The sequence below is a fragment of the Streptococcus mitis genome (assembly GCF_023109105.1).
In the GTDB taxonomy this organism is placed as follows: Bacteria; Bacillota; Bacilli; order Lactobacillales; family Streptococcaceae; genus Streptococcus; species Streptococcus mitis_BW.
In genome coordinates this window covers 57,672-104,956 of the sequence record NZ_JALDTZ010000002.1, presented here as the reverse complement: position 1 = coordinate 104,956, position 47,285 = coordinate 57,672, and the positions used below count along the sequence as shown (strand labels likewise).

General features: G+C 41.1%; 49 protein-coding genes, 3 pseudogenes and 3 riboswitches (1 of these 55 only partly in view). Of the genes and pseudogenes, 42 read left to right on the top strand and 10 right to left on the bottom strand.

Translation table 11 applies throughout. The annotated features are described in order from the left end of the window. Positions 1-427, top strand: a 427-nt coding sequence (locus tag M1F37_RS02090) for an LPXTG cell wall anchor domain-containing protein (protein WP_247934526.1), incomplete at its 5' end; no start/stop codon positions are given. 166 nt (positions 428-593) lie between these two features. Here the strand turns inward: M1F37_RS02090 and M1F37_RS02085 are convergent. Further along, positions 594-1,962: pseudogene (locus tag M1F37_RS02085) on the bottom strand (transposase). Positions 1,963-2,111: 149 nt separating this feature from the next. On the opposite strand from M1F37_RS02085, the gene pabB reads away from it, so the two are divergent. The 5 genes and pseudogenes from pabB (at position 2,112) to M1F37_RS02060 (ending at position 6,799) form a co-directional block, all read left to right on the top strand. Beyond that, positions 2,112-3,845, top strand: a complete 1,734-nt coding sequence (gene pabB, locus M1F37_RS02080; protein ID WP_247934525.1) for an aminodeoxychorismate synthase component I — start codon at positions 2,112-2,114, stop codon at positions 3,843-3,845. 93 nt (positions 3,846-3,938) lie between these two features. Further along, positions 3,939-4,037, top strand: a pseudogene (locus M1F37_RS02075) (alpha/beta hydrolase); the annotation flags it as partial. 58 nt (positions 4,038-4,095) lie between these two features. Next, a pseudogene (locus M1F37_RS02070) lies at positions 4,096-4,782 on the top strand (excalibur calcium-binding domain-containing protein); the annotation flags it as partial. A gap of 117 nt (positions 4,783-4,899) precedes the next feature. Continuing rightward, positions 4,900-5,859 carry an ROK family glucokinase gene (locus M1F37_RS02065; RefSeq protein ID WP_247934523.1) on the top strand — a complete coding sequence of 320 codons (960 nt, stop codon included), beginning with the start codon at positions 4,900-4,902 and terminating at the stop codon, positions 5,857-5,859. Between the two features lie 100 nt (positions 5,860-5,959). After that, positions 5,960-6,799, top strand: coding sequence for a thymidylate synthase (locus M1F37_RS02060; protein ID WP_247934522.1), 840 nt, complete (start codon positions 5,960-5,962; stop codon positions 6,797-6,799). A 168-nt stretch (positions 6,800-6,967) separates the two neighbouring features. Here M1F37_RS02060 and M1F37_RS02055 read toward each other — a convergent pair whose 3' ends face one another. Continuing rightward, the gene (locus M1F37_RS02055) at positions 6,968-7,138 is read right to left on the bottom strand and encodes a DUF3042 family protein (RefSeq protein ID WP_001051780.1); all 171 of its coding nucleotides are present in this window, start codon (positions 7,136-7,138) and stop codon (positions 6,968-6,970) included. Between the two features lie 120 nt (positions 7,139-7,258). Between M1F37_RS02055 and miaA the strand changes: the two genes are divergently transcribed. From miaA to M1F37_RS02030, 5 genes are read left to right on the top strand one after another with little or no spacing between them, the layout of a single operon-like run. Continuing rightward, the gene (miaA, locus tag M1F37_RS02050) at positions 7,259-8,143 is read left to right on the top strand and encodes a tRNA (adenosine(37)-N6)-dimethylallyltransferase MiaA (protein ID WP_247934521.1); all 885 of its coding nucleotides are present in this window, start codon (positions 7,259-7,261) and stop codon (positions 8,141-8,143) included. After that, complete coding sequence (gene hflX, locus M1F37_RS02045; RefSeq protein ID WP_247934520.1) at positions 8,136-9,374, top strand: GTPase HflX; 1,239 nt, start codon at positions 8,136-8,138, stop codon at positions 9,372-9,374. The genes miaA and hflX overlap by 8 nt, the downstream gene beginning before the upstream one ends. Next, complete coding sequence (locus M1F37_RS02040; RefSeq protein ID WP_247934519.1) at positions 9,367-9,990, top strand: cystathionine beta-lyase; 624 nt, start codon at positions 9,367-9,369, stop codon at positions 9,988-9,990. The genes hflX and M1F37_RS02040 overlap by 8 nt, the downstream gene beginning before the upstream one ends. Positions 9,991-10,004: 14 nt before the next feature. Beyond that, positions 10,005-10,934, top strand: a complete 930-nt coding sequence (gene rnz, locus M1F37_RS02035; protein ID WP_247934518.1) for a ribonuclease Z — start codon at positions 10,005-10,007, stop codon at positions 10,932-10,934. A 20-nt stretch (positions 10,935-10,954) separates the two neighbouring features. Next, entirely contained in the window at positions 10,955-11,710 is a 756-nt protein-coding gene (locus M1F37_RS02030; protein ID WP_247934517.1) for an SDR family NAD(P)-dependent oxidoreductase, read from the top strand. A gap of 52 nt (positions 11,711-11,762) precedes the next feature. Here the strand turns inward: M1F37_RS02030 and M1F37_RS02025 are convergent, their stop codons facing one another. After that, positions 11,763-12,671 (bottom strand): LysR family transcriptional regulator, encoded by a 909-nt coding sequence (locus tag M1F37_RS02025; protein WP_001222592.1) that lies wholly within the window; start codon positions 12,669-12,671, stop codon positions 11,763-11,765. Positions 12,672-12,734: 63 nt separating this feature from the next. Here M1F37_RS02025 and M1F37_RS02020 point away from each other — a divergent pair, with 63 nt between their 5' ends. Together M1F37_RS02020 and M1F37_RS02015 are read left to right on the top strand one after the other, a co-directional pair. Continuing rightward, complete coding sequence (locus M1F37_RS02020) at positions 12,735-13,004, top strand: YqgQ family protein (RefSeq protein WP_004261684.1); 270 nt, start codon at positions 12,735-12,737, stop codon at positions 13,002-13,004. Further along, positions 13,004-13,387 carry a rhodanese-like domain-containing protein gene (locus tag M1F37_RS02015; RefSeq protein WP_000259257.1) on the top strand — a complete coding sequence of 128 codons (384 nt, stop codon included), beginning with the start codon at positions 13,004-13,006 and terminating at the stop codon, positions 13,385-13,387. Before M1F37_RS02020 ends, M1F37_RS02015 begins: the two co-directional genes overlap by 1 nt. 33 nt (positions 13,388-13,420) lie before the next feature. On the opposite strand, the gene M1F37_RS02010 is transcribed toward M1F37_RS02015, so the two are convergent. Beyond that, on the bottom strand, positions 13,421-14,146 hold the full coding sequence (locus M1F37_RS02010; protein WP_247934516.1) for a 16S rRNA pseudouridine(516) synthase: 726 nt from the start codon (positions 14,144-14,146) through the stop codon (positions 13,421-13,423). A 161-nt stretch (positions 14,147-14,307) separates the two neighbouring features. On the opposite strand from M1F37_RS02010, the gene typA reads away from it, so the two are divergent. From typA to pyrE, 7 genes are all read left to right on the top strand, one after another. Further along, positions 14,308-16,149 (top strand): translational GTPase TypA, encoded by a 1,842-nt coding sequence (gene typA, locus M1F37_RS02005; protein ID WP_247934515.1) that lies wholly within the window; start codon positions 14,308-14,310, stop codon positions 16,147-16,149. A 19-nt stretch (positions 16,150-16,168) separates the two neighbouring features. After that, positions 16,169-16,423, top strand: a complete 255-nt coding sequence (locus M1F37_RS02000; protein WP_024056536.1) for a DUF3165 family protein — start codon at positions 16,169-16,171, stop codon at positions 16,421-16,423. Positions 16,424-16,536: 113 nt separating this feature from the next. Next, positions 16,537-17,889 carry a UDP-N-acetylmuramoyl-L-alanine--D-glutamate ligase gene (gene murD / locus M1F37_RS01995; protein ID WP_247934514.1) on the top strand — a complete coding sequence of 451 codons (1,353 nt, stop codon included), beginning with the start codon at positions 16,537-16,539 and terminating at the stop codon, positions 17,887-17,889. A 1-nt stretch (position 17,890) separates the two neighbouring features. After that, positions 17,891-18,949, top strand: coding sequence for a UDP-N-acetylglucosamine--N-acetylmuramyl-(pentapeptide) pyrophosphoryl-undecaprenol N-acetylglucosamine transferase (locus M1F37_RS01990; protein WP_247934513.1), 1,059 nt, complete (start codon positions 17,891-17,893; stop codon positions 18,947-18,949). Positions 18,950-18,958: 9 nt separating this feature from the next. Then, positions 18,959-20,212, top strand: a complete 1,254-nt coding sequence (locus M1F37_RS01985; protein WP_247934512.1) for a cell division protein FtsQ/DivIB — start codon at positions 18,959-18,961, stop codon at positions 20,210-20,212. Positions 20,213-20,445: 233 nt separating this feature from the next. Beyond that, positions 20,446-21,147, top strand: a complete 702-nt coding sequence (gene pyrF / locus M1F37_RS01980) for an orotidine-5'-phosphate decarboxylase (RefSeq protein ID WP_247934511.1) — start codon at positions 20,446-20,448, stop codon at positions 21,145-21,147. A gap of 32 nt (positions 21,148-21,179) precedes the next feature. Further along, a complete protein-coding gene (pyrE, locus tag M1F37_RS01975; RefSeq protein ID WP_247934510.1) occupies positions 21,180-21,812 on the top strand; it encodes an orotate phosphoribosyltransferase in 633 nt (210 codons plus the stop codon). Positions 21,813-21,862: 50 nt separating this feature from the next. On the opposite strand, the gene M1F37_RS01970 is transcribed toward pyrE, so the two are convergent. Beyond that, positions 21,863-22,486 carry a cysteine hydrolase gene (locus M1F37_RS01970; RefSeq protein ID WP_004256189.1) on the bottom strand — a complete coding sequence of 208 codons (624 nt, stop codon included), beginning with the start codon at positions 22,484-22,486 and terminating at the stop codon, positions 21,863-21,865. Between the two features lie 254 nt (positions 22,487-22,740). Between M1F37_RS01970 and M1F37_RS01965 the strand changes: the two genes are divergently transcribed. The 14 genes from M1F37_RS01965 to thiE (M1F37_RS01905) all read left to right on the top strand — a co-directional run bounded on the left by M1F37_RS01965 (position 22,741) and on the right by thiE (M1F37_RS01905) (position 33,786). Beyond that, on the top strand, positions 22,741-23,301 hold the full coding sequence (locus tag M1F37_RS01965; RefSeq protein WP_033685234.1) for a TetR/AcrR family transcriptional regulator: 561 nt from the start codon (positions 22,741-22,743) through the stop codon (positions 23,299-23,301). Between the two features lie 137 nt (positions 23,302-23,438). Next, positions 23,439-23,789 carry a hypothetical protein gene (locus tag M1F37_RS09960; RefSeq protein ID WP_261018190.1) on the top strand — a complete coding sequence of 117 codons (351 nt, stop codon included), beginning with the start codon at positions 23,439-23,441 and terminating at the stop codon, positions 23,787-23,789. A 47-nt stretch (positions 23,790-23,836) separates the two neighbouring features. Beyond that, positions 23,837-24,115 carry a hypothetical protein gene (locus M1F37_RS09955; protein WP_282184453.1) on the top strand — a complete coding sequence of 93 codons (279 nt, stop codon included), beginning with the start codon at positions 23,837-23,839 and terminating at the stop codon, positions 24,113-24,115. 160 nt (positions 24,116-24,275) lie between these two features. Further along, positions 24,276-25,412 carry an L-lactate oxidase gene (gene lctO, locus M1F37_RS01955; RefSeq protein ID WP_000120723.1) on the top strand — a complete coding sequence of 379 codons (1,137 nt, stop codon included), beginning with the start codon at positions 24,276-24,278 and terminating at the stop codon, positions 25,410-25,412. A 148-nt stretch (positions 25,413-25,560) separates the two neighbouring features. Next, a riboswitch (TPP riboswitch) is annotated at positions 25,561-25,649 on the top strand. Positions 25,650-25,863: 214 nt separating this feature from the next. Then, the gene (locus M1F37_RS01950) at positions 25,864-26,532 is read left to right on the top strand and encodes a TenA family protein (protein ID WP_247934509.1); all 669 of its coding nucleotides are present in this window, start codon (positions 25,864-25,866) and stop codon (positions 26,530-26,532) included. 127 nt (positions 26,533-26,659) lie between these two features. Beyond that, entirely contained in the window at positions 26,660-27,442 is a 783-nt protein-coding gene (gene thiM, locus M1F37_RS01945) for a hydroxyethylthiazole kinase (RefSeq protein WP_033683999.1), read from the top strand. Between the two features lies 1 nt (position 27,443). Continuing rightward, positions 27,444-28,073 carry a thiamine phosphate synthase gene (thiE, locus tag M1F37_RS01940; protein ID WP_247934508.1) on the top strand — a complete coding sequence of 210 codons (630 nt, stop codon included), beginning with the start codon at positions 27,444-27,446 and terminating at the stop codon, positions 28,071-28,073. Positions 28,074-28,283: 210 nt separating this feature from the next. Then, positions 28,284-28,372: riboswitch (TPP riboswitch) on the top strand. A 155-nt stretch (positions 28,373-28,527) separates the two neighbouring features. Then, positions 28,528-29,088, top strand: a complete 561-nt coding sequence (locus tag M1F37_RS01935; protein ID WP_045607222.1) for an ECF transporter S component — start codon at positions 28,528-28,530, stop codon at positions 29,086-29,088. Next, the gene (locus M1F37_RS01930; protein WP_247934507.1) at positions 29,089-30,474 is read left to right on the top strand and encodes an ATP-binding cassette domain-containing protein; all 1,386 of its coding nucleotides are present in this window, start codon (positions 29,089-29,091) and stop codon (positions 30,472-30,474) included. Position 30,475: 1 nt separating this feature from the next. Further along, a complete protein-coding gene (locus tag M1F37_RS01925) occupies positions 30,476-31,126 on the top strand; it encodes an energy-coupling factor transporter transmembrane component T (RefSeq protein WP_247934506.1) in 651 nt (216 codons plus the stop codon). Between the two features lie 10 nt (positions 31,127-31,136). After that, positions 31,137-31,829 (top strand): thiaminase II, encoded by a 693-nt coding sequence (gene tenA, locus M1F37_RS01920; protein ID WP_247934505.1) that lies wholly within the window; start codon positions 31,137-31,139, stop codon positions 31,827-31,829. 4 nt (positions 31,830-31,833) lie between these two features. Next, positions 31,834-32,358, top strand: a complete 525-nt coding sequence (gene thiW, locus M1F37_RS01915; RefSeq protein ID WP_125409352.1) for an energy coupling factor transporter S component ThiW — start codon at positions 31,834-31,836, stop codon at positions 32,356-32,358. Continuing rightward, entirely contained in the window at positions 32,358-33,161 is an 804-nt protein-coding gene (locus M1F37_RS01910; protein WP_247934504.1) for a hydroxyethylthiazole kinase, read from the top strand. The genes thiW and M1F37_RS01910 overlap by 1 nt, the downstream gene beginning before the upstream one ends. Then, positions 33,154-33,786 carry a thiamine phosphate synthase gene (gene thiE / locus M1F37_RS01905; protein WP_247934503.1) on the top strand — a complete coding sequence of 211 codons (633 nt, stop codon included), beginning with the start codon at positions 33,154-33,156 and terminating at the stop codon, positions 33,784-33,786. The genes M1F37_RS01910 and thiE (M1F37_RS01905) overlap by 8 nt, the downstream gene beginning before the upstream one ends. Positions 33,787-33,934: 148 nt before the next feature. Here the strand turns inward: thiE (M1F37_RS01905) and thiD are convergent, their stop codons facing one another. Further along, positions 33,935-34,726, bottom strand: coding sequence for a bifunctional hydroxymethylpyrimidine kinase/phosphomethylpyrimidine kinase (thiD, locus tag M1F37_RS01900; RefSeq protein ID WP_247934502.1), 792 nt, complete (start codon positions 34,724-34,726; stop codon positions 33,935-33,937). An 83-nt stretch (positions 34,727-34,809) separates the two neighbouring features. After that, a riboswitch (TPP riboswitch) is annotated at positions 34,810-34,907 on the bottom strand. A 184-nt stretch (positions 34,908-35,091) separates the two neighbouring features. Between thiD and M1F37_RS01895 the strand changes: the two genes are divergently transcribed. The 6 genes from M1F37_RS01895 to manA all read left to right on the top strand — a co-directional run bounded on the left by M1F37_RS01895 (position 35,092) and on the right by manA (position 41,971). Then, complete coding sequence (locus M1F37_RS01895; RefSeq protein WP_001167197.1) at positions 35,092-35,487, top strand: CopY/TcrY family copper transport repressor; 396 nt, start codon at positions 35,092-35,094, stop codon at positions 35,485-35,487. A gap of 10 nt (positions 35,488-35,497) precedes the next feature. Then, the gene (locus tag M1F37_RS01890) at positions 35,498-35,869 is read left to right on the top strand and encodes a cupredoxin domain-containing protein (RefSeq protein ID WP_247934501.1); all 372 of its coding nucleotides are present in this window, start codon (positions 35,498-35,500) and stop codon (positions 35,867-35,869) included. A gap of 9 nt (positions 35,870-35,878) precedes the next feature. Next, complete coding sequence (locus M1F37_RS01885) at positions 35,879-38,122, top strand: heavy metal translocating P-type ATPase (RefSeq protein WP_247934500.1); 2,244 nt, start codon at positions 35,879-35,881, stop codon at positions 38,120-38,122. Positions 38,123-38,486: 364 nt separating this feature from the next. Next, a complete protein-coding gene (spxB, locus tag M1F37_RS01880) occupies positions 38,487-40,262 on the top strand; it encodes a pyruvate oxidase (protein WP_247934499.1) in 1,776 nt (591 codons plus the stop codon). A gap of 254 nt (positions 40,263-40,516) precedes the next feature. Further along, positions 40,517-40,864: a VOC family protein gene (locus M1F37_RS01875; RefSeq protein WP_247934498.1), complete on the top strand. Its 348-nt coding sequence runs from the start codon at positions 40,517-40,519 to the stop codon at positions 40,862-40,864. A gap of 162 nt (positions 40,865-41,026) precedes the next feature. After that, a complete protein-coding gene (gene manA / locus M1F37_RS01870; protein WP_247934497.1) occupies positions 41,027-41,971 on the top strand; it encodes a mannose-6-phosphate isomerase, class I in 945 nt (314 codons plus the stop codon). Positions 41,972-42,011: 40 nt separating this feature from the next. Here manA and M1F37_RS01865 read toward each other — a convergent pair whose 3' ends face one another. Next, positions 42,012-43,352: a sodium-dependent transporter gene (locus M1F37_RS01865; protein WP_247934496.1), complete on the bottom strand. Its 1,341-nt coding sequence runs from the start codon at positions 43,350-43,352 to the stop codon at positions 42,012-42,014. A gap of 247 nt (positions 43,353-43,599) precedes the next feature. On the opposite strand from M1F37_RS01865, the gene M1F37_RS01860 reads away from it, so the two are divergent. Continuing rightward, a complete protein-coding gene (locus tag M1F37_RS01860) occupies positions 43,600-44,340 on the top strand; it encodes a MerR family transcriptional regulator (protein WP_247934495.1) in 741 nt (246 codons plus the stop codon). 41 nt (positions 44,341-44,381) lie between these two features. Here M1F37_RS01860 and M1F37_RS01855 read toward each other — a convergent pair whose 3' ends face one another. The 3 genes from M1F37_RS01855 to M1F37_RS01845 are packed head-to-tail and all read right to left on the bottom strand — an operon-like array spanning position 44,382 to position 47,022. Then, a complete protein-coding gene (locus M1F37_RS01855; RefSeq protein WP_247934615.1) occupies positions 44,382-44,903 on the bottom strand; it encodes a DUF1697 domain-containing protein in 522 nt (173 codons plus the stop codon). Positions 44,904-44,940: 37 nt separating this feature from the next. Then, the gene (locus M1F37_RS01850; protein WP_247934494.1) at positions 44,941-46,119 is read right to left on the bottom strand and encodes an NAD(P)/FAD-dependent oxidoreductase; all 1,179 of its coding nucleotides are present in this window, start codon (positions 46,117-46,119) and stop codon (positions 44,941-44,943) included. A 57-nt stretch (positions 46,120-46,176) separates the two neighbouring features. Continuing rightward, on the bottom strand, positions 46,177-47,022 hold the full coding sequence (locus tag M1F37_RS01845; protein ID WP_247934493.1) for a DegV family protein: 846 nt from the start codon (positions 47,020-47,022) through the stop codon (positions 46,177-46,179). Between the two features lie 124 nt (positions 47,023-47,146). On the opposite strand from M1F37_RS01845, the gene M1F37_RS01840 reads away from it, so the two are divergent. Then, a protein-coding gene (locus M1F37_RS01840; RefSeq protein WP_000004132.1) for a TetR/AcrR family transcriptional regulator crosses the window boundary here: on the top strand, positions 47,147-47,285 show its start. It continues 419 nt past the right edge of the window; 139 of the gene's 558 nt are visible here — the first part of the coding sequence; it begins with the start codon at positions 47,147-47,149; its stop codon lies beyond the right edge, outside the window.

Sequence of the window (47,285 nt, the reverse complement as noted above, 5' to 3'; positions counted from 1 at the left end):
ATTCAAGGATAAAGAAGGAAACGAAATTCCAGGAAATCCAAGTGAAGATGGCGAACAACCTAAGAAAGACATTCCAGGCTACCGCTTCGTAGAGACTAAGAAGCTTCCAAACGGCGACACAGAACATGTCTACGAAAAAGTTAAGACCCCAGATCCAGAGCCAACTCCAGATCCAGAACCAACTCCAGATCCAGAGCCAACTCCGGATCCAGAACCAACCCCAGATCCAAAGCCAACTCCAGAACCAGAGAAACCAGAAGTTCCAGAAACTCCTGTTAAACCAGCTCCTGTAGTCGAAGAAACAGTTAAGACGGCTCCTCAATTGCCAAACACTGGTACTGAGGACAATGCAAGCCTTGCTGCTCTAGGCTTGCTAGGTGTCTTGAGTGGATTCGGGCTTGTGGCTCGCAAAAAGAAAGAAGATTAATCAGCTCTGTAAAGTAGTAAGGAAATCAACTTTCTAATCAAAAACTAGTGCATTTAATGATGTACTAGTTTTTTGATGCTTGTCTTAAGGATAGAACTATGCTACAATCATCTAAAACAAGTAAGAAAGAGAGGTTCTTTGTCAACGGTAGTGGGTTGAAAAAAAGCTAATCTCGAGAAAGGACAAATTTCGTCCTTTCTTTTTTGATGTTCAGAGCGATAAAAATCCGTTTTTTGAAGTTTTCAAAGTTCCGAAAACCAAAGGCATTACGCTAGATAAGTTTGATGAGATTATTGATCTCTTCCAATTTTGCGTTGGAATAGGGTAATTGAAGGGCGTTGATAGTCTTTTCTTTGTCTTTGAGAAATATCTTAAAGACAGTCTGAAAAAGAGGATGAACCTGCTTTAGATTGTCCTCAATGAGTCCGAAAAATTTGTAAGGCTCTTTATTCTGAAAGTGAAAAAGCAGGAGCTGATAGTGGTCTTTCAAGTCTTCTGAATAGCTCAATAGTTTGCCTAGGATTTCTTTATTGGTCAAGTGCATGCGAAAAGTAGGGCGATAAAATCGCTTATCACTGAGTTTACGACTATCCTGTTGAATGAGCTTCCAGTAGCGCTTGATAGCCTTGTATTCATGAGATTTTCGATGAAACTAATTCATGATTTGGACACGCACACGATTCATGGCACGGCTTAAGTGTTGGAGTAAAACAGTCCAGTGGACTGTTTTAGCCTGAGTTTAGAAATATAATAAGGAAGGGTGAAAGCGATCCAGAACGATTTTTGCATTCGGGAGTGAAACAGTCTGGAAGACTGTTTCAGCCTGAGCCTAGAAATTCGAAAGCGAAGTTGTCTAGCTAAGTCATAATAAGGGCTAAACATATCCATGGTGATGATTTTCATTCGACATCGGACGGCTCTATCATATTTAAGAAAGTGATTTCGGATAACAGTTTGTGGTCTACCTTCAAGAACAGTGATGATATTGAGATTATCAAAATCTTGCGCAATGAAACTCATCTTCATTTCCCGATTGAAACAGTCACTCCCCTGACTATTTCAACGTCCCAAGAAATAATCTCACGAAGACGAGAAAATCATGCTCAAAACGGAAGTCATTGAGCTTGCGAATAACAGTTGAGGTTGAGATGGAAAGTTGATGAGCAATGTCGGTCATAGAAGTCTTTTCAATTAGCTTCTGAGCAATCTTTTGATTGATGATACGAGGAATTTGGTGATTTTTCTTGACGATAGAAGTTTCAGCCACCATCATTTTCAAGCACTGATTGCACTTAAAACGACGCTTTCTAAGGAGGATTCTAGTAGGCATGCCAGTCGTTTCAAGGTAAGGAATCTCAGACGTTTTTTGAAAGTCATATTTCTTCATTTGACTTCCGCAATCAGGACAAGATGAGGCCTCATAATCCAGTTTAGCTATGATTTCCTTGTGTGTATCCCTTATTAACAATATCCATAATTTGGATGTTAGGATCTTTGATATCGAGTAGTTTTGTTCTAAAATGTAATTGTTCTATATGATTCTTTCTAATGAGTTGTTTTGTCGCTTTTCATTATAGATTTTATGGGACTTTTTTTCTACAACAAAATAGGCTCCATAATATTCATAGGAGATTTACCCACTACAAATGTTATATAGCCTCTTATTTTGTGCTATACTTAAGATATGCATAGAAAAACAGTGATTGATTTTAGGGCTTTGGGGGAGAGATACACCTTTACCCGGCCGATTAAAGAGTTAAAAACGAGAGATTTAGCAGAAGTGGCAGATTTGCTGGCACAAGTGGAAAGCTATCAAGAGCAAGGCTACTATGTGGTGGGCTATGTCAGCTATGAGGCTGCACCTGCTTTTGAGGAGAAATTAGCAGTTCATAAAGCTCCTTTACTGGCAGAGTACCTGCTCTACTTTACGGTTCATGATAGTGTAGAAGCATCCCCTATTCCTCTGATTTATGATGAAATTGATTTGCCTTCAAATTGGCAGGAAGTAACGTCTGCAGAGGACTATGAAAAGGCTATTGCACAGGTACATCATCATTTGCGGCAGGGAGACACCTATCAGGTCAACTACACCGTCCAACTCAAGCAAGACTTAAGTGCTAATCCTTTTGCCATCTACAATCGTATGGTGGTAGAGCAGGAGGCAGGCTACAATGCCTATGTGGAACATGATGAGATGGCAGTGATTTCCATGAGCCCAGAGCTCTTTTTTGAGCAAAATGACCGCGAGTTGACAACGCGACCAATGAAGGGAACGACTCAGCGTGGGGTAACTGACCAAGAAGATTTAGGGCAGGCTAGTTGGTTGGAACAAGACCCTAAAAATCGCTCTGAAAATATGATGATTGTGGACCTCTTGCGCAATGACATGAACCGTATTTCTGAAGTTGGAAGTGAGCACGTAGAGCGCCTTTGTCAAGTGGAGCAGTATTCGACTGTTTGGCAGATGACTTCGACTATCAAGAGTCAGTTACGACCAGATGTTGACCTTGTTGAAATCTTTCGCTCTCTCTTTCCATGTGGATCCATCACAGGAGCTCCGAAAATTGCGACTATGGAAATCATCAAGGACTTGGAGCTACAACCGCGTGGGGTCTACTGCGGAACGATTGGTCTCTTGCTTCCAAATGGACAACGGATTTTTAATGTTGCTATTCGGACTATTCAACTGCATCAAGGGAAAGCCATCTATGGAGTTGGCGGAGGCATTACATGGGATAGCACTTGGGAATCTGAATACCGCGAGGTTCATCAAAAGGCAGCAGTTCTCTATCGTAAACAAGCTCGTTTCCAACTGATTACTACAGGTAAAATCAGCCAGAAGAATTTGCTGTTTGAAGAACAACATCTGGAAAGATTAAGAAAAGCTAGTCGTTATTTTGCTTATCCTTTTGACCCAGAAGAACTGAGACAAGAGATAGAGAAGGAGTGTCAGTCTTGTGACATTAATCAAGATTACCGCTTACGAATCAGCCTTAGCAAGTCTGGAGAGATAAAACTCAGTCGTCAAGTACTAACACCTCTCAGTACAAGCTTTTGTCAAGCACAACTCTGCCTTCAGGAATCCAATTTGCAGCAAGCATTTACCTACTTTAAAACAACTCATAGACCGCATTTGAACCTAGGGGAACAAGAGAAGATTTACCACAATAAGTCAGGAGAACTGCTTGAAACCTCTATCGGAAATTTGGTTTTGAAAATCTCTGGTAAATTCTACACACCGCCTATCAGATTTGGTATCTTACCAGGAATTTATCGCCAGTATTTACTAGAAACAGGACAGATAGAAGAGAAAGTCTTGACCTTGGCAGATTTAGTCCAAGCAGAAGCTATTTATGGCTGTAATGCAGTGAGAGGCTTGTATGAACTAATACTCAATGAAAATCAAAGAGCAAACTAGGAAGCTAGCCGCAGACTGTACTTGAGTACGGCAAGGCTAAGCTGACACGGTTTGAAGAGATTTTCGAAGAGTATAAGCTTTGAGGAGAACTAAATGAAACTAATATTTTTACACGGGTTAGGGCAGTCAGCAGAGAGTTGGAAAGAAGTTCGGAATCAAACGAAGGATAGGCTTACAAAGACTCTTGAATTGCTGAAATAAGTTTGATAAAATAATATTGAAATCGATAACATTGTTATAGGAGAAAGAAATGAACAAACGTCTATTTTTAAAAATGAGTCTGGCTACCTTACCGGTTTTAGCCTTGTTTTCACAACCTGTGTTAGCAGAAGAAAACATTCATTTTTCTAGCTGTAAAGAAGCTTGGGCGAATGGATATTCGGATATTCACGAGGGAGAACCTGGTTATTCTGCCAAGTTAGACCGCGATCATGATGGAGTGGCTTGCGAATTGAAGAATGCTCCTAAGGGTGCTTTCAAAGCAAAACAAGCGCCTACAACTCAAACTGATACAACTTCATCCACAACAAGTGGTTGGGTTAAGCAGGATGGAGCTTGGTATTACTTTGATGGAAATGGAAATCCAGTGAAAAATGCTTGGCAGGGAAGCTATTACCTGAAAGAAGACGGAAAAATGGCCCAGAGCGAATGGATTTATGATTCTTCCTATCAAGCTTGGTATTATTTGAAATCAGATGGTTCTTATGCAAAGAATGCATGGCAAGGAGCTTACTACCTTAAACCAAACGGTAAAATGGCACAAGGTGAGTGGGTTTATGACTCTTCTTATCAAGCTTGGTATTACTTGAAATCAGATGGTTCTTATGCAAAGAATGCATGGCAAGGAAACTACTATTTGAAATCAGATGGTAAAATGGCTAAGAATGAGCGAGTTGATGGCGGACGTTACTACGTAGATGCTTCAGGTCTTTGGAAACCATAAGTCAGGATAAAATCCAGAAAGCTAATGCAAACCTTTGCATAAACGATTAGTTTTTGTTATACTATATCTGTAAGCATTTTCAATTACTAAACAATGAAAAAGGAGAATATGATGAGTCAAAAGATTATTGGGATTGACCTTGGTGGAACTTCTATCAAATTTGCAATCTTGACAACAGCAGGAGAAATCCAAGAAAAATGGTCTATCAAGACCAACATTTTGGATGAGGGAAGTCATATCGTAGATGATATGATTGAGTCTATTCAACATCGTTTGGACTTGCTTGGATTGACAGCAGCGGACTTCCAAGGTATTGGGATGGGATCACCAGGTGTGGTTGACCGTGAAAAAGGGACTGTTATCGGTGCCTACAACCTCAACTGGAAAACCCTTCAACCAATCAAAGAAAAGATTGAAAAAGCCGTGGGTATTCCATTTTTTATCGATAATGATGCCAACGTAGCTGCTCTTGGTGAACGTTGGATGGGTGCTGGTGATAACCAACCAGATGTTGTCTTTATGACACTCGGTACTGGTGTTGGTGGCGGTATTGTCGCTGAAGGCAAATTGCTTCATGGTGTTGCTGGTGCAGCAGGTGAGCTTGGCCATATCACTGTTGACTTTGATCAACCAATCGCATGTACTTGCGGTAAGAAAGGTTGCCTTGAGACAGTGGCTTCAGCAACAGGTATTGTCAACTTGACTCGTCGTTATGCGGATGAATACGAAGGCGATGCAGCTTTGAAACGCTTGATTGATAATGGAGAAGAAGTAACTGCTAAGACTGTCTTTGACCTTGCAAAAGAGGGAGACGACCTTGCTTTGATTGTTTACCGTAACTTCTCACGTTACTTGGGAATCGCTTGTGCTAACATCGGTTCAATCCTAAACCCATCAACAATCGTCATCGGTGGTGGTGTATCCGCTGCGGGAGAATTCCTTTTACAAGGTGTTCAAAAAGTCTATGATGAAAATACCTTCCCACAAGTACGCACATCTACTAAATTAGCTCTTGCAACTCTAGGAAATGACGCTGGAGTTATCGGAGCAGCATCACTTGTATTGCAATAAAATAATAATAAAAGAGGAAAAATGCTAACCTAGAGTTAGTAATGTTCCTCTTTTCTTTTTTATGCTATACTAGTTAGGACAATAAATGAGGTGAGAGTAAATGACAAAAGCAGATACAATTTTTAAAGAGAATATTGAACGAATCCTCAAAGACGGTGTTTTCTCAGAGCAGGCTCGTCCTAAGTACAAGGATGGGACAGTTGCCAATTCTAAGTACGTAACGGGTGCCTTTGCCGAGTATGACTTATCTAAAGGAGAATTCCCCATCACGACCTTGCGCCCTATCGCTATCAAATCAGCTATCAAGGAAGTGCTCTGGATTTACCAAGACCAGTCTAATAGCTTAGAAGTGCTTAATGACAAGTACAATGTTCACTACTGGAATGACTGGGAAGTGGGAGATACAGGAACTATTGGTGAGCGCTATGGTGCCGTTGTTAAGAAGCATGACATCATCAACAAAATCCTTAAGCAGTTGGAAGCTAATCCTTGGAACCGTCGTAATATCATCTCTCTTTGGGATTATCAGGCTTTTGAGGAGACAGACGGGCTTCTTCCATGTGCCTTCCAGACCATGTTTGATGTCCGTCGAGTTGACGGGGAAATTTATCTGGATGCGACCTTGACCCAGCGTTCTAACGACATGCTGGTTGCTCACCACATTAATGCTATGCAGTACGTAGCTCTTCAAATGATGATTGCCAAGCATTTTGGCTGGAAGGTTGGGAAGTTCTTCTACTTTATCAACAATCTCCATATCTATGACAATCAATTTGAACAAGCAGAAGAATTGCTTCGTCGTGAGCCTTCAAATTGCCAACCCCGTTTGGTCTTAAATGTACCAGATGGGACCAATTTCTTTGATATTAGAGCAGAAGATTTTGAGTTGGTGGATTATGACCCTGTCAAGCCACAGTTGAAGTTTGACCTAGCTATTTAATACTCTTCGAAAATCTCTTCAAACTACGTCAGCTTCGCCCTTTTTGCAACCTCAAAGTTGTACTTTGAGTAGCCTGCGGCTAGTTTCCTAGTTTGCTCTTTGATTTTCATTGATTATAAAAGAATAGAAAAAGAAGTTGAGAAAATAAATCCCAACTTCTTTTGTTTCTTAACGTGATACGCGACGACGAGCTGCTTTTTTACGGTTTTCTTCGATGAAAGCTGCTTTTTGCTCTTCTGGTTCGATTACTTTCTTTTTGAATGCGTATACTGCACCTGCAACTGCAGCGACAGTTCCTGCGACACCTGTTACAAGACCTTTAGCGAATCCTTTAGCCATGAGTCTTCCTCCTTTATATTCTCAATCAGCCAGCCTCCTCAAGAGGTCACATTTTTCTGACTGACCTTTTTGTGTTATAATAATAGTAACGAAAAAATGGGAATTTTTCAAGGAAAAAAGATGAAAACAAAAATAATTGTGATAGTTGGACCGACTGCTGTTGGAAAAACAGCCCTTGCCATTGAAGTGGCCAAGCGTTTTAATGGCGAAGTGGTTAGTGGTGATAGTCAGCAGGTTTACCGAGGGCTAGATATTGGGACAGCCAAGGCTAGTCCAGAAGAACAGGCAGCTGTTCCCCATCATTTAATTGATGTTAGAGAGGTAACCGAGTCTTACTCGGCTTTTGATTTTGTTTCAGAAGCTAAGATGGCTATTGAGGATATTCACAGTCGTGGTAAGCTAGCTATTATTGCTGGTGGGACTGGACTTTATATCCAGAGCTTGCTAGAAGGCTACCATCTAGGTGGGGAGACACCTCACGAGAAGATTTTAGCCTATCGAGCTAGTTTAGAGCCCTTTTCAGATGAGGAACTAGCTCATCTTGTGGAGCAAGCAGGTCTTGAGATTCCCCAGTTTAATCGTCGTCGTGCTATGCGTGCCTTGGAAATTGCCCATTTTGGTCAAGATTTGGAGAATCAAGAGACCTTGTATGAACCGCTGATTATCTGCTTGGATGATGAGCGCAGTCAATTATATGAACGAATCAATCATCGAGTGGATTTGATGTTTGAGGCTGGGCTTTTGGATGAGGCCAAGTGGCTTTTTGAGCATTATCCTGATGTGCAGGCTGCTAAAGGAATTGGTTACAAGGAGCTCTTTCCGTATTTCCGTGGGGAGCAGACCTTGGAGGAAGCTAGTGAAAGTCTCAAACAGGCGACTCGTCGTTTTGCCAAGCGTCAGTTGACCTGGTTCCGTAACCGCATGCAGGTGACCTTTTATCAGATAGGAGAATCTGGTGTAAAAGACCGTATTTTAAACCAGATTGAGGAGTTTTTAAATGATTGAAACGGAGAAAAAAGAGGAACGAGTCCTGCTTATTGGAGTTGAACTCCAAGGTATGGATAATTTTGACCTCTCCATGGAAGAGCTGGCTAGTTTAGCCAAGACAGCTGGAGCGGTCGTAGTCGATAGCTACAGACAAAAACGCGAAAAATACGATTCTAAGACCTTTGTCGGTTCTGGTAAGTTGGAAGAAATAGCTCAAATGGTGGATGCTGAAGAAATTACCACTGTCATTGTCAACAACCGTCTGACACCTCGCCAAAATGTTAATCTTGAGGAAGTCTTAGGTGTCAAGGGCATTGACCGTATGCAGTTGATTTTGGATATCTTTGCCATGCGGGCTCGAAGCCATGAAGGAAAGCTTCAAGTGCATTTGGCTCAGCTCAAATATCTCTTGCCTCGTTTGGTTGGTCAGGGGATTATGCTCAGCCGTCAGGCAGGGGGAATTGGGTCCCGTGGACCTGGTGAAAGCCAGCTGGAGCTGAACCGTCGTAGTGTTCGCAATCAAATCACGGATATCGAGCGCCAGCTCAAGGTGGTTGAAAAAAATCGGGCGACTGTCAGAGAAAAACGTTTGGAGTCTAGTACCTTTAAGATTGGTTTGATTGGTTATACCAATGCTGGGAAATCAACTATCATGAATACATTGACTAGTAAGACTCAGTATGAGGCTGATGAGTTGTTTGCGACTCTGGATGCGACGACTAAGAGTATCCATCTGGGGGGAAATCTCCAAGTAACTTTAACAGATACCGTTGGTTTTATCCAAGATTTGCCGACAGAGTTGGTGTCCAGTTTCAAGTCAACCTTGGAAGAAAGCAAGCATGTGGACCTTCTGGTTCATGTTATTGATGCCAGCAATCCTTACCACGAGGAACATGAAAAAACAGTTCTTTCCATCATGAAAGACTTGGATATGGAGGATATTCCTCGCCTGACCCTTTATAATAAAGCGGATTTGGTGGAGGATTTTACGCCAACTCAAACGCCATATGTGCTGATTTCGGCAAAGTCTAAGGATAGTCGTGAGAACTTGCAGGCTATACTGCTAGATAAAATCAAGGAAATTTTTGAAGCCTTTACCCTGCGCGTGCCTTTTTCCAAGTCCTACAAGATTCATGATTTAGAAAGTGTTGCGATTCTTGAAGAACGAGACTACCAAGATGATGGTGAAGTCATCACAGGCTACATTGCAGAGAGAAACAAATGGAGATTAGAGGAATTTTATGACTGATATCAAATCATTAGCCCTCAAATATGGTGGCTATACTAGCCTTGACAAGGTATATCTAGATCAGCTTTTAGCTGGTAAATCAGAGCAGGAGCAACTAGCCCTCATCACACCTCCACCAAGTGTCGTCAATGCCTATTTTGCAGAACTCTACCAGAAAAAGAGTCCTGAAGCAGCGACCGATTATTTTGCGGAACTCAGTCATGAACTGAATCTTTACAATGCTGAACCTAGTTTCACCCTAGAAAATAAACCCTTTATTCGTCTTAACCTATCTGGCAAATCCTTTGGTTTTTGTTATGAGAGTGAGGGTCTGGGTCGGATTTTCTCTGAAAATGAAGAGGTTATTTCGGAAGACTTGCTCTTTGAGATTGCACAAATTTTCCCCCATCAACTCGTCTTTGAAGAGTCTGGCAAGATTTACATGAAGGTTGTAGGGGACGAGGAAGTTGTGAGCGTGGAAAGTCTTACAGCTTTGACTGATTTGGAAAGCTTGACTGATGGTCGCAAACGTCTCAAAGGATACAGCCAAGAGGATTTACTGCAAGAAGCTGCTGCTTTTTCTGGCAAACGTTATTTCCGATCGGAAAATCGCACAGCCATGTTATATATTGATTAATTAGAAAGTATCGAATGGATATTCAATTTTTAGGAACGGGGGCAGGTCAGCCCTCTAAAGCCCGCAACGTCTCCAGTCTCGCCCTGAAACTCTTGGATGAGATTAACGAAGTTTGGCTTTTTGACTGTGGCGAAGGAACGCAAAATCGCATTCTAGAAACCACGATTCGACCACGTAAGGTCAGCAAAATCTTTATCACTCACCTACACGGAGACCATATCTTTGGATTGCCAGGATTTCTCTCTAGTCGTGCCTTTCAAGCCAATGAAGAGCAGACGGATTTGGAAATCTATGGACCTCAAGGGATTAAGTCATTTATCTTAACTAGTCTTCGTGTGTCAGGTTCTCGCCTACCCTACCGCATTCATTTTCATGAGTTTGACCAAGATTCTCTAGGAAAAATCCTTGAGACCGATAAATTCACGGTGTATGCAGAGGAGTTGGACCATACGATTTTCTGTGTTGGTTATCGTGTCATGCAAAAGGACCTTGAAGGAACGTTGGATGCTGAAAAACTCAAGGCGGCAGGTGTCCCATTTGGCCCACTTTTTGGAAAAATCAAAAACGGTCAGGACGTTGTGCTCGAAGATGGGACTGAAATCAAGGCAGCAGATTATATCTCTGCACCACGTCCAGGTAAGATTATCACAATTCTAGGTGATACCCGAAAAACCAATGCCAGTGTGCGTCTGGCTGTCAATGCCGATGTCTTGGTTCATGAGTCCACATATGGCAAGGGTGATGAAAAAATTGCCCGCAATCATGGTCACTCAACCAATATGCAGGCAGCGCAGGTGGCAGTAGAAGCAGGTGCCAAACGACTCTTACTCAACCATATCAGCGCACGTTTCCTCTCAAAAGATATCAGCAAGCTCAAGAAAGATGCGGCAACGATTTTTGAAAATGTTCATGTGGTCAAAGACTTGGAAGAAGTGGAAATCTAAAAGATTGAGAAAGGATAAGTATGCGTACTATTCTCATTACCGGAGCTAGCGGTGGTCTAGCCCAAGAAATGGTCAAACTCCTGCCAAATGACCAACTCATCTTGCTTGGTCGAGATAAGGAAAAATTAGCTCAACTCTATGGAAGCCATCCCCATGCAGAATTGATTGAGATTGATATTACCGATGCTCAAGCCTTAGAAGAACTAGTTGCTGAACTCTACCAGCGTTATGGCAATATTGATGTTTTAATTAACAACGCTGGTTACGGGATTTTTGAAGAATTTGACAAGATTTCTAATCAAGACATTCATCAAATGTTTGAGGTTAATACCTTTGCTTTGATGAATCTGTCTCGTTTGCTTGCAGCTCGTATGAAGGATAGTCGAAAAGGCCATATCATCAATATCGTCAGCATGGCAGGTTTGATCGCTACTGGCAAATCCAGCCTTTACTCAGCGACCAAGTTTGCGGCCATTGGATTTTCAAATGCTCTTCGCCTCGAACTCATGTCCTATGGAGTCTATGTGACAACAGTCAATCCAGGACCTATCCGTACAGGATTTTTTGACCAGGCCGACCCAGATGGTACCTATCTCAAATCGGTTGACCGTTTCTTACTAGAACCTGATGCAGTGGCTAAAAAGATTGTCAGGATTATAGGAAAAAACAAACGCGAGCTTAATCTCCCTCTTTTGTTAAATTTGGCCCATAAGTTTTATACCCTCTTTCCCAAGTTAGCTGATAAGTTGGCAGGAGAGACTTTTAATTATAAGTAAAAAGAACCAATGTGCAGGTGTTGCTAGCCTACATATTGGTTCTTATTATTTCTCAACTATCAAACTGAACTTCTTCTAGTAGATAGTCGATAAAGCGTTCGCCCATCTTAGAAAGGCTGGTTTTCTCATGCTGGATATAGACCAGCTCGATAGGATCATCAATATCTAGTGGGATAGAAACAATATTGTCTCCGTTGAGGTTGCTGTTCAAAATCCCAGTTGCAATGGTATAACCGTCCAAACCAATCAAGAGATTAAAGAGGGTGGCACGGTCACTGACCACGATAGATTTTTTGTGGTGTTCTTGGGAAAGAATTTCTTCTGAAAAGTAGAAGGAGTTGTGAGTTCCTTGGTCATAGCTGAGGTAAGGAAAATTCTCCAAATCAGAGAGTTTCACCTTGTCTTTTTTTGCCAGAGGATTGGTCTTGCTGACAAAGATATGCGGTTGCGCGGTAAAGAGATGGTGAGCCAGCAGGTGATTGTCATCCAGCATCTTGGTTAAAACATCACGGTTGTAGCTGTTCAAAAATAGGACACCGACCTCACTACGGAAGTTCTTGACGTCGTCGATAATTTCCCAAGTCCGAGTTTCACGAAGGAAGAGCTCGTATTTCTCCATATCACTTTTCTTGAGCAGAGAGACAAAGGCATTGACCACAAAGGCGTAGTGTTGAGACGAAACGCTAAAGAGTTCGCGGTGGGCGACAGGATTTTTATAGCGTTCCTCCAGAAGCTGGGTCTGCTCGACAACCTGACGAGCATAAGAGAGAAACTCCATCCCATCACGGGTCAAGGTGATACCCTTAGGATTACGAATAAAGATTTCAATGCCCATTTCATTTTCCAAATCTCTCACAGCATTGGAAAGACTCGGCTGGGTGATAAAGAGTTGCTTGGCTGCCTCATTCATGGAGCCAGTTTCGACGATTTTGATAATATAATGTAATTGTTGAATTCTCATGTTTTTATTGTACCACACTTGCGTCAGAATCGCCAAAGAAGATAGGAAAATCAGGGACATTGTGTGAGTCTCTTCTTGAAAAAAACACAAAATTTTGCTAGAATGAGTCTTATGAAAACATTCTATGATGTGCAGCAATTCCTAAAACGATTTGGTATTATTGTTTACATGGGAAAACGCTTATATGATATTGAACTGATGAAGTTGGAGCTCTCTCGAATTTATGATGCAGGGTTGATGGACAAATTAGACTATCTAGAAGCAGAAGCGGTTCTTCGCAGAGAGCACAAAGTAGAGTTGGATTATATTGAGAAAAATGGAGAAATGAACTAATGGTTACTTGGATTTTGTGGGCACTTATACTAGCAATGTTGGCATGGATGGGCTTTAACTATCTTCGTATTCGCCGTGCGGCTAAAATCGTAGACAATGAGGAGTTTGAAGCCTTGATTCGTACAGGTCAATTGATTGATTTGCGAGACCCAGCTGAATTTCACAGAAAACATATCCTCGGTGCCCGCAATATTCCTTCAAGTCAGTTGAAGACTAGTCTTGCAGCCCTTCGTAAGGATAAACCTGTCCTTCTCTACGAAAACCAACGTGCGCAACGTGTCACAAATGCAGCCCTTTACTTGAAAAAACAAGGTTTTTCTGAGATTTATATCCTTTCTTATGGCTTGGATTCTTGGAAAGGGAAAGTCAAAGTTGAGAAATAAGAAAACGAGCTTGGAGGTTTCCGAGCTCATTTTTTAACCACTTTTTCTGAGAAAGTCACGAATATTTGCCAACTCTTGGGAGTTTAGGGGGCGGTAGTCTCCTTCTTGGAGATTCTCATCCAAGCCCCAAGGGCCAAAATGGGTGCGTTTGAGGGAGGTCACCTTGACACCAACCGAGAGGAACATTTTCTTGACTTGATGAAATTTTCCTTCTGAAATGGTGATAGAGGCTTGGCTGTGGGAAAGACTTGCAGATAGAATCTCTAGTCTTGCAGGTTTACAGATAGTGCCATCTAAAAAGACAATTCCCTTTTGAAAGACTTGGATATGGTCAGGTGTTAGAAGTCCATTAACTTCAACTTGATAAGTTTTATCCACATGATATTGAGGGTGGAGGAGTTGAAAACCTAGAGGACCATTATCCGTTAATAGGAGAAGTCCTGTCGTATCTCGATCCAGACGACCAATGGCGTAGAGTTGCTCTGACTGGAGATGCTTGGGCAGCAGGTCCATGACGGTTGGAAGTTTCTTGTCTTTGTTGGCTGTCACGACACCAGCAGGCTTATGAAGCATAAGATAGGTGTGCTCATAACCTCGAATGATTCGGCCCTGAAAAAGGAGTTCTTGTAGTCCTGTATCAATATTTTGGGATAGGGAGCGGGCTGGGCAACCATCGACTAGAATTTCCCCTTTGAGTAAGGCTTGTTTCATGGCCTTTCGGCTGATTTTTTCTTGGGCTAATAAATTATCTAAACGCATACTGTGCCTATCTTATCATAAGTCGCTTGCTTTGAAAAGGATTGATGTGAAAAGAAAAGAGGAGTGAAAACATTTACACTTGCTTGAATTATGTTATTTACTTGAAATTATGGTATAATCGTTCAGTTAGAAAATAAATTTTGAATATTATAGAGGAAATCATGACAAAATTAAGAGAAGATATCCGTAACATTGCGATTATCGCCCACGTTGACCACGGTAAAACAACCCTCGTTGACGAATTATTGAAACAATCATCAACCTTAGATGCACGTACTGAATTGGCAGAGCGTGCTATGGACTCAAACGATATCGAAAAAGAGCGTGGAATTACCATCCTTGCTAAAAATACAGCTGTTGCCTACAACGGAACTCGTATCAACATCATGGACACACCAGGACACGCGGACTTCGGTGGAGAAGTTGAGCGTATCATGAAAATGGTTGATGGTGTTGTCTTGGTCGTAGATGCCTACGAGGGAACAATGCCACAAACTCGTTTCGTATTGAAAAAAGCCTTGGAACAAGACCTTGTCCCAATCGTGGTTGTTAACAAAATCGATAAACCATCAGCTCGTCCAGCAGAAGTAGTGGACGAAGTATTGGAACTTTTCATCGAGCTTGGTGCAGATGACGACCAGCTTGACTTCCCAGTGGTCTATGCTTCTGCTATCAACGGAACTTCTTCATTGTCAGATGATCCAGCTGACCAAGAAGCTACTATGGCGCCAATCTTTGATACGATTATCGACCATATCCCAGCTCCAGTAGATAACTCAGATGAGCCTTTGCAGTTCCAAGTGTCACTTTTGGACTACAATGACTTCGTTGGACGTATCGGTATCGGTCGTGTCTTCCGTGGTACTGTTAAGGTTGGGGACCAAGTTACCCTTTCTAAACTTGATGGCACAACTAAAAACTTCCGTGTTACAAAACTCTTCGGTTTCTTTGGTTTAGAACGTCGTGAAATTCAAGAAGCCAAAGCTGGTGATTTGATTGCCGTTTCTGGTATGGAAGATATCTTTGTCGGTGAAACTATCACTCCGACAGACGCAGTTGAAGCTCTTCCAATCCTACACATCGATGAACCAACTCTTCAAATGACTTTCTTGGTCAACAACTCACCATTTGCTGGTAAAGAAGGTAAATGGGTAACTTCTCGTAAGGTAGAAGAGCGCCTTCAAGCTGAGTTGCAAACAGACGTTTCCCTCCGTGTTGACCCAACTGATTCACCAGATAAATGGACTGTTTCAGGACGTGGAGAATTGCACTTGTCAATCCTTATCGAAACAATGCGTCGTGAGGGATATGAACTTCAAGTATCTCGTCCAGAAGTTATCGTAAAAGAAATCGACGGTGTTAAATGTGAGCCATTTGAACGCGTACAAATCGACACACCAGAAGAATACCAAGGTTCAGTTATTCAAAGTCTTTCTGAGCGTAAGGGTGAAATGTTGGATATGATTTCAACTGGTAATGGTCAAACTCGTTTGGTCTTCCTTGTTCCTGCGCGTGGTTTGATTGGATACTCAACTGAGTTCTTGTCAATGACTCGTGGTTACGGAATCATGAACCATACATTTGATCAATACTTGCCATTGATTCCAGGTGAAATTGGTGGACGTCACCGTGGTGCTCTTGTTTCTATAGATGCTGGTAAGGCAACAACATACTCAATCATGTCTATCGAAGAACGTGGTACGATCTTTGTAAATCCAGGTACTGAGGTTTACGAAGGTATGATTATTGGTGAAAACTCTCGTGAAAATGACTTGACAGTTAATATCACTAAGGCTAAACAAATGACTAACGTTCGTTCAGCTACTAAGGACCAAACAGCTGTAATCAAGACTCCTCGTATCTTGACACTTGAAGAGTCACTTGAGTTCTTGAACGACGATGAGTACATGGAAGTAACGCCAGAGTCTATCCGTTTGCGTAAACAAATCCTTAACAAGGCAGAGCGTGAGAAAGCTAACAAGAAGAAAAAATCAGCTGAATAAGAGCTAGAAAGAGATAAAGATGGTTTATTTAATCATAGGACTCCTCTTATTACTACTCTATGTATTTGCGACACCAGAAAGCATTAAAGGGACAGTCAATATCGTCCTTGTCGTCTTTGCTTTTGTAGCACTTTTGATTTTGCTCATGTTGTCTGTCCTGCAAATCTTTCAGCTACCGACAGAATTCTTTATCGCAATCGCCATGCTCTTCCTAGCATACTTTAGCTTGCGAGATATTACCCTCATGTCGGTCAATAAAAGTAAAAGAAGATAAAAGAGAGTTTTGGCTCTCTTTTTGCTTGTTAGAATGCTGAATCTGAGCATTTTCATTTAGAATTATTTCCATAAAAATGGTAAAATAGTAAGAGTAGAAATGGAGTTCGAGACATGAAAGTAATAGATCGATTTAGAAATCAAAAAGTCCTTGTTTTAGGTTTGGCCAAGTCTGGTGAATCTGCAGCTCGTTTATTGGACAAGCTAGGTGCCATTGTGACAGTAAATGACGGGAAACCCTTCGAGGACAATCCAGCTGCGCAAAGTTTGTTGGAAGAAGGGATCAAGGTTATCACAGGTGGCCATCCTTTGGAACTCTTGGATGAAGAGTTTGCTCTTATGGTGAAAAATCCAGGTATCCCTTACAGCAATCCCATGATTGAAAAGGCTTTGGCCAAGGGAATTCCAGTCTTGACTGAGGTGGAATTGGCTTACTTGATTTCAGAAGCACCGATTGTTGGTATCACAGGTTCAAATGGAAAAACAACCTCAACGACCATGATTGGGGAAGTTTTGACTGCTGCCGGTCAACATGGTCTCTTATCAGGAAATATCGGCTATCCTGCCAGTCAAGTGGCCCAAACAGCGACAGATAAGGACACGCTTGTCATGGAACTTTCTTCTTTCCAACTGATGGGCGTTCAAGAATTCCATCCAGAGATTGCGGTTATTACCAACCTCATGCCAACTCATATCGATTACCATGGTTCTTTTGAGGAATATGTAGCAGCCAAGTGGAATATCCAGAACAAGATGACAGCGGCTGATTTCCTTGTCTTGAACTTTAACCAAGACTTGGCAAAAGAATTGGCTACTAAAACACAAGCGACCGTTGTACCATTTTCAACACAGGAAAAGGTTGATGGAGCCTATCTGGAAGATGGTCAACTTTATTTCCGTGGGGAAGTGGTCATGGAAGCGAGTGAAATCGGTGTTCCAGGTAGCCACAATGTGGAAAATGCCCTCGCAACTATTGCTGTAGCCAAGCTCCGTGGTGTAGACAATCAAACTATCAAAGAAACTCTTTCAGCCTTCGGTGGTGTCAAACACCGTCTCCAATTTGTAGATGAAATTAAGGGTGTCAAATTCTATAATGATAGCAAATCAACCAATATCTTGGCTACTCAAAAAGCCTTGTCAGGATTTGACAACAGCAAGGTCATTTTGATTGCAGGTGGTTTGGACCGTGGTAATGAGTTTGACGAATTGGTTCCAGATATTACTGGACTCAAGAAGATGGTCATTCTAGGTCAATCTGCAGAACGTGTCAAACGGGCAGCGGATAAGGCAGGTGTGGCTTATGTGGATGCGGCTGATATTGCAGATGCGACCCGCAAGGCTTATGAACTAGCGACTCAAGGAGATGTGGTTCTCCTCAGTCCTGCCAATGCCAGCTGGGATATGTATGCTAACTTTGAAGTACGTGGCGACCTCTTTATCGACACAGTAGCGGAGTTAAAGGAATAATATGAAAAAAATTGTCTTTACAGGTGGGGGGACGGTTGGACACGTGACCCTCAACCTTTTGTTAATGCCCAAGTTCATCGAAGATGGCTGGGAAGTCCACTATATCGGGGATAATCGTGGGATCGAACACCAAGAAATCCTCAAGTCGGGTCTAGATGTCACCTTCCATTCTATTGCGACTGGGAAATTGCGCCGTTATTTCTCTTGGCAAAATATGCTGGACGTCTTTAAAGTTGGTTGGGGAATTGTCCAATCGCTCTTTATCATGTTGCGACTTCGTCCACAAGCCCTCTTTTCAAAGGGAGGTTTTGTCTCTGTGCCGCCAGTTATCGCTGCGCGTGTGTCTAGAGTGCCTGTCTTTATTCACGAATCGGACCTATCTATGGGCTTGGCCAATAAAATCGCCTATAAATTTGCGACGAAGATGTATTCAACCTTTGAGCAGGCTTCAAGTTTGTCTAAGGTTGAGCATGTGGGAGCAGTGACCAAGGTTTCAGACCAAAAAACTCCAGAACCAGATGAATTGGTGGATATTCAAACCCACTTTAATCCAAAATTGCCTACGGTATTGTTTGTCGGTGGTTCTGCAGGTGCTCGTGTCTTTAACCAATTGGTGACAGACCATAAGAAAGAACTGACAGAGCGCTACAATATTATCAATTTAACTGGAGATTCTAGCCTTAACGAGTTGAGCCAAAATCTTTTTCGTGTTGACTATGTGACCAATCTCTATCAACCCTTGATGAAATTGGCTGATATTGTTGTGACACGAGGTGGAGCCAATACGATTTTTGAGCTCTTGGCCATGGCAAAATTACATGTCATTGTGCCGCTTGGTCGTGAAGCTAGTCGTGGTGACCAGATTGAAAATGCAGCCTACTTTGTTAAGAAAGGCTATGCAGAAGAGCTTCAAGAGAGCGATTTGACCTTGGATAGTTTGGAAGAGAAGCTGTCTCACTTACTAAGTCACAAGGAAGAATACCAAGCTAAGATGAAGGCTTCTAAGGAATTGAAATCTCTAGTAGATTTTTACCAATTGTTGAAAAAAGATTTATCATAAGGAAAGTAAATGTCAAAAGATAAGAAAAATGAGGGCAAAGAAATCCTCGAAGAATTTAAAGAGTTATCAGAATGGCAGAAACGAAACCAAGAATATCTAAAAAAGAAGGCTGAAGAAGAGGCGGCCCTAGCTGAGGAGAAGGAAAAGGAAAGACAAGCTCGAATGGCTTTGAAATCTGAAAGATCAGATGCAACTGGGGACCAAGATAGTGAATCTGATCCAAATGACCCAGAATCAGCTAAGGAAGATGCTAAAGAAAAAGTAGAAGAGTCAGAAGACGTCAAAAAAGAAGCATCCAAGGAAGAATCAAAGTCTAAAAAGACAGAGAAAGAGGATAAACGGAATAAAAAGGCAGAGAAAAAGGCTGCAAAGGAAAAACCAGCCAAAGCAAAGATTCTTGGCATCCATATCTTGCGGGCTTTAACGATTTTATTTCCAAGTCTGCTTTTATTGGTTGTCTCTGCCTACTTGCTCAGCCCTTATGCGACCATGAAGGATATTCGTGTTGAGGGAACAGTGCAAACTACAGATGATGATATTCGACAGGCTTCAGGCATTCAGGATTCGGATTATACGATTAACCTTCTGCTAGATAAGGCAAAATATGAAGAGCAGATCAAGTCTAACTATTGGGTTGAATCAGCTCAGCTTGTCTATCAATTTCCAACTAAGTTTACTATCAAGGTCAAGGAATATGATATTGTAGCCTACTATGTTTCTGGAGAAAGTCATTATCCAATCCTTTCAAGTGGTCAGCTTGAGACCAGTTCGGTAAGTTTGGTGAGTCTGCCAGAAACTTATATATCAGTTCTCTTTAATGACAGCGAACAAATCAAGACCTTTACCTCAGAACTTTCTCAAATTAGTTCAGAACTCAAGGCGGCTATCCAAAAGGTGGAACTAGCCCCAAGTAAGGTGACATCAGATCTAATTCGATTGACCATGAATGATTCGGACGAGGTCTTGGTTCCTCTATCTGAAATGAGTAAGAAACTGCCATATTACAGTAAGATTAAGCCACAATTATCAGAACCGAGTGTGATTGATATGGAAGCTGGAATTTACAGTTACACTGTGGCGGATAAATTAATTATGGAGGCTGAGGAAAAAGCCAAACAAGAGGCTAAGGAAGCTGAGAAGAAACAAAAAGAGGAAGAGAAGAAAAGACTGGAAGAACAGCAGAATAAACTAGAAGAGGAAAGGAAAAAGCTGGAGGAAGAGGGCAATCAAAACCAAACGACCCGACGTTCATCGCGCCGCTAGGCTTTATCTTTTCTCTCATAGTTCTTTAGTGACCATGTTTTTACTTGACAAGTGCTAGTAGAAATAATAGAATAGTAAAAAACCTTTAAAGCAGTCCAGAGAGGCAGCTAAGGTTAGACGGTGAAAGGGTGGAGACTACCCATTTTTCGTGGAACCTTGCTGTTGGCAGGTTCCTTTTTTCGTGGCTTCTTGTGGCCAGACTCTCTCACTAGCAAAGGTAAAAGGAGAAACCTATGCGAGAACATCGTCCAGTTATTGCTCTTGATTTTCCTAGTTTTGAGGCGGTCAAGGAATTCTTAGCTCTATTTCCAGCAGAAGAAAGCCTTTATCTTAAGGTAGGGATGGAGCTTTATTACGCAACGGGGCCTGAGATTGTGTCTTACTTGAAAGGCTTGGGGCACAGTGTCTTTTTGGATCTCAAGCTGCATGACATTCCTAATACAGTCAAGTCAGCCATGAAGGTCCTGTCTCAGCTTGGTGTGGATATGACCAATGTTCATGCGGCTGGCGGTGTAGAGATGATGAAGGCTGCGCGTGAAGGTCTTGGAAGTCAAGCAAAATTGATCGCTGTCACTCAGCTCACATCAACATCAGAAGCTCAGATGCAGGAGTTTCAAAATATCCAAACAAGTCTGCAAGAGTCTGTGATCCACTATGCCAAGAAGACAGCTGAAGCTGGATTAGATGGTGTTGTCTGCTCAGCTCAGGAAGTGCAAGTCATCAAGCAGGCCACCAATCCAGATTTCATCTGTCTGACACCGGGCATTCGTCCGGCAGGAGCTGCAGTTGGAGATCAAAAACGTGTGATGACACCTGCTGATGCCTATCAAATCGGCAGTGACTATATCGTAGTGGGTCGTCCGATTACGCAAGCAGCTGATCCAGTCGCAGCCTACCATGCCATCAAAGAAGAATGGACACAGGACTGGAATTAAAGAAATAGATTACAAAATAAAAGGAGAATACCATGACACTTGCTAAAGATATCGCTAGCCACCTCTTGAAAATCCAAGCCGTTTACCTCAAACCAGAGGAGCCTTTCACTTGGGCATCTGGTATCAAGTCACCGATTTACACTGATAATCGTGTGACACTAGCCTATCCAGAAACTCGTACCCTAATTGAAAATGGTTTTGTGGAAGCTATCAAGGCAGAATTTCCGGAGGTAGAAGTGATTGCAGGAACAGCGACTGCAGGTATCCCACACGGTGCTATCATCGCTGACAAGATGAATTTGCCATTTGCCTACATCCGTAGCAAACCAAAAGACCACGGAGCAGGCAACCAAATCGAAGGCCGTGTAGCTCAAGGTCAAAAAATGGTAGTGGTTGAAGACCTGATTTCAACAGGTGGTTCTGTTCTTGAGGCCGTAGCAGCAGCTAAACGCGAAGGTGCAGATGTGCTTGGTGTTGTAGCGATTTTCAGTTACCAATTGACAAAAGCAGATAAGAACTTCTCAGATGCAGGTGTCAAACTTGTGACGCTTTCTAACTACAGTGAACTCATTCACCTAGCCCAAGAAGAAGGCTATATCACACCAGAAGGACTCGACCTTCTAAAACGATTTAAAGAAGACCAAGAAAATTGGCAAAATGCTTAAAACATAGAAAAACAGGTAGTCACTAGGATTACCTGATTTTGTTTTTAATACTAAAGTTGAGCGATAACTTCCTCAGTTGTCAAAACTTGGTTGGCAATGTAGCCGTAGTTTGTTAGTGCAGCTTGGTAGGCTTCTTCACCTGGAGCACCGACAGCATCGTTAACAACAATGACATTGTAGCCTAATTCTATGAGTTCACGCATGTGTGAATCCACGCAGAGATTAGCATTCATACCAGCCAAGATGACGGTGTCGATACCATTTTTGCGGAGTTGAAGGTTAAGGTCGTTGCTTTCTGGGCCAAAGATTTTATGTCCGTTGACAACAATAGTATCTTCATCCAAAAATGGTTTAATCTCTTCAATCATATCTGCTCCAGAGCCTTCTGGAATTGCTGAATACTGGCTATCACGCCAAAACATTTCGTTTTCAATCATCATCGTTTCACCAGCAGCTTTAAATTGCCACTTGTGATCGTGTGGATAGAAGTAGTGCGGTGAGATAAAACGCTTGTAGCCACGCTCTTTAGCAAGAGCTAAAAGCTTTGTCAGATTTTCAATAGTATTAACTTTTTCAAGAACATCTTTAGTTGCTCCGAATCCTTTACCAGTAGATTTTAAGAATTCAACTTGCGGGTCTGTGATAACAAATGCGACATTTTTCTGATTGAACATGAGGTTCCTCCTAATATGATTTGATTAACAGCCAATAGGAATTTAGACTGTTAGTTTGATGATTTTCCAAATGGTAGTTTTAGTTACATACTGACCGTTCGGTACAATTATAATAACATCTAAAATTGAATTTGTAAATTAATTTGCTCAGAACAAAAAATTTTAATGATAAAACAGTGGCAAAAGGAGGTGGTTTCAATTGTTTGGTCTCAGACTCTGAATCTGCTATAATAGGAAAAAAGAGAGGTGAGTAGATGAGCGTTAAAGAGCGTATTTTACAAAGTGCTGAGGAATTGATTTATCAGAAGGGTTATGATGCCACCTCCATCAGTGACATCATGGAGGCAGCTGATGTTGGCAAGGGACAGCTTTATTATTATTTCAAATCTAAGAAGGAAATTGGTTTGACGGTCATTCAAGATATTTTAGCAAATTGGCGAAAAGAGCTCTTTGAAGATATTTTTGAAGCAGACAAGTCTGACAGTGACAAGTTTTCGGATATGATTGACTGGGTTTGTCAATTTCATGAAAGTCAGACAGTCTTTTATGGTTGCCCAATTGGTAATCTGATTGTGGAATTGTCCACAGAAGATGAGAACTTCCGCTGTCCTCTCAATGATTTTATGACCCAGTGGACAGAGAAGTTAGCCAGCCTCTTGCAAGACCTGCATGCTGACTGGTCAGAAGAACGGTCGCAGTTGCAGGCCCGTCAAGTCATCTCCAGTATTCAAGGCAGCATTGTCATTCTCAAAGTCAGCCAAGACATCCAAGTTTTGGAAAATAATATGACGGATTTGAAAAAGAATTATTGTTAATTTTTAGCCGAAGAATTAAAAGTATGTTAATTTATGGATTGTGGTTAAGAGGTAAGAATGACAACAGATATTAAAACTGAAATTGGTCATAGAGTAAGACAGGAACGTGAACGTCACAAATTGACGAGAGAAGAGGTTTGTGGACAGAAGCTGACTTAATAATCAAACAGCTGATGCGTACTGAGCTTGGGCAATCCTTGCCAACAATTACTAAGTTACAATATTTATCTAAGCGATTAGAAGTTCCGATAGATACTTTTCTTGAAAATAAAGAACTAGCTCTTCCTGAGGAAGAGTTGCTGAGTCTAGACTTGATTGAAAGAATATTAGACTTGATAAGAACAGGGACAGGTAGTTTCGCTGAAGATATTTTTGATGATTATTTTAAGCAAGTAACACTAAAGCAAGTTTACACATTCAATGATTTACTATTAATTGATTATTTTGCTATGCAATGTCAAGACTTGATTTATAGAAGAGAGCATTAGATGATTTTCGGATTAAGTTGTTGAAACAGCAATTAGTTAGTAATGAAATGTATAATGTAGAGCTACTATCAGTTCTTTGTGCCATAGCGGTTGTTTATGTTGTTCATAATGACTATAAACATATGATATCTCTAGTAAAAAAGATGAATGAAATTTTATCAGTAACAACGTTGCAAGTCTATAAACCTGGAATTTCAGTATTTGAAGCTAAGTGCTATCTTTATTTTGAAAATGATAAAAATAAAGCAAAGGAACTTTATCACTCAGCAACTATACTAGCTGAACAATTTGATGATAAAGTATTAGAAAATGAAAAGATTATTTGAATTTCCATAACTTAAGAAAGTTCATCATTTTTAATTATCGCTGTAAAATGATTGAAAGTATGAAATTTCCAAACAAAATATTTGAAAAATTTTGAAAAAAGAGTTAGAATATTTTTTGTAATATACAAAGTAAACGCTTACTTATCAAGGAGGACATTTTATGTCATACAAAACAAGCAATGCAGAAGGTCATGTAGATTTCATCAATACCTATGATTTGGAGCCAATGGCGCAACAAGTTATTCCTAAAGCAGCATTTGGCTATATCGCTAGTGGGGCGGAGGATACTTTCACTTTGCGTGAGAATATTCGTGCCTTTAACCACAAACTCATCGTTCCTCATACACTTTGCAATGTAGAAAATCCAAGTACAGAGATTGAATTTGCAGGCGAAAAATTGTCTTCACCAATCATTATGGCGCCTGTTGCGGCTCATAAATTGGCAAATGAACAGGGTGAAGTGGCGACTGCGCGTGGTGTGCATGAGTTTGGTTCTCTCTATACAACCAGCTCTTACTCTACTGTCGACCTTCCAGAAATTACGGAAGCCCTTCAAGGGACACCTCATTGGTTCCAGTTTTACTTTAGTAAAGATGATGGTATCAATCGCCACATCATGGACCGTGTGAAGGCTGAAGGTTATAAAGCGATTGTCTTGACGGCTGATGCTACGGTAGGGGGCAATCGTGAGGTCGATAAGCGTAATGGTTTTGTCTTCCCAGTTGGCATGCCGATTGTTGAGGAATATCTGCCAGAAGGTGCTGGAAAATCAATGGACTTTGTTTACAAATCAGCTAAACAACGCTTGTCTCCACGTGATGTAGAATTTATCGCTGAATACTCAGGACTTCCTGTTTATGTCAAGGGGCCACAATGCCGTGAGGACGTTGAACGTTCGCTTGCTGCAGGTGCTTCTGGTATCTGGGTGACCAACCATGGTGGCCGTCAAATCGACGGTGGACCAGCTGCCTTCGATTCACTTCAAGAAGTAGCTGAAGCAGTTGATAAACGTGTGCCAATTGTCTTTGACTCTGGTATTCGTCGTGGCCAACACGTCTTTAAAGCCTTGGCTTCAGGAGCAGACTTGGTAGCTATTGGCCGCCCGGTTATCTATGGCTTGGCTCTCGGTGGTAGTGTTGGTGTGCGTCAAGTCTTTGAACACTTGAATGCGGAATTGAAGACAGTCATGCAATTGTCTGGAACTCAGACTATTGAAGATGTCAAACACTTCAAACTCCGTCACAACCCATACAATCCAACCTTCCCAGTTGACCCTCGTGACTTAAAATTGTATTGATAAAATAGCTTGCCTCCACTTGATGTGGAGGTTTTTCTTCGTCTATAGGAAGAATAAATCACCATTGAAATCTATATAAATATATTTTTCAGTCAAATATCTTGCTAGGGCTTTCATTTTTTGCTATACTGGTTCAGTAATTAAATAATAAAGACATTTGGGGTGCTTTAGGCTGAGATGATACCCATTGAACCTGATACAGTTAAGACTGGCGAAGGGAAATGTGAAACGTTTTTTCGTATGGCGAAATGAACGATCTAATCTTGTAAGCTAAACTCTAATTCTTGATTGTAATTGGAGTTTTTTGTTTATATAAGCTGGATGAAGGTGATACAAAGCATTTAGGTAGCTCTTCTTGAACGCCCTTGATTTTCTTTAAAAAGGTCAAGTAAAACTAGGATTTTCTTGATGTTTTGTCGATTACGAACGAGTAAAGAGAGGAAAAATAAATATGGAAAGACAAGACTATGCATTTGAACCAGGTTTGATTGTTGGAGAATTATTAAAAAGCAGTCAGAAAGATTGGCAAGCTGCAATCAATCATCGTTTTGTTAAGGAACTTTTTGCGGGGACAATTGAGAATAAGGTCTTAAAAGAATACCTGATTCAAGATTATCACTTCTTTGATGCCTTCTTATCCATGCTGGGTGCTTGCGTAGCCCACGCAGACCAGCTTGAATCCAAACTTCGTTTTGCCAAGCAACTAGGCTTTCTTGAAGCAGATGAAGACGGTTATTTCCAAAAGGCTTTTAAAGAGTTAAAAGTATCTGAGAATGATTACCAGGAAGTGACCTTGCATCCTGTAACAAAAGCCTTTCAGGATTTAATGTATTCTGCTGTGTCATCATCAGATTATGCCCATCTTTTGGTCATGTTGGTCATTGCAGAAGGTCTCTATTTAGACTGGGGTTCTAAAGATTTGGCTCTACCTGAAGCCTATATTCATTCGGAATGGATCAATCTCCACAGAGGTCCTTTCTTTACAGAGTGGGTTCAATTTCTGGTTGACGAACTCAATCGTGTCGGACAAGGTCGAGAAGATTTGACAGAACTTCAGGAACGCTGGAATCAAGCGGTCGCTTTAGAATTAGCCTTTTTTGATATTGGTTATGACGCCTAGAGAAGGTTCAGGATATTGACAAATTTGATGAGGTAAATCATTCAATGTAACTGAAAAATTTCTTAACGAAAGATAGAGATAAATCGAAATCAGTAGATCGTATAAAGTGAAAAGGAAAGATTTCAATATGACAAGTTTAAAATTATTAAAAGAAAAAGCACCTTTGGTCATTTGTATCACCAATGATGTAGTAAAAAATTTCACAGCAAATGGATTAGTAGCACTGGGTGCATCACCAGCCATGAGTGAGTTTCCAGCAGATTTAGAGGATTTGTTAAAGTATGCTGGTGGTTTATTAATAAACATAGGAACATTAACAGATGAAAATTGGAAATTATACCAAGCTGCTCTGAAAATTGCAGAGAAATATAATGTCCCAGCAGTTTTAGATCCTGTAGCCTGTGGAGCAGGAGAATATAGAAAAAAAGTAGCAGATGATTTAATAAACAATTATAAACTAGCTGCAATTAGAGGAAATGCTGGCGAGATTGCTTCTTTAGTAGGGATAAATGTGGCATCTAAAGGAGTAGATAGTGCGGGCGTAGATAATATTGATGAAATTGCTCTAGCAGCAAATGAGAAGTTCAATATTCCAATAGTAGTAACAGGTGAAGTGGATGCTATTGCAGTAAATGGAGAAGTGGTAACGATTCATAATGGTAGTGCCATGATGCCAAAAGTTATTGGGACAGGATGCTTATTAGGTGCTGTAGTAGCAAGCTTTATCGGACTAGAAAAAGGTCAAGAATTGAAATCATTAGAAACAGCAATGTTGGTTTACAATATCGCTGGAGAAATGGCAGAAAAACGTCCAAATGGGCATCTTCCTGGAACATTTAAAGTTGAATTTATAAATGCCTTATATGAGATTACAGACGAAGATGTAAAGGAATTCAAAAGAGTGAAGTAAGATGTTTTATAAAGAATTACTAAAACTATATTTTATTTGTGGAACGACTACTTGCCAAGGAAAAGATCTATATACGGTCGTTGAGGAAGCCTTAAAAGGTGGTATAACCTTATTTCAATTCCGTGAAAAAGGTGAGGGAGACTTAGACGGTAAAGAAAAAGTCGAATTAGCAATAAAACTACAGAATCTTTGTAAAAAATATAATGTTCCATTTATCGTTAATGATGATATTGATTTGGCATTGGAAATAGATGCTGATGGCGTACATGTAGGACAAGATGACCTTGGAGTTGATGAAATTAGAAAATTGATGCCAGATAAAATAATTGGTCTTTCTATAAAAAACGAGGAAGAATTTCAACAATCAAAAGTTGAATATGTAGATTATGTTGGTGTTGGTCCTGTATTTGATACCCAGTCAAAGGATGATGCTGGTGGTGCTATAGGTTATGAAGGTCTTAAATTGATGAGAAAACTATTGCCACAAATGCCCTTAGTTGCAATTGGTGGGATACGGACGCAACATATTAAAGACATTATGAAGGCTAATATGGATGGTGTTTCAATCATTTCAGCAATATCGTATGCAAAAAATATAGAAAAAACTGTTCGAGAAATGAGTGAACAATAGGTATCTATCCTTGGATTCTAAGTAAGTGGAAGTTTTCCTTTTCTAAAAAGATATGTCCAGATTTAGTTTAAATAGCTAATCTATCAAACAAGACATTTGGTTTTTGCAAAAGAAAGACTTGCTATCTTTGTGAGTGCAAGAGTGTGTTTCCCAGTTCAATTTCTTGAACTAGAATAAATCGTTTGTTATAATATTTATATAATTAAATAATAAAGACATTTGGGGTGCTTTAGGCTGAGATGATACCCATTGAACCTGATACAGTTAAGACTGGCGAAGGGAAATGTGAAATGGTTTTGTATTTATAGAAACTAACCATCTAATCTTGTAAGCTGAACTCTAATTCCTATCTGTAATTAGAGTTTTTTCTTTTACGAAACTGGATGAAGATGATACAAAGCATTTAGGTAGGTCTCCTTGAATGCCCCACTTTTCTTTAAAAAAGGAGTTTTTTATGTTGAAAAAATGGCAATTAAAAGATGTTATCTTACTTGCTTTCTTGTCTATCTTTTTTGGTGGCGTTTTTGTGGGATCTGGCTATCTGTTTGATATCCTCACTCTGATTTTAGCCCCTCTTGGCTTGCAGGCCTTTGCCAATGAAATCCTCTTTGGTCTCTGGTGTATGGCTGCGCCCATTGCGGCCATCTTTGTTCCAAGAGTGGGAAGCGCAACGATTGGAGAAGTGCTAGCTGCGCTTGCTGAAGTCCTTTATGGTAGCCAATTCGGTCTAGGTGCCCTTTTGTCTGGCTTGGTTCAAGGTTTGGGAAGTGAACTTGGTTTTATCGTAACCAAGAATCGCTATGAAAGTTGGCTCTCTCTAACTGCCAATAGTATTGGGATTACGCTTGTTAGCTTTGTCTATGAATACATTAAGTTAGGTTACTACGCCTTTTCAGTGCCTTTTGTCCTTTCCTTGCTTGTGGTGCGCTTTATTTCTGTCTTTTTCTTCTGTACTATCTTGGTTCGTGCCATTGTCAAACTTTATCATCAGTTTGCAGCTGGGGGCAAGGCATAGATGGGGCTGGAACTACGAGCGATTCAGTCCCCAATCTTCTCTGAGCCGCTTGATTTTACTTTTCATGCGCAAGCCTTTACCTTGTTAGTTGGAAGCAGCGGTTCAGGAAAATCTAGTCTCTTTCAAATGATTGCCCAAGTCAGTTCTCTTCCCTATAGCGGTCAAGTCCTGATAAATGGGAGCGAGGTCAGTCAGCTTTCTATCATCGAACGTGTCCAGACGGTTGGTATTCTCTTTCAAAATCCCAATCATCAATTTACCATGGAGAACTTGTTTGAGGAGCTGATTTTTACCCTGGAGAATATCGGCCATCCCGTTCAGGAAATTGATTCTAAAATAGCAGAGGTGGTCCAGCAATGTCGCTGCGAGAAGATCTTGCACCGTCCAATTCATCACTTATCAGGTGGAGAAAAGCAAAAGGCTGCACTGTCAGTTCTCTTTGCTATGAATCCTAGGGTCTATCTCTTGGATGAGCCCTTCGCATCCATTGACCGCAAGAGTAGGATAGAGATATTGGAGATTCTAAAAGAGTTGGCTTCTAATGGGAAGACAGTTATTTTGTGCGACCATGATTTAACGGACTATGAAGCCTATATCGATCATATGGTGGAGCTAAGAGACGGGCAACTAAGGGAAATAAATCAAATTCCTTCCTCTGAGATGGCACAGGTTTCTTCAAAGGGAGTTGCTTCTAGCCCAGAACTATTCCATATGGACCGTGTGACTTGTGAGCTGGGTAATTACCCCCTCTTTTCGATTGTGAATTTTACATTTTACCAAGGAATTTCCTGTATTTTGGGTGACAATGGTGTCGGGAAATCAACCCTCTTTCGGTCTATTCTTCAATTTCAAAAGTATAAAGGACGAATTACTTGGAAGGGGACAGTCCTGAAAAAGAAAAAGAGTTTGTATCGTGACTTGACGGGTGTTGTTCAGGAAGCTGAGAAGCAGTTTATCCGAGTCAGTCTGCGAGAGGAACTTCAATTAGATGGACCTGATTCTGAAAGAAATCAACGAATTCTCCAAGCTTTACGATATTTTGATCTGGAGCAGGTACTCGATAAGAGTCCCTATCAATTAAGTGGTGGTCAGCAAAAGATTCTTCAGCTCTTGACCATCTTGACCAGCAAGGCTTCTGTGATCTTGCTAGATGAACCTTTTGCAGGTTTGGATGATAGAGCTTGCCATTATTTTTGTCAGTGGATTGTGGAGGACAGAAATCAAGGAAGAAGTTTTCTGATTATTAGCCATCGTTTAGATCCCTTGATCTCTGTGGTTGATTATTGGATTGAGATGACTAGTCAGGGTCTCAGTCATGTGAAAACAGTGACAATTACCAAACCACTCACATCTCAGAGTAGCAATACTCAAGGGGAGGTGAGATAGTATGGTCAAAGTAGCAACCCAGACACCGATTATCAGTCTCTTCTTGCTGATTTTATCCTTGGAAACATCTTTCATTCCTTCGATTACTCTGAATCTTTCGGTAGTCGCATTTTGTATCCTCTTTATGCTCTATTACCGTCGATTTAAAGTATTGGCTTGGATGATTCTGCTCGCCATTTTGCCATCCTTTGCCAACTACTGGGCAGTTCAGTTACACGGAGATGCTTCGCAGGCAGTCATGCTTGGAACGAGGGCCTTTGTGACAGTTTGTATAGGCCTTGTTTTTGTTTCCTCTATTTCCCTAAAAGAGCTTTTCTTGTACTTGGCTCAAAAGGGGTTATCACGCTCTTGGGCCTATGCCTTGATTGTGGTATTTAATTCCTTCCCCCTTATTCAGCAAGAAATCAAGTCCCTCAAGGAAGCTTGCTTATTACGCGGTCAAGAACTGCATTTTTGGTCTCCCTTGATTTACAGCAAGGTTCTGATGACAGTCTTTAGGTGGCGCCATCTTTACCTGAGAGCCCTGTCGGCGCATGGATATGACGAACATGCACAGGTGGAGAATAGCTATCGGACTTTTTATATTCCTCAAAGGACAATATTCATCTACTTGCTTTTCTTTTTATTGCTTCAAACCAGTCTATTTTTATAAAGGAGTTATTATGGAATTTACAGATATTGCGATGGAATTATCCAAGGAAGCTTGGCAGGCTTCCTTTCATCACCCCTTTGTTTTACAGTTGCAAGAGGGTAATTTAGACCCGTCCATCTTTCGCTATTACTTGATTCAGGATGCCTACTATTTGAAGGCCTTCTCAGAAGCCTATCACCTCTTGGCTGATAAGACTTCAAACCAAGAGATGAAAAGACTCTTGAAACAAAATGCTCAGAGTTTAGTGGAGGGTGAGTTATTTATCCGCCAACAATTTTTCAAGGAATTGGAAATCAGCGATCAGGAAATGGAGCAACATCCAATCGCTCCAACTTGTTATCATTACATTTCGCACATTTATCGTCAATTTGCAGAGCCAAACTTAGCCATCGCTTTTGCAAGTTTGCTTCCTTGTCCTTGGTTATACCATGATATAGGCAAATCACTTAATCTTAAACCATCACCAAATCCTCTCTACCAACAATGGATTGAAACTTATATTACGGATGAGTTGGAGCAACAGATCAGAGAGGAAGAGGCTCTGGTCAATCAGCTCTATCGAGAAAGTGACGAGACAGACAAGAAAAAAATGCTAGATGCCTTCCACATCAGTGTTCATATGGAAGCTAAGTTTTGGGAAATGGCCTACCAACACCAGACATGGAAGAGCGATTTACAGTCTTTAGAAACAGGAGAAGAATAGAAATATGAGAAAGCACCAATTACAAGTTCACAAATTAACCATTTTATCCATGATGATTGCCCTTGATGTAGTCCTTACGCCTATCTTTCGGATTGAGGGAATGGCACCGATGTCCAGTGTAGTCAATATTCTAGCAGGAATCATGATGGGACCTGTTTATGCCTTGGTTATGGCTACAGTGACAGCCTTTATCCGTATGACGACTCAAGGAATTCCGCCTTTAGCTCTAACAGGAGCGACTTTTGGAGCCCTTCTAGCAGGTCTCTTTTATAAGTATGGTCGAAAATTTTACTTTTCTGCCTTGGGAGAAATTTTGGGAACAGGTATTATTGGTTCTATTGTTTCCTATCCTGTTATGGTACTCTTTACAGGATCGGCCGCTAAGCTTAGCTGGTTTATCTACACTCCTCGATTTTTCGGAGCAACCTTGATTGGTACAGCGATTTCCTTTATTGCCTTTCGATTTTTAATCAAGCAGGAATTCTTTAAAAAAGTTCAGGGATATTTCTTTGATGAAAGGATAGACTGATGCAGGCATTTACAAATCCTTTTCCTCTGGCAACGACTTCCCTCATTCACTGTATTACCAATGAGATTTCTTGTGAGATGCTAGCAAATGGGATTTTGGCTCTGGGATGTAAACCAGTTATGGCAGATGATCCCCGTGAGGTTCTTGATTTTACTAAGCAAAGCCAGGCACTCTTCATCAATTTGGGGCATTTGTCAGCTGAGAAGGAAAAAGCAATCCGTATGGCAGCTTCTTATGCAGATCAAGTTTGTCTTCCAATGGTAGTAGATGCAGTTGGCGTAACAGTTTCATCCATTCGTAAGAGCTTAGTTAAAGACCTTTTAGACTATAGACCTACGGTACTTAAAGGAAATATGTCGGAAATCCGAAGTCTTGTTGGCTTAAAACACCACGGCGTTGGGGTAGATGCGAGTGCTAAAGATCAAGAAACTGAGGATTTGCTTCAAGTCTTGAAAGACTGGTGTCAGATCTATCCAGGTATGTCATTCTTAGTCACAGGCCCTAAGGACCTCATCGTTTCGAAGAATCAGGTCGCTGTACTGGGAAATGGCTGTGCTGAATTAGACTGGATAACAGGGACAGGAGACTTGGTTGGAGCTTTAACAGCTGTTTTTCTCAGCCAAGGAAAGACTGCCTTTGAAGCTTCTTTCCTAGCGGTTTCTTATCTCAATATCTCCGCTGAGAGAATAGTTGTTCAAGGAATGGGATTGGAAGATTTTCGATACCAAGTACTCAATCAGCTTTCGCTCCTCAAAAGAGATGAAAATTGGCTAGATGCCATCAAAGGAGATGTTTATGAATAGAGAGGCGCTTAGACTGTATCTAGTAACCAATCGCTACCAAGATTCCTTGGAAAGCTTTCTTGAAAAGGTTGAGACGGCTTGCCGTTCAGGGGTTACTATAGTCCAATTGCGAGAAAAAAATCTTACAACCAATCAATATTATCAACTGGCAAAACAAGTCAAGGAAATAACAGATTCCTATCAGGTACCCTTGATAATCGATGATCGCTTGGATGTCTGTCTCGCAGTTGATGCTGCTGGTCTGCATATCGGAGACGATGAACTACCAGTTTCGGTTGCTCGACAAGTCTTGGGCCCTGACAAAATACTTGGTGTCACAGCTAAAACTGTAAAAAGAGCCCTCGAGGCAGAAGATGGAGGGGCGAATTACTTGGGGACAGGAGCCATTTTCCCGACTACGACCAAGGAAAATGCGCCTATCACCCTGATTTCAACCTTGAAGACAATTTGCCAAAGGGTCGCCATTCCAGTAGTTGCTATTGGCGGCTTGACATCAGAGAATATTGACCAACTTATCGGCACGGGTATAGCTGGTGTAGCTGTAGTGCGTGATTTGATGCAGGCAGAAGATATAGAGGCAAAAACGCAAGCCTTCTTAACAAAGTTGGATGACATTATTTTCTAATTAATACTCAATGAAAATCAAAGAGCAAACTAGGAAGCTAGTCGCAGGTTGCTCAAAGCACAGCTTTGAGGTTGCAGATAAAGTTGACGTGGTTTGAAGAAGTATAAAAACTCTCTAATTCCCTTAAAGTAGGAACTAGAGAGTTTTTTTAATCTTTAAAACTTGTATGGTTGACTGGGCCAGAACCATGGCCGAGTTGAGGAGCGTCTTGGATGGCCTTTGTGATAAAGGCCTTGGCCTTATCAACTGCCTGATAGAGGTTTTTCCCCTTGGCTAGTTCAGCAGTGATGACTGCAGCAAAGGTACATCCAGTACCATGTGTATGACAGGTTTGAATTCGTGGACTTTCCCAGACAAATTGCTCCTCCTTGGTAAAGAGGAAATCTTTGGCACCGCCTTCGAGATGCCCACCTTTAATAACAACAGACTGAGGACCAAATTCTTTTAAAATCAGGCGACCAGCACGCTGCATGTCTTCAGGATCATGGATTGAAAAACCAACAATCTCTTCTGCCTCAGGAAGATTCGGAGTGATAATGGTTGCAAGGGGAAGTAGGTTTGTTTTTAGGTAAGTTCTGGCACTGGTATCAATCAGAGTGTCTCCACTAGTAGCGACCATAACAGGGTCAAGAACATAGGGACAATCCAGCTCTTTAAGATAGGGCTGGATGATTTCCATAATTTCAGTAGTCGCCAACATGCCAGTTTTTACAGCCTGAGGCTTGATATCCGAAAAGACACTCTCCAATTGGGATTTCAACATTTGAGGAGAAACGTGCTCGATCAATTGAACGCCTCTGGTATTTTGAGCGACAAGACTGGTCACAACGGCCATTCCATAGACATCTCTAGCTTGGAATGACTTTAAATCAGCCATAATGCCAGCACCGCCACTAGGGTCAGTCCCTGCAATGGTCAAAGCAACGGGTAAATAAGTCATCTAAAACCTCCCAACCAACTGAAGTTTGTATTCTTAAGAACAAGCTGGTCCGTTTTAGAAAGGCAATAGAAGACTGCTAGCCCCCATTATCATTTCCACTTCCATCAGCTAGCATTACCTAGATTGAGTCAAAGGGTCTAACAGTCGTTAATCTCAGCTTTACGCACCCCTAGTGGTTGTTTTCTTTTTTTCTTTAGTATAGCATATTTTTATAGTTTATATAGTAAGATTTGACTGCAAATCCTTTATCAAATGGTTAAAATTCAATTTTTCAAAGAAAAGCTTAATTTCATAGTTGACAAATGTAGATTATAAGGGTATACTGATAATTGAAATTGACAAATGTAGATTTAGGAGGTGTGATGATGCAGATTTCAGATGCAGAATGGCAGGTCATGAAGATTATTTGGATGCAAGGAGAGCAGACTAGTACGGATTTGATAAGGGTTCTGGCGGAGCGGTTCGACTGGTCCAAGTCAACCATTCAAACTCTTTTGGCTCGTTTGGTTGAGAAAGAGTGTCTGACAAGGAAAAAAGAAGGCAAGTTCTTTGTTTATTCGGCGCTTTTAACTCTAGACCAAAGCCGAGACTTGCTTGTCCAAGATATCAAGGACAAGGTTTGTTCCCGTAGGATTAAGAACTTGTTGGCTGATTTGATTGCTGAATGTGATTTTACTCAGGCTGACTTGGAAGACTTGGAAGCTGTGATTTCTGAGAAGAAATCAAGCGCTGTAACAGAAGTAAAATGTAATTGTATGTAAAGGAGACGTCATGTTAAATAGTATTGTAACCATTATTTGTATTGCCCTTATCGCGTTTATCTTGTTTTGGTTTTTCAAAAAGCCTGAAAAATCTGGACAAAAGGCCCAGCAAAAAAAGGGCTACCAAGAGATTCGAGTGGAGGTCATGGGGGGCTATACGCCTGAGTTGATTATCCTCAAGAAATCAGTGCCAGCCCGCATTGTCTTTGACCGCAAGGATCCTTCACCCTGTCTGGACCAAATTGTTTTTCCAGACTTTGGTGTGCATGCGGACCTGCCTATGGGGGAAGAGTATGTAGTGGAAATCACACCTGAAGAATCAGGAGAGTATGGTTTCTCTTGTGGTATGAACATGATGCACGGCAAGATGATTGTAGAGTAGGAGGAGACTATGACAGAAAATGTGAAAGCTAGCCTAGAAAATGGCATTCAAAAAATCCGTATCACGGCAGACAAAGGCTACCATCCAGCCCACGTTCAACTGCAAAAAGGAGTTCCTGCTGAGATCACCTTTCACCGTGTGACACCTTCAAACTGTTACAAGGAAATTCTGTTTGAAGAAGAAGGCATCTTGGAACCAATCGGCGTAGATGAGGAGAAAGTCATTCGTTTTACACCTCAAGAATTAGGCCAACATGAATTTTCTTGTGGCATGAAGATGCAAAAGGGGAGTTATACCGTAGTTGAGAAGACTCGAAAATCTCTATCACTTTTACAGCGTTTTTGGATTACTAGTATCTTTACTGTGCCTCTTGTGATCCTCATGATTGGGATGTCGACAGGAGGAATTAGTCACCAAGTCATGCGTTGGGGCACCTTTTTAGCCACAACACCGATTATGCTAGTAGCAGGTGGTCCTTATATCCAAAGTGCTTGGGCTAGTTTTAAAAAGCACAATGCCAACATGGATACCTTGGTTGCGCTGGGAACCCTAGTGGCCTATTTCTATAGCTTAGTTGCCCTCTCCGCTGGTCTCCCTGTCTACTTTGAAAGTGCTGGATTTATCCTCTTCTTCGTTCTTTTGGGAGCAGTTTTTGAGGAAAAAATGCGGAAAAATACGTCCCAAGCTGTGGAGAAATTACTTGACTTGCAGGCTAAAACTGCAGAAGTCTTGCGTGAGGATAACTATGTTCAAGTTCCTTTGGAGCAAGTCAAGGTAGGTGACCTGATTCGAGTGCGTCCCGGTGAAAAGATTGCGGTTGATGGTGTCGTAGTAGAAGGTATCTCTAGTATTGATGAGTCTATGGTGACAGGTGAGAGTCTGCCTGTGGACAAGACAGTTGGAGATACCGTCATTGGTTCAACCATCAATAATAGTGGAACACTTGTTTTTAGAGCAGAAAAAGTTGGTTCAGAGACTGTTTTGGCTCAGATTGTGGATTTTGTGAAGAAAGCTCAGACAAGTCGTGCGCCGATTCAGGACTTGACGGATAAAATTTCAGGGATTTTTGTCCCAGCAGTTGTCATTTTAGGGATTGTGACCTTTTGGGTTTGGTTCGTCTTGCTCAGGGATAGTGTAGTTGTGCTTGGAGCGAGCTTTGTGTCTTCGCTTCTCTATGGAGTAGCAGTTCTGATTATTGCCTGCCCTTGTGCATTGGGACTTGCAACACCGACAGCCCTTATGGTGGGGACAGGTCGCAGTGCCAAGATGGGAGTTCTCCTCAAAAATGGAACGGTTCTACAGGAAATCCAGAAAGTTCAAACTATCGTCTTTGATAAGACAGGGACTTTGACGGAAGGGAAACCTGTGGTCACAGATATCATCGGCGACGAAGTAGAAGTGCTTGGATTGGCAGCTTCCTTGGAAGAAGCTTCTCAACACCCACTGGCTGAAGCCGTTGTGAAACGAGCTAGTGAAGCTGGACTTGAGTTTCAAACTGTTGAAAATTTCCAAGCCTTGCACGGAAAAGGTGTCTCAGGGCAAATCAATGGAAAACAAGTTTTGCTTGGAAATGCTAAAATGCTGGATGGCATGAACATTTCAAGCGTTTATCAAGAAAAATTAGAAGAACTGGAAAAAGAAGCTAAGACAGTTGTGTTCTTGGCTGTTGAGAATGAAATCAAAGGCTTGCTTGCTTTGCAAGATATTCCTAAGGAAAATGCTAAGCTTGCCATCAGTCAGTTGAAAAAACGAGGTCTTAAAACAGTCATGCTGACAGGAGACAATGCAGGTGTGGCGCGTGCTATTGCCGATCAGATCGGAATCGAAGAGGTCATTGCAGGTGTCTTACCAGAAGAAAAAGCCCATGAAATCCATAAACTACAAGCGACTGGAAAAGTAGCCTTTGTTGGTGATGGTATCAATGACGCTCCTGCCCTCAGTGTAGCAGATGTGGGGATTGCTATGGGAGCTGGAACAGATATTGCCATCGAGTCAGCAGATTTGGTGTTGACAACTAATAACCTCCTAGGAGTGGTTCGTGCCTTTGACATGAGTAAGAAAACCTTTAATCGAATTCTGCTCAATCTTTTCTGGGCCTTTATCTACAATGTCGCCGGAATTCCGATTGCAGCAGGAGTCTTTTCAGGTGTTGGACTGGCTCTCAACCCAGAACTGGCAGGTCTAGCCATGGCCTTTAGTTCTGTATCTGTTCTGACAAGTTCACTATTACTAAACTTTAGTAAAATAGATTAAAAGCGGGCTTGCTCGCTTTTTATACTCTTCGAAAATCTCTTCAAACCACGTCAGCGTCGCCTTACCGTAGATATATGTAACTGACTTTGTCAGTCTTATCTACAACCTCAAAGCAGTGCTTTGAGCAACCTGCGACTAGCTTCCTAGTTTGCTCTTTGATTTTCATTGAGTATTATTATAAAACAGAAACTAAAAACGTTTTCAATCTGTACTGTAATAGAGAATAAAAACTTCTGAGCAGATTCTTAGTAAAGTCAAAATAATTGTGGTAAATTAGTAGAGTAAAAATTTGCTGAAACGTTTTCAAAAACTGTATGAAACCTTTTTTAGTAGATTTAAAAATATTTGAAGGAGAGTTATCATTATGACTCAAGGGAAAATTACTGCATCTGCAGCAATGCTCAACGTATTGAAAACATGGGGCGTAGACACAATCTACGGTATCCCATCAGGAACACTCAGCTCATTGATGGACGCTTTGGCTGAAGACAAAGATATCCGCTTCTTGCAAGTTCGCCACGAAGAAACAGGTGCTCTTGCAGCGGTTATGCAAGCTAAATTTGGCGGTTCTATCGGTGTTGCAGTTGGTTCAGGTGGACCTGGTGCAACTCACTTGATCAACGGTGTTTACGATGCAGCTATGGATAACACTCCATTCCTTGCTATCCTTGGATCACGTCCAGTTAACGAATTGAACATGGATGCTTTCCAAGAATTGAACCAAAACCCAATGTACAACGGTATCGCTGTATACAACAAACGTGTAGCTTACGCTGAGCAATTGCCAAAAGTAATCGACGAAGCTTGCCGTGCTGCAGTTTCTAAAAAAGGTCCAGCTGTCGTTGAAATTCCAGTAAACTTCGGTTTCCAAGAAATCGACGAAAACTCTTACTATGGATCAGGTTCATACGAGCGTTCATTTATCGCTCCTGCTTTGAACGAAGTTGAAATCGACAAAGCTGTTGAAATCTTGAACAATGCTGAACGTCCAGTTATCTATGCTGGTTACGGTGGTGTTAAAGCTGGTGAAGTGATTACTGAATTGTCACGTAAAATCAAAGCACCAATCATCACAACTGGTAAAAACTTCGAAGCTTTCGAATGGAACTACGAAGGTTTGACAGGTTCTGCATACCGTGTTGGTTGGAAACCAGCCAACGAAGTGGTCTTTGAAGCAGACACAGTTCTTTTCCTTGGTTCAAACTTCCCATTTGCTGAAGTATACGAAGCATTCAAAAACACTGAAAAATTCATCCAAGTGGATATCGACCCTTACAAACTTGGTAAACGCCACGCCCTTGACGCTTCAATCCTTGGTGATGCAGGTCAAGCAGCTAAAGCTATCCTTGATAAGGTAAACCCAGTTGAGTCTACTCCATGGTGGCGTGCTAACGTGAAGAACAACCAAAACTGGCGCGATTACATGAACAAACTCGAAGGTAAAACTGAGGGTGAATTGCAATTGTATCAAGTTTACAATGCAATCAACAAACATGCTGATCAAGACGCTATCTACTCAATCGACGTAGGTGACACTACTCAAACATCTACTCGTCACCTTCACATGACACCTAAGAACATGTGGCGTACATCTCCACTCTTTGCGACAATGGGTATTGCCCTTCCTGGTGGTATCGCTGCTAAGAAAGACAATCCAGATCGCCAAGTATGGAACATCATGGGTGACGGTGCATTCAACATGTGCTACCCAGACGTGATCACAAACGTTCAATACGACCTTCCAGTTATCAACGTTGTCTTCTCAAATGGTAAATATGCCTTCATCAAGGACAAATACGAAGACACAAACAAACACTTGTTTGGTTGTGACTTCACAAACGCTGACTACGCTAAAATTGCTGAAGCTCAAGGAGCTGTTGGATTTACAGTAAACCGTATCGAAGATATCGACGCAGTTGTTGCAGAAGCTGTTAAATTGAACAAAGAAGGTAAAACTGTTGTTATCGATGCTCGCATCACTCCACACCGTCCACTTCCAGTAGAAGTACTTGAATTGGATCCAAAACTTCACTCAGAAGAAGCAATCAAAGCCTTCAAGGAAAAATACGAAGCAGAAGAACTCGTACCATTCCGTCTCTTCTTGGAAGAAGAAGGTTTGCAATCACGCGCAATTAAATAATTCCTCTCGTCGAAAATCAAAGATAAATTTATAGACTTCTTTATTAGGTTACTGCCGACGATTCCATCATTGAAACCTTAATTTTCAATGATGGAATCTAGTGCGGAGCCTAGAAAAAGTCCCAAAGGATTTTTCGTAGTTTGATGAGCAAAGAATTGCCATCAAACTTGGTTCCGCCTTGTTTATTCTTTGATTTGCATAGAGAGAAACTTGAAAAGATCGGAGCAATCCGGTCTTTTTCTGGAGGATAGTAAATGAATTTAAATCAATTAGACATCATCGTTTCAAATGTTTCCCAAGTCTGTGCTGACTTGGAGCATATTTTGGATAAAAAGGCAGATTATGTTGATCAAGGCTTTGCTCAGTTTACGATTGGCAGTCACTGCCTCATGTTGTCGCAAAATCATTTGATTCCTTTGGAAGATTTTCAGTCAGGAATCATTCTTCACATTGAGGTTGAGGATATAGAGCAGAACTACCAACGGTTGAAAGAAATTGGTACTGAGATTTTACATGGACCAACTGTAACCGATTGGGGGACAGAATCCCTACTAGTTGAAGGACCTGCCGGTCTAGTGATTGATTTTTATCGTATGAAGTAGGACATAGTAGAGTTTGATCGCCAACAAAAGTTATAGTATAAGAAGGGATTTCTTTACTATTTTTATAAAATATTCTCTCTACTTTATAAGATATAAAAAAGAGTTCAACTGGAACTCTTTTTTTGCTATAATGAGGGGAGAAAAATCAGACAGGAGATTGACATGTCAGAACCATTATTTTTACAATCAGTTATGCAAGAAAAAATTTGGGGTGGAACAAAGCTACGTGATGAGTTTGGTTACGACATCCCAAGTGAAAAAATCGGAGAATACTGGGCCATCTCAGCTCATCCAAATGGTGTTTCAAAGGTAGCCAATGGTCGTTTTGAGGGAACAGACCTAGCTACTTTGTATGCGGAACACCGTGAATTGTTTGGCAACCGTCCAGAGCCTGTATTTCCACTTTTGACCAAAATCCTCGATGCCAACGACTGGCTCAGTGTGCAAGTTCACCCAGATGATGCTTATGGTTTAGAGCATGAAGGCGAACTTGGAAAAACAGAGTGCTGGTACATCATCGCTGCAGATGAAGGTTCAGAGATTATTTACGGTCACAATGCTAAGTCAAAAGAAGAACTTCGCCAACAAATCGAAGATAAAAACTGGGATGCCTTGCTGACAAAGGTTCCTGTTAAGGCTGGAGATTTCTTCTATGTACCAAGCGGAACCATGCACGCTATCGGGGCAGGCATCTTGATTCTTGAAACGCAACAGTCTAGTGATACAACTTACCGTGTTTACGACTTTGACCGCAAGGACGATAAAGGTAACTTGCGTGAACTTCACCTTGAAAAATCCATTGATGTTTTAAACATTGGCGAGCCTGCAAACAGCCGTCCTGTGACTGTCAAAGCAGATGATTTGCGTTTCACTCTCCTTGTATCCAATGATTTCTTCGCAGTTTACAAGTGGGAAATCGATGGAAAAGTTGACTTCGAAAAGACAGTTGACTACAGCTTGTTTAGTGTCTTAGCTGGCCAAGGTCAACTGACTGTTGATGGGAAAAACTATCCAATCCAAAAAGGTAGCCACTTTATCCTACCAAGTGATGTTGAATCTTGGACTCTAGAAGGGCAAGGGTTGGAATTGATTGTTAGTCATCCATAAAAAAGAAAGGGCCTGAGTTCATTACTCAAGTCCTTTTTGATTACATAAATTGGGCGATAAAGACCACAATGATGATAATTGGAATGATAAAGCGAAGAAGGAAGAGCCAGGCTTGGAAAAGTCCCTGTTTCCATGCTGTTTCATCGAGATGGAGTTCCTCCAGGGCAAGAGCATTTTTGAAGATGTAGCCTGTAAAGAGTGAAAGGCAGAGAGCTCCAAATGGCATGAGGAGATTGGAAACTAAGAAGTCCATAGCGTCAAAGAAGGTCTTCCCAAAGATGTGAACATCCGCCATGACACCGTAAGATAGGGCTGAAGGAATTCCAAAGACAAAGGTCAAGATTCCTAAAATCACACTCCACTTGGCACGCTTGCTGTTATCCTGATTGGTGATATTTCCTACATTGATTTCCAGCATCACGACAGAAGAAGTGACCGTCGCAAAGAGGAAGAGCAAGAGGAAGAGGATGTAGAAAATGGTTCCAAAAGGCATCTTGTCAAAGAGTTGAGGCAAGACGATAAAGAGCAAACTCGGTCCCCCTTCAGACTGGATATTGAAGGCTGACATAGCTGGGAAAATGGCGAGACCTGCCATGATGGATACTGAGATGTTCATGGCTACAATGGAAATCCCTGATTGGACCAGATTGGTTTTCTTGTCCAAGTAAGAAGCATAGGTCAGCATGGCTGTAACCCCTAGTGAGAGGGCAAAGAAAGATTGTCCCAGAGCATAGAGGAGACCAGAGCTAGTCAATTTTGAAAAGTCTGGTTTGAGGAAGTAAAGAACGCCTTCCATGGCATTTGGCAAACTGAGAGAGCGCCCGATGATGACAACAAAGATGATAAAGAGGAGAGGCATCATAACCTTAGATGCTCTTTCAATCCCTTTTTGAACACCACGTGATACAATAAAGATATTCAACAGAATAAAGGCTGCTTGAGCTCCTAGGGCAATGACTGGATTTGAAATGATGGAAGTAAATAACTGAGCGTAATCACTAGTTACACCAAGTTGGAACAATTTTCCAAACTCAATGCCTAGATAGACTAGAATCCATCCTCCAATAACACTGTAGAAAGATAAGAGGATAAAGAGAGCAAAGGCACCAATCCAACCGATAAAGTTATACTTGCCATTTTTGCCGAGTTTTCCAAAGGTTTTAATCCCAGAAACACCAGCGCTTCGGCCGAGGGCAAATTCAGCTAGCAAAAGAGGGAAACCGATTAAAATGGTAGAAACGAGAAAGACCAGTAAAAAGCCTCCTCCGCCATTAGCAGCAGTCATATAGGGGAATTTCCAAACGGCACCAAGCCCGATGGCTGAACCAGCAGATGCTAGGATAAAGCCCAGTTTAGAACCCCATTGTGATTTTTCAGACATAGTTAAACTCCTAAAATTAATGTTACAAAAGAAAAAGCTACTGCCCTTGGCAAATAGCCTCATCAGTACTCAAACTGAGCGTTTCTTTTGATTGATAGACTTGACTATCCTATCATGTTTTCTAAGGTCTGTCAAGAAAACCATTTTCAAGTTTTCACAGCTTTCTCAAAAAGTTTAAAAAATCTCACAAAAATGCTTGACTCTGACCTAAGGGGAGGGGGTATACTATCAATGTAAGGAGGAAATCATGTACCATATAAAAGAAGCTGCGCAACTTTCAGGTGTCTCTGTTAAGACCTTGCACCACTACGATAAGATAGGTCTTCTGTTCCCCATAAAGTCGGAAAACGGCTATCGAATCTACAGTAAAGAGGATTTGGAACGCCTTCAGGTCATTCTTTACTACAAATATCTAGGTTTTTCTTTAGAAAAAATAGCAGAGCTCCTAAAGGAAGATAGATCAGATTTGTTGCCTCACTTGACCAGACAGTTGGACTATTTGACTCGAGAAAGGCAACATCTGGATAGTTTGATTTCCACCTTGCAAAAAACCATTCAAGAACAAAAAGGAGAAAGAGAAATGAGCATTCAAGAAAAATTCGCAGGATTTAACTACCAAGACAATCAAAAATACCACCAAGAGGCGGTAGAGAAATATGGACAAGAAGTGATGGACCAAGCGCTCGAACGCCAAAAAGGTCACGAAGACGAAGCTACGGCTGCCTTCAACCAAGTTTTTCGAACCTTGGCACAAAATCTTCAAGTTGATTTACCTGCAACAGCAACTGAAAATCAAGAGCAAGCAGCCAAGCTCTTGCAAGCCATCCGTACTTATGGATTTGATTGTTCTGTTGAGGTATTCGGTCATATCGGAAAAGGCTACGTATATAACCCAGAGTTTAAAGAAAATATTGATAAGTTTGGACCTGGTACGGCCCAGTACACATCAGATGTCATTGCCCACTATGTCCAAACTCAGACAAAATAAAATCGGAGGAGTGTTCTTCCGATTTTTTCTAACTTCAAATACTACTTGCTTAATAATTTTTCTACTACATTCAGTTTTCGCATGGTCAAATCTACATTAAAAAGCTTTTCAAGATAGTTGGTATTAAGTTTCTTTTGTTTTGCAGTTCTAGGGAGATAGAGGTAAAGACAATGGTTACCGATACAAATTTCTTCTTCACCGTAATCGATTTTTAATTTTTCTAAAGGGAGGCTTTGAATAGGTTCTTGATAAAAAATCACGTGTACACGGTCATAAAGATAGTGTTCTCCAAACGGGTTTTCTTGGACAATTTTTGTAAAATTACTTTTGTTCTTGATTACCATTTTTAAGTCAGCACCAATTTTTTCCTTTATTAGAGCGTGAACCTGTTCTCGTATTTCTTCTAGGGTCAAGTCACTTTCAAGAATGATATTTCCACTTTGAATATAAGTTCGAACTTGTTGAAACCCAGCTTCTGTTAAAATATCTACTAAATAAGACATTTTGGGGATAGCATTTTTTCCATTAGGAGTAACACCTCTTAGTAAAATAATATGTTCCAAAGGACTTCCTTTCTTATTTGGTATTTTAGTCATTCAATTATTTATATATTTGATTTGAGCCTGCTACCCAGCCAGTACAGAGAGCAGAAGTGATGTTGAAGCCACCTGTGTGGGCATTGATATCTAGTACTTCACCTGCAAAGTGAAGGCCAGGAACCAGTTTGCTTTCCAGCGTTTTAGGATTAATTTCCTTGAGACTGACCCCACCCTTGGTAACAAAGGATTTAGCAAGAGACATTTTACCAGTTACAGGGATTTTTAATTCCTTGATGGATTTAATTAGCTGTTCTCGTTCTTTTTCAGTCAGCTGTTTAACTTTATCAGGATATCCTTGTACAAAAAATTCTGCCAAACGTTCTGGTAACATGGTTTTTAAGGCATTTTTCAAGGATTTTTCCCGATTTTCTTCTAGAAATACAACCAAGTCCTCCTCAGAAAGTTGAGGCAAAACATCAAGTGAGAGAACCTCTCCACCCTTGACAAAGCTGGACATACGTAGGGCAGCAGGACCGGATAGACCAAAGTGGGTAAAGAGTAAATCATGAGTGATAACATGCTTGCCATAGCTTAAGGTCACATCATCCAGTGAAATTCCCTGCAAGGCCTTATGTGGAAAATCCGTCAATAAAGGACTTTCAGCTGCCTCAAGCTCCGTAATGGTATGTTTGAAATGGCGGGCAATCTCATGGCCAAAACCAGTCGAACCAGTGGAAGGATAGGATTTTCCGCCAGTTGTGACAATGAGTTTCTCACAAGTGAAGGTTTGGTCCGCTGACTTAAGGACAAACTGGTCATCTACCTTTTTAACCGAAACAATTTCTGTTTGAGTGAGAACTTGTCCTCCTAGCTCAGTGATTTTCTTTTCCAAGGCCTCGATAATGGTCCGAGACTTGTCACTAGCAGGAAAGACACGGCCGTGGTCTTCTACCTTAAGTTTAACACCATTTTCTGTAAAGAAGTTAATAATATCATGGTTATCAAACTGGGAAAAGACACTGTATAGAAAGCGACCATTTCCAGGGATTCCAGCTAGTAGGTCGTCTAGAGTTCCGTTGTTCGTTACATTGCAACGTCCCCCACCAGTTCCAGCTAATTTTTTTCCAAGCTTCCGATTTTTTTCGATGAGGAGGGTTTTCTGTCCATAAAAGCTACTGGAAATGGTAGCCATCATACCGGCAGGTCCCCCACCGATGACAATAGTATCAAAATGTTTCATAGCTCTATTGTACCACAAAAAAACAAGAGATGAAGTCACCTCTTGTCAAGAATGTAATTAATCAATTTCATATCCCATCAGCAAACCGCCATCTTCTGCATAAAAACTGCAGAGACCAGAGGTTGGGAGAATTTTGATATTGGCTTGTGGGAAGGTTTCTAGCAAGCGTTCTGACAATTGTTGACAGAATTTTTCATTGCTGCGATGAGCCATAACGATACGCCCACCAGCATAGCCAGCTTTGATGAGTTCTTCATAGGCTGCTTGAAGGGATTTTTTGGGTCCACGAGCCTTTTGTAGTAGTTCTAGGGTTCCAGTTTCACTAGCTTCTCCGACCATACGGATGTTGAGAAGACCAACGACTGTACCGATAAGCTTGCTCAAACGGCCGTTTTTAACCAAGTTATCGACTTTAGCTAGGACAAAGAGCAACTTAGTTTTTTCTTGATAAGCTGTGATAGCTTCAACCACTTCATCAAAAGATAAGCCTTGGTCAATCAAGTCATTTAATTTTTCTACGAGCAAGTCAACTTCTCCACCAGCAGACAAACTATCAATCACATGAATCTTAGTGTCAGGATTTTCTTCAAGATAAATATTCTTAGCTAGTTGAGCACTATTGTGACTGCCAGAAAGAGTACCGGTGATGGTTACTAAGAAAATGTTTTTGGCTCCTTCAAATGCTCGTAAATAATCATCTGGGCTTGGACAAGCTGATTTTGAAGCTTCTGCAGTTGCATACATGGTTTCCATCATTTGGTCAATATCAAGACTGGCATCATCAATAAAGATTTGATCAGCTACTTGAATGGTTAAGGGAACACTTACAAATGTCGTGTCAATAGCTGGTGTTGGCAGTTGACGATAATCACAACCAGAGTCAGCAATAATCTTCCAAGTCATAGAAATTCTCCATCTTTGTCAGTTATACATTGACAAAGGTTCTGTCTTTTTTTACAATTATATCATGAAAACCCTTGAAACAAAAGCTTAATCCGTCTGTTGTGACAAGTAGAAAGAAAATGTTATGTCTGAACGTAGAATCTCTGAAAAATCTCTTGAAAATCTAAGAAAATCAAACCAAGAATCCAACTTATTAACCAGAGAAGCCATAGAAACAGCCCTCTTGCAGCTCTTGGAAAAAAAGGACTTGACCAAGATTAGTA

Coding starts and splice junctions, on each gene's coding strand:
- pabB (WP_247934525.1), top strand. CDS start 2,112: ATGCATAGAAAAACAGTGATTGATTTTAGGGCTTTGGGGGAGAGATAC.
- M1F37_RS02065 (WP_247934523.1), top strand. CDS start 4,900: ATGAGTCAAAAGATTATTGGGATTGACCTTGGTGGAACTTCTATCAAA.
- M1F37_RS02060 (WP_247934522.1), top strand. CDS start 5,960: ATGACAAAAGCAGATACAATTTTTAAAGAGAATATTGAACGAATCCTC.
- M1F37_RS02055 (WP_001051780.1), bottom strand. CDS start 7,138: ATGGCTAAAGGATTCGCTAAAGGTCTTGTAACAGGTGTCGCAGGAACT.
- miaA (WP_247934521.1), top strand. CDS start 7,259: ATGAAAACAAAAATAATTGTGATAGTTGGACCGACTGCTGTTGGAAAA.
- hflX (WP_247934520.1), top strand. CDS start 8,136: ATGATTGAAACGGAGAAAAAAGAGGAACGAGTCCTGCTTATTGGAGTT.
- M1F37_RS02040 (WP_247934519.1), top strand. CDS start 9,367: ATGACTGATATCAAATCATTAGCCCTCAAATATGGTGGCTATACTAGC.
- rnz (WP_247934518.1), top strand. CDS start 10,005: ATGGATATTCAATTTTTAGGAACGGGGGCAGGTCAGCCCTCTAAAGCC.
- M1F37_RS02030 (WP_247934517.1), top strand. CDS start 10,955: ATGCGTACTATTCTCATTACCGGAGCTAGCGGTGGTCTAGCCCAAGAA.
- M1F37_RS02025 (WP_001222592.1), bottom strand. CDS start 12,671: ATGAGAATTCAACAATTACATTATATTATCAAAATCGTCGAAACTGGC.
- M1F37_RS02015 (WP_000259257.1), top strand. CDS start 13,004: ATGGTTACTTGGATTTTGTGGGCACTTATACTAGCAATGTTGGCATGG.
- M1F37_RS02010 (WP_247934516.1), bottom strand. CDS start 14,146: ATGCGTTTAGATAATTTATTAGCCCAAGAAAAAATCAGCCGAAAGGCC.
- typA (WP_247934515.1), top strand. CDS start 14,308: ATGACAAAATTAAGAGAAGATATCCGTAACATTGCGATTATCGCCCAC.
- M1F37_RS02000 (WP_024056536.1), top strand. CDS start 16,169: ATGGTTTATTTAATCATAGGACTCCTCTTATTACTACTCTATGTATTT.
- murD (WP_247934514.1), top strand. CDS start 16,537: ATGAAAGTAATAGATCGATTTAGAAATCAAAAAGTCCTTGTTTTAGGT.
- M1F37_RS01990 (WP_247934513.1), top strand. CDS start 17,891: ATGAAAAAAATTGTCTTTACAGGTGGGGGGACGGTTGGACACGTGACC.
- M1F37_RS01985 (WP_247934512.1), top strand. CDS start 18,959: ATGTCAAAAGATAAGAAAAATGAGGGCAAAGAAATCCTCGAAGAATTT.
- pyrF (WP_247934511.1), top strand. CDS start 20,446: ATGCGAGAACATCGTCCAGTTATTGCTCTTGATTTTCCTAGTTTTGAG.
- pyrE (WP_247934510.1), top strand. CDS start 21,180: ATGACACTTGCTAAAGATATCGCTAGCCACCTCTTGAAAATCCAAGCC.
- M1F37_RS01970 (WP_004256189.1), bottom strand. CDS start 22,486: ATGTTCAATCAGAAAAATGTCGCATTTGTTATCACAGACCCGCAAGTT.
- M1F37_RS01965 (WP_033685234.1), top strand. CDS start 22,741: ATGAGCGTTAAAGAGCGTATTTTACAAAGTGCTGAGGAATTGATTTAT.
- M1F37_RS09955 (WP_282184453.1), top strand. CDS start 23,837: ATGTATAATGTAGAGCTACTATCAGTTCTTTGTGCCATAGCGGTTGTT.
- lctO (WP_000120723.1), top strand. CDS start 24,276: ATGTCATACAAAACAAGCAATGCAGAAGGTCATGTAGATTTCATCAAT.
- M1F37_RS01950 (WP_247934509.1), top strand. CDS start 25,864: ATGGAAAGACAAGACTATGCATTTGAACCAGGTTTGATTGTTGGAGAA.
- thiM (WP_033683999.1), top strand. CDS start 26,660: ATGACAAGTTTAAAATTATTAAAAGAAAAAGCACCTTTGGTCATTTGT.
- thiE (WP_247934508.1), top strand. CDS start 27,444: ATGTTTTATAAAGAATTACTAAAACTATATTTTATTTGTGGAACGACT.
- M1F37_RS01935 (WP_045607222.1), top strand. CDS start 28,528: ATGTTGAAAAAATGGCAATTAAAAGATGTTATCTTACTTGCTTTCTTG.
- M1F37_RS01930 (WP_247934507.1), top strand. CDS start 29,089: ATGGGGCTGGAACTACGAGCGATTCAGTCCCCAATCTTCTCTGAGCCG.
- M1F37_RS01925 (WP_247934506.1), top strand. CDS start 30,476: ATGGTCAAAGTAGCAACCCAGACACCGATTATCAGTCTCTTCTTGCTG.
- tenA (WP_247934505.1), top strand. CDS start 31,137: ATGGAATTTACAGATATTGCGATGGAATTATCCAAGGAAGCTTGGCAG.
- thiW (WP_125409352.1), top strand. CDS start 31,834: ATGAGAAAGCACCAATTACAAGTTCACAAATTAACCATTTTATCCATG.
- M1F37_RS01910 (WP_247934504.1), top strand. CDS start 32,358: ATGCAGGCATTTACAAATCCTTTTCCTCTGGCAACGACTTCCCTCATT.
- thiE (WP_247934503.1), top strand. CDS start 33,154: ATGAATAGAGAGGCGCTTAGACTGTATCTAGTAACCAATCGCTACCAA.
- thiD (WP_247934502.1), bottom strand. CDS start 34,726: ATGACTTATTTACCCGTTGCTTTGACCATTGCAGGGACTGACCCTAGT.
- M1F37_RS01895 (WP_001167197.1), top strand. CDS start 35,092: ATGCAGATTTCAGATGCAGAATGGCAGGTCATGAAGATTATTTGGATG.
- M1F37_RS01890 (WP_247934501.1), top strand. CDS start 35,498: ATGTTAAATAGTATTGTAACCATTATTTGTATTGCCCTTATCGCGTTT.
- M1F37_RS01885 (WP_247934500.1), top strand. CDS start 35,879: ATGACAGAAAATGTGAAAGCTAGCCTAGAAAATGGCATTCAAAAAATC.
- spxB (WP_247934499.1), top strand. CDS start 38,487: ATGACTCAAGGGAAAATTACTGCATCTGCAGCAATGCTCAACGTATTG.
- M1F37_RS01875 (WP_247934498.1), top strand. CDS start 40,517: ATGAATTTAAATCAATTAGACATCATCGTTTCAAATGTTTCCCAAGTC.
- manA (WP_247934497.1), top strand. CDS start 41,027: ATGTCAGAACCATTATTTTTACAATCAGTTATGCAAGAAAAAATTTGG.
- M1F37_RS01865 (WP_247934496.1), bottom strand. CDS start 43,352: ATGTCTGAAAAATCACAATGGGGTTCTAAACTGGGCTTTATCCTAGCA.
- M1F37_RS01860 (WP_247934495.1), top strand. CDS start 43,600: ATGTACCATATAAAAGAAGCTGCGCAACTTTCAGGTGTCTCTGTTAAG.
- M1F37_RS01850 (WP_247934494.1), bottom strand. CDS start 46,119: ATGAAACATTTTGATACTATTGTCATCGGTGGGGGACCTGCCGGTATG.
- M1F37_RS01845 (WP_247934493.1), bottom strand. CDS start 47,022: ATGACTTGGAAGATTATTGCTGACTCTGGTTGTGATTATCGTCAACTG.